Origin of the sequence: Iningainema tapete BLCC-T55 (assembly GCF_014698965.1) — a bacterium.
Taxonomy (GTDB): domain Bacteria; phylum Cyanobacteriota; class Cyanobacteriia; order Cyanobacteriales; family Nostocaceae; genus Iningainema; species Iningainema tapete.
Genome location: NZ_JACXAE010000105.1, coordinates 1 through 57671 on the forward strand (window position 1 = coordinate 1; position 57671 = coordinate 57671).

The following is a 57671-nucleotide window of genomic DNA, read 5'->3' on the forward strand; positions in this document are numbered from 1 at the left end:
TTGGTATTCTTACCGTTGGCGAGTGGAAGAGTATCATAAAATTTTGAAATCTGGTTGTCAAGTAGAGCGATACAGACCTGACTTTTCACGCTAAGTCTTAAAAAGCTTATAGGGCATAGTTTGTAGCCACAGGGCATCATATGCAGTATACTGGTGAAGGTTGGGTATTAGAGGTAACAGAAAATGTTGGACTGGTGGGAAAAGAATTTTGCTACTTGTGAGTTGGGCGATAAACGACTTAACGAGCGTGCAATGTCAATTGGCAGAGCTTTAAGTCAAGGATTTGGTAAGGCCCTGTCGGAAATCTTCAGTAGCGCAACTGTCCTGAAAAGAGCATATGAATTTTTGCCAATCCGAAAGTAGAGTTTGACAAGCTAATTGAGCCACACTGCCAAATAACAACTGAAATCGTTGCTGAGCGCGACCTGGTACTGTGTGTAGGAGACACTACTTTTCTAGATTACGGTAACATTCTAGCTAAACAAGAGGGTTATGGTCCAATTGGTAATGGTGGTAATGGTCTAATACTGCATAGCGCTTTAGCTATAGATCCGCAATTAGGTCAACCCATAGGTATGTTGTGGCAAAAACTGTGGAATCGGGAGCCGAAACCGAAGCCACCAAAAGATGAAAAACTAGAGCAAAAAAAAGAACGACTTGCTCAAGCTCGAAAAGCAGCAAGACAGCGCCCTTTTGAACAGCAAAGTTTCTTATCGTTGGGTAGAAGCAGCTACGATTGTTGAGCAGCAAGTGAGTACATCTACTCGTGTGATTCATGCTTTTGACCGGGAAGGTGATATTGCGGAAGTTTTTGATTGTGTACGTAAACTAGAGCATACAGGAGTTGTAGTACGGGCAGCCCATGACCGCAGTTTAGACTCTGATAGTGAGCGGCTATGGGCGAAACTAGAAGCGCAGCCGATCCGCTTTGAACAAATAATTGATTTACCAGAAACTGCCAAACGCAAGCAACGCCAAGCTAAATTAGTGGTGCGTTTTTGTCAAGTTAATCTTCGTACTCCCTACCGTTTTGACAACCCAGAGCCGCTCAAAGTTTATGCGGTCTATGCACTAGAAGTAAATTGTCCTGAAGGGGAAGAAGCGAAGAAGTGGATGCTATTAACTACCGGGTAGTCTCTACAAACGGGTGCAGGTGACTTGCTCAACCACTTTTTGGAATTGGGACTACCAGCAAATCTCTCCAACTTACTTGACTATTTGTTAACCCCATTTTCATTGCCGGAGTTACTTCTTTATATCTTTTTTGAAACTTATTTTTTTGTCCCGTTAGGTCAATCCGTAAACTTTGATGAAATTGTACGTAATTATAGTCAAATAAGTTAATCCAAAGTAGGCGATTTAAGTTGGCTTGCTTTTTACAGTACCCAAGAGTCTTTCTATGTAAATATGAAAATATGACGCCTAAGAGTTAGATTTAATCGCTCAATATAAGATGTATTTTGCGTACCAATAGGAAAGTCTTCTGCCACCCCCTTTACTAAAAACTTTTTCACTGTTTTAAGTTTTCTTTTGACTCTTTTTTTAACAATTTGTAAATAAACATACGGAAGCTCTCCGAACTGTTTTTCTAGAGCATTTTTATAAGCTGATAATTTATCAGTTGTTACTTTTAAAATTTGGGTGTTCTCCAATTTCATTAAAGCTTTTAGGTTCTTCAGTAATCGATTTGCTGTATGATTAGTGCGTACCCTCGTCAAAGTTTATCCAAAACTTGTTGAGAGGATCTAAAGTCACAAATACCCACATCTGTCGATTTTTATTCTTGAGATAAGACCACAATTCATCCATTTGCAAGAACTGCAACATTACCCCAACAATCAAACAAATACTTTTATGAAATCGTTGACTTTTTTCGGAAATCCCTAACAACCACTCTTCAATTGTTCGGACATCTCTTTCCAAAACATCGGCCATTTGTTCTGCTGACAATCCATAAGTACTTAACGAAAGCTGTTTGAATATATTCTTTTTCACTTCCTTGTTTTCTCCATAGGTCGGAATAAGCTGTTTGGTGAAAACCTATGCTTACCTCCATGACAATAATACATTTGTCTGCGGTCGCCTGAAACTTTCAATTTTTTAATACCATATGAGCGTAATTTTATTATCTAAAGACTGATAGCAGGGGCAATCTTTTTTTGGGCAAAATTTTGGAAAATCACTTATCAGCATTTTCACCCTCACCAGAAAAAATACTTTCCTAAGGAGATTCAAGGGGAAGTATAGCACACAAAGACCCAAACCCTCGCAGTAAACACATTTAAAGCAGTAGAGAGTGATGCTCAGTATCCCTCAAAATGCCTAAAATCATACCACCTGCACTCATTTGTAGGCACTACCAAAGTATCAGTCTTTAATCTCTTAGTCCCATGAGCTGCGGTTTCTACTTGTTGTAAAATTAATGGGGAACGAGTACGGAGTATATAACCGAGATAATCAGGTAACAAGTTATTGCTTGGAACAAGGGCTTTCATGTCCTGGTTAATTGTTACTTCGTTTTGATTAATGCCCACAGGCATTGTATGAGCTAAAATCATTCCCCTGACGACAATCAAAACTGACCCTTCAGGGATGAGTTTGACTGCAGTTTCTTGCAATGCACTATGTGATATGTGTTCTTGTGCGTCTTTGATGTACCACCGCTTCATGTCTTTAGGCGATATCCAAGGTATCAGCCCATTCCAATAGTTTTCATTACTCCTTGAAGGAGTTCCACCACCTTCGATGTGGATTTTTTTACTTGATATCAGTTGACTTATAGTTGGGGAATTTGGATATTGCTCATCAAGTTTTTCTATTACTTCACTTAGGGCTGTTCCCATTAATCGTTCTGCATCTTGACGCATTTTATTAATCAAGCCGCGAGATTCTCTAACTTCAGCTAGCAGTGCTTCTATACGCGCAACAATTCGACGTTGAATATTAATAGATAAAGTAGGTTCTTTTAAGTAAGGTATAGGTAAAAGTATTTTAGCAATTTTTTTCTTGTTTAAAGTCTTACCTTTTACACTTAAATCTACTTCCTTTGATAAAGGAACTACTTTAAGAGCGTAAAAAAGAAAATCTCTATAAAATTTTGTCTGCCAACCAATTTTTATTGGTAATGCAGCTATAGCTTCATTTGTGTAAATTTGTTTTCCGGCAATTCCTAATTTTCCAATAGTTAATTTGAAACTTATCAACACTGTTCCTGGATCAATTAACTTGACATTGGAGCTAGCAACTCCGAGGTCAGTAATTTGCTCCTTAGAACTCATTATTATTTCACCATTTAGATCGGAAATTGAAACCCAAGTATGACCAAAACCCCAGTATTTATGATTATTGCGGCTCGGCGTTCCGCCAATTACAATATCACAAATTTCCTCAAGAGGTACCCATTCCCACTGGTTTGGTAATTTCCACGGCTTTGGCTTTACTATAAAATTCAATCTAGCTTCTGCAATCATCACGCCTCCTCTTCTCCACTCACCATCTTATGAAGGCGTTCTAAAACACTCTGCAATTTGAGTTGATTTTCAATAATTCTAGCTGTCAATTCCGACGGATGAGGCAACTTTTCGCCTGACAAACGATTCGGATTTTTGGCTGACAAATCATAATCACGTTCAACCAAAGTCTCTCCACCTACAAACCAACTCGTTTGAGGAAATTCCTGTTGCGTTTTTCCCTGACGATACGCTAGCCATTGCTGCAAAACCTGTCTTGCTTCTGCAAAATGCTCATCTGCAATGGGGTTAACTTTGCTGAATTTTTTCAACTTATTTGGCAAAGGCATCTCATAATAAAGAACTTCTTTTGTAGAACTTGAACGCTCAAAAAATAACAATGCCGTTTTCACATCTGAGTAAGGCGCAAAGGCTCCAGGAGGCAAACTAACTATTAAAAATAAGTTGAAATCATTGAGCAACATTTGCTTAACAGTAGCAAAAGCCCCACTACGAAATAGTGTTCCTTCTGGCACTACCATACCACAACGCGCTCTGATTGATGGTTTTAATTTTTTAATGATATGTTCAACCGCTAACAATTCTGTAGCATTACTTTTTACCGGAAAATTCTCTTGAATTTGAGCATTTTCTTTACCTCCAAAGGGAGGATTTGTTAGCACGATATCAAAGCGCTCTGAAACATTTTTTAAATTTTCTGCCAGGGTGTTTCGCCGGCGAATATCAGGAACTCTAACCCCATGCAACACCATATTCATGATACCAAGCAGGGCGGGTAGTGCTTTTTTTTCTTGCCCCACAAAGGTGTTATCTTGAAGAATTTTGTGGTCTTTAGTTGTTTTTTCCTGCTTTTGCATCTGTAAATATGCTTCTACCAAAAACCCACAGGAGCCACAAAAAGGGTCATAAACTGTTTCTCCGATGTGGGGATCAATTACTTCAACCATGAAACGAATAATTGAACGGGGTGTATAAAATTCACCCGCCATCTTATTTTCGCTTCCCAACCGTTTTAACAAGTCCTCATATATATGGGAAACGGTGTGAATATCATCGGGATTTTTAAAGTCAATGCTATCGATAATCTCTAGTACATCTTTAAGGTTATAGGGCGAGGCGCAGAGAACGACAGTGCGATCGCTAAATATCCCTGCAATTACCTCCCGTTCCGATGAACCTTTAAGACTAGCTAAATAAGGTATTAGTTTTAAGCGCACAAACTGCATCAATCCATCGCCATCCCATTCTGGGGTAGTGCGGCGACTATTCTCCCCTACCTTGTGTCCTAACGCTTTTGACACCCATTTTGACCAGCGATACGCTTCATCAATAACTCGCTGATAACTTCGCCCTGCTAATTCAGCTTCTAACTCAAAAGTTTCTTCCTGCTCATCAAGAAATTTTAAGAACAACAACCAAGATATATGCTCGACATACTCCATTACACCGCCACAATTATCGTCGCGGCGCAATACGTCACAAGCTCGCCAGATATCGTTGGTTAATTGTTCCCGACTCACGCTATTTCCTCACGGTACAAACGTTGCTGCACCTCATTTAATGCTAGACGCAGATTATTAATACTACCAAAATGTTGGACTACTCCTGATACTTGTCCCATCTCCCGGAAGGGTGACAACCGAAAAACTTCAGGATTTACTATTTCTTGTACACCCGCCAAGCGGTACTTGTCGAGTAAGGCTACAATTACGAACCGTGCTTCTAGGGTTTGACTTTGCAAAAATTGCTGTTCGTAGTTCAAGAATGCGTCAACCCGCTCGTCTCTAGTATGAATTGGTTTACCATATGCAATATGTGCCAAAAGGTCAAATTGGTCTGCTCTTGGTTGCGCTAAAACCTCAGCTAGTACCTCAATGTGGACACTTTCTGCCTCTAACTCTTCCAGAAATGCTTGCCGCAAGGTTGAGTTTGTCCAAATTTCGTGGAGTTGTTCCGAGTTTAGCGCACTGTGCATGATTTTTCCTTTAGTATAGTCAAAGTATTGCGCTAAGGTCAATTGTTCGCCTGTAGCCTCCACAAGAAATGTTGCCTCATCAGCTATTGTTACCTCTAACCCCTGGACGCTAATTTTACCGACTGGTGCTTCTTGGGGTTTGAGTTCAATAGTAACCGTTTGGGTGGTGTCTCGTTCAGTTTCAATTGTTACTGTTCGTGGACGAAATCGCGTACCAGTTACTGACAAACGAATGTTTCCCGCCGGAAGCTGCTCAAAGCGAAAGTATCCATTGCTATCAGTGTGGATGGGGCTAATTTGTTGGTTAACACCTATGTGCGCACTTACAGCAGAGCCAACTAACAGTTCCCCTGTATTAGCATGAACTACAGTTCCTTCCAGGATACTGGTTCTTGCTCCCGTAATTTCAACCGTTGGTTCTTCAGGAGGAGAATCCCATTCATCAAAAAGCCTAGAGGCTCCCACATAATCGATAATCCGAAACCACTCCTTGCCAGTTGTAAAATCTATTCGCGAACCTCGACCAATTATTTGTTTAAAGAGAATTGGCGAGGAAATTGGCTTCATAAATACGATATTCCGACATGATGGAACATCAACACCAGTACTAAGCAACTCAGCAGTTGTAGCTACTACGGGAGTTGTGCGATCGCTGTCTTGAAACTGATCTAACCAAAAGCTGGCTTCTCCTTCTTCTGCAATTATTGGTACTGCATAATTTGAATAACCAAGACCGGAAAATTCATTTTGTAGCAAACGAGCAACCAACCTTGCATGGCTCATATCCACACAAAACACCATTGTCTTGTCCATTGCCCCAAAACGGTTAAGCAAAAGAGCCAAATGTTTTACCATTGCAGCAGTGCGATCGGGTACGGTTATTTCGCGCTCAAACTGTGCTGTTAAATAAACATCCCGCATAGGGCAAACGCATTAAAAATTCAGCCATAATGGATTGACACAAAAACATATATATGCATTATTTATTCTCTCCAGTTATTAGTGATAATTAAAAACTGTGTAACTTTTGTCAATACCTCTAAAGAATGATCTACTAATCATTCACCCAAATATTCAGTCAAGCGTCACTCAACTCAACATCCCTAAGTTTGATCATCATGATCAAAAGTTGCAAAAATCCAATTTTGTACGTCGCTTTATTGCGTGAGCGTATAATTAATTTGTTGTTAATGGTGAAAATGAGATTAATAATGCAAGGTGAGAGAAGTTTCTAGCGTACAAGAATTAACTCGCTTACTGGTAGGAAAAGATTTATTGATAAATTAGCGATGTAATCAAATATTGATAATTTGGAAAATCCAACACTATCAAATTTGAAGAATATTGAAATAATCACAAAAACAAGAGTCCGATCTGCTCAAAATTTGAGTTAATCAATGTCAACGGGAAATCAAGGATATTTAGCTGAGTAAAAAAATATTAAATCGAAAAAATTAGCTATTTGTCTAGTACCATATTACTCTCAAAACTTGATTTAACTTGATAGTTAAATCAGATTTAAACTCAATATTCATCTCCTAAAAACACTATGAAACTGAAACCTAAAATTACAATAGCTGAACATTTTAGTAGTATTAATGACCCAAGAATAGAACGCAGAAAACTACATAAATTAATTGATATAATCACAATTTCTATCTGTGCTATAATTTGTGGGGCAGAAACATGGGAAGATTTAGAATTATTTGGCTCGTCGAAGTACTCGTTTTTCCAAAAATTTTTAGAATTACCAAATGGTATTCCTTCCCATGATACGTTTGCGCGAAGCTCGCCGGGGGAAGCTTTTATCTACAGCTTGGATTATTGTTTATACATAATAAACAACAACAACTCAGAGCGGATTTTTCTGACTTGGTTGAATAGTTAAATGCAGCATTACGATAACTTCAACAACATAAACAATAAGTATGAAATAAAATTTGGTCAAATATAATCTTCAAGGAATCTCCCAGTTGTTGACAGTAGCTTTTCACCCATTTGGATGAATCGATAGTAGGAAGTTAGTTGAGTTAAGGTTAGTTTACAGTGGTCAAGTTGATTAGATATAGATAAAAATTGTGACCTGCTGACCGTACTCAATTGAGGGCTTAACAACATGAAGGTTCAAAGAGTTCGCATACCCAATACAGATCGGGTAACTTGGTTGGTAGTGGATAACAACTATTTACCAGTGCAACCAATCAGCGAATACCTACGCTATTTGGAAAATATTGAACGCGCTCCCAACACAGTTCATGCCTATGCAGGACATTTAAAGCTATATTGGGAGTTTTTAACAGATGCAAAACTTGACTGGTTGGAGGTTTCTTTAGAACACCTTGCTACTTTTATGCATTGGCTACGCTGTCCTGAACCAAAAGTTATAGCTATCCAGCAAGTTAAGGCTAAGAGAACCGAGAAAACTATTAATGCAATTTTGAGTGCAGTCTCTAGTTTCTATGAGTTTCAGTCGCGCAATGGAGTCACCACTCGTATTGATGCCTATCGTTACCAATTTCAGCCAGGGAAAAAATACAAGCCATTTCTGCATCATCTAAGTAAAGGTAAATATGTTAGAACAAGACTGCTGAAACTTAAAGAACCAAAACGATTTCCTGGGGTGATGACCCCAGAACAGATAAAGCAGTTAGTTGCAGCTTGCCAGAGGACTAGAGATAAATTTCTCATCTGTTTACTTCATGAAAGTGGTATGCGAATTGGAGAAGTTTTAGGGCTACATCATGAAGATATTCATACAAGTGGTCAAAATGAAATCTCTGTCATTTTTAGAGATGACAACACTAATGCTGCGAGAACCAAATCCAGAGAATCTCGCGTCATTCATGTTTCTAGGGAATTGATGACTCTTTACTCAGATTATTTAATTAACGAGTATCCAGAGTCGATTGATTCTAACTATGTATTTGTAAATATTTGGGAGGGTAAACTGGGAAGTCCGATGACTTACTCAACCGTAGCTAGCTTGTTTACGCGGTTAGAAAAGAAAACAGGAATTGATGCACGTCCCCATCTTTTCCGCCACACTCATGCAACCGACCTTATTCGTAATGGCTGGGACATGGCACAAGTTCAGAAACGATTAGGTCATGCCAATATTCAGACCACCATCAACACTTATACTCATCTCACTAATGAAGACCTCAAAAAAGCCTATCAGCAGTATTTAGAACAGCGTGATAAGTAAATGAAACCAACAAAAGATCGTCCATTATCAGTTCAACCAGATGAGCAGTCAGAGTTTGATAAAGACATCTGGGATGGTCGTAAATTGGGAGCAGACATCAGACCTTCCGACGGACTTACTATAAACTTTAGGACGATTTTTCCCTTATGGTTACGTCAAGCTACAAAGCAGTATATACGATATAGCTTTGCAACCCTATCCTGGGCTACCTGTAAGAAAAGGAAGGACGCTCTCAACTATTTTTCATCGTTCTTAACAGAATATCACCCAGGATGCTTAGCTTCAAATATTGAGCGTTCACTAATAATTAATTTTTTCGACTATTTAGTTACGAGAAAGTTAGCAGAGAAAACAAGATTAAACATCATTGTCGATCTAGATACTTTCTTTACACTTTGTTCTCGAAATGGTTGGGTAGATCTGGGCGATAAAGTTCTTATTTATAGAGAAGACCATCCGCATCTGAAAAAACCTTTACCTAGGTACATTCCTCAAGAAGTTCTAGAACAAATAAATCAGTATATTGAGACTTTGCCTGAATCCGTAATGCGAATGGTGCTGGTTATTCAAGAAACTGGGATGCGTATAAGTGAATTATGCCGACTAAAATTCGACTGTTTGAAGCAAGATTCGGCAGGCGACTGGTGGCTTAGTTATTACCAGTTCAAGATGAAAAAAGACCATACGATTACTATTTCTAAGGAGATAGTAGCAATTATTCAGGAGCAGCAAAACTATATCAAGAATAATTTAAATTCGAGTTTTGAATACTTGTTTTGTGGAAGAAAGCAGATGAAACATTTCATTCCACAAACTAAACCAATGAATCCAAGTGCATTTACTGATTACCTCAAACGTCTATGTAAAACGAACAATATTTGCGATGCGTCAGGAAAAGTTTGGGATCTTACATCCCACCAATTTCGCCATAGTGTAGGAACTCGGATGATTAACAATGGTGTGCCACAACATATTATTCAACGCTATTTAGGTCATGAGTCGCCCAATATGACTGCTACCTATGCTCATATCTTTGACTCAACCCTAAAAAAAGAAATTGCCAAGTATCACGGAAAAACAATCAATATTTTAGGTCAGGTTGTCTCATCTGAAAATCCAGAACTTGAAACTTCTGATTTGCAATGGTTCAAGCGTAACGTACAAGCTCAGGCTCTTCCGAATGGATCTTGCGCTCGCCCGATTATTAAAGGGCAATGTCCGCACGCCAATGCCTGTTTTACTTGTGGAGACTTTCGCACAACGCTTGAGTTCCTAGACCTCCATAAAGAACAACTGGAGCAAACCGAGAAGATGATTGAAAAGGCTAAGGCTAACAACTGGCAGCGGCAAGTTGAGATGAACGAGCAGGTCAAAATTAACCTTCAAAACATTATTTCATCTCTGGAGTCTGATCATGACAAGGACAGGTAATCCTGATGGTCTACGAAGTGCCGCAGAGCAGAAGAAAAATGACGCTTTGGAACGAACTGATAAAGCTATCTCTCAATTGGTCAAAGAGGGTAAGAAAATTAACTTTCATACTGTAGCTAAAACCGCAGGAGTATCGGTTGCTTATCTCTACAAACATGATTCAATTAAACAGCGCATTGACCAGTTGAGAAAGCAGCAGTCTCCTATCAAAGGACTGGCACAACCGAGTACTTCCGATGATTCTAAGAAAGCCATCATTACAGCTCTTAAAAAGCGGATAAGTGATCTACAAGCCGAGAACAGAGGATTGCGCGACCACCTTGAGGTAGTCCAGGGAATAGCGATGCAAGTTACAGAGTACTTTCAACAGATAGAAGCCCTCAATGTCGAGAACTCAAAGCTTAAGGAACAACTCGATGAATGTCGCCATCAATCTGAAAGTCAACTTTCTTCCATACTGTCATCCGATGCTAAAGTAACGTCTATTGGCTTGAAGAGAACTGAGCGATTAGACATCAGTGAGAAAATTAAACAGCAACTTGCCAGACTTGGAATTCCCCTCAACTCTACCCTCACCAAAACGATTCAGTCTGCATCAGTTGAAATAGTTCTTGGTGCTATAGAAGCTCTCACTGAAGCAATGGATCACGGAGATATCCAAAGACCTGGAGGCTGGCTTAACTCGGCAATAAAAGATGGTTGGATACCCAATGAAAAGCATCTTCCTCAACACAAAGCTGAGCGAGATATCTTCAAGGAATGGTTTAACTTAGCCTTTCAGCAAAAATTGGTTATGGCTAGCACAAAGGGAGATGACGGTCAGATGTATGTCTACAATCTTAATGGTGTGCCACTACCCTTTGAGCAGATGCTAGCTGAGTATCCCTTGGAGAAACTCAAGCTGTCGCTGTAGAAACCATAAACAACACTAATAATCAAACTAGACAAGCGTCACAGCCGTTGTGATGCAATTAAAAGCTTCCCCCGGCAGACTTCGCACGAGTACTCGCTCGGCTCAATCCTGAAGAATTTCAACAAAGTTTCATTAGTTGGATTCAATCTATTAGTAAGTTAACCAATCAAGAAATAGTTGCAATCGATGGAAAAACGCTCCGTGGTTCTTATGATTCGTCAGATGATAAAGCAGCTATACATATGGTGAGTCCAGTCCTGCAGGAGGGTTTCCCTCCGTAGGGAACTGGCGAACCCGAAGGGTCAGTGCATGGGCAGCAGCTAATCGTTTAGTTTTAGGACAAGTGAAAGTTGATGAGAAGTCAAATGAAATTACCGCAATTCCTAAACTATTAAAAGTCTTATGTCTTCAAGGCTGCATTGTTACTATCGATGCGATAGGATGTCAAAAAGAAATTGTCAAGCAAATTGTTGAACAAGATGGAGATTATGTTATTTCTCTGAAAAAAAATCAGAAATCTTTATATGAAAGAGTTGACGCTCTATTTAAATCAGCAATTAACAACCGTTTTGAAGGATTTGAATATACCGAGTTCCGCCAAGATGAATCGGGTCATGGTCGTCATGAAATCCGACAATGTGTGATGTTAAGTAATATTAAAGACCTGATAGATCCAGAAAATAAATGGTCAAAGCTTACAAGTGTTGTCATGATAAATTCATGGCGTACAGAAAATGGGAAAACGACGCTCTTATACTCGTTATTTTATTAGTAGTTTACCTAATAATGCGCTCACTATTAGCCAAATCAGTCCGTACACACTGGACCATAGAGAACCAATTACATTGGATTCTTGATGTTCAATTTAATGAAGATAGTTCTCGAATTAGAAAAGATAATGCTCCACAAAATTTAGCAATTATTAGACATGTTGCTCTCAATCTTTTAAATCAAGAAAAAACAGTAAAGGCTGGCGTTAAACGTAAACGATCGGGAAGCTGGCTGGGATGAAGAATATGCGCGAAAAAGTTTTGGCTGGAATATTTATATCTTAAATTTTTAGCTGAATTCATTATGAGCTAAAAATCGAGTTGACTACAAATAGTGTCAACTCTGATTAGAGATGCAAATGAATTTGCTTTTTTCTCAAGAGTGATTAATTTTTATTATTAATATTCTTTTTGAATCAACTTTTATTAATCATACGCATAATCGTTTTACTGCTTAATTGTCCCAAATAACTTATTTATTGTGTGTACATATATCCTTTTTGGTGTCAATACATATTAACAAAATTTAAATGCGTTTGCCCTAACATCCCGCAACTTTGAGTTTTCAGGCACATAAATTTCTGCACCTTTCCCTTTAGCATCTTCAATTTGCAGTCCGTTTTTATCAACGCTAGTCCTAACCTTATGTACCTTATAAGTGGCAAGGAAACCGTCTTCGATCCCTTGACCAAGACTGTAGCTGTATGCTGGCGGTTGCCAATTTCCCTTGAAAGGGTCTTCGGGATCGATAGGAATTTCAGGTTCTTCTGAGCAGAAATAAGCATATGTATCAACACTTTCACTCTGCTTAGGTGTAGCTGTCATCCCTAGATGGATTGCACTATAAAAATGTTGCAGGATTGCGTTCCACTTGCCAAAACCAGAACGGTGGCACTCGTCAATAATAATAAGTCCAAAGAAATCAGAAGGGATGCGCTTAAACAGTGGCTCACCATTATCCTCAGCATCAAGTGACTGGTAGAGAGCAAAGTACAGTTCCCGGTTAGCATTAAACTTCCCGCCACGAATTAACCCCCGTGGGTCTGACTGTCCTGTGGCAAAAGGAGTAAATGCATTGTATGCTTGATTGCACAGTGCTATGCGGTCTGTAATGAAAAGAACGGGTTTTCTCAACCAACCTGATTTTTTCAGTTTCCAAACTATCTGAAAAGCGGTAAAAGTTTTTCCTGTACCTGTCGCCATTGTTAACAAAATGCGTTTCTGAGCAGCCATCATGCGCTCAATAACACGGCGAATTGCTACTTCTTGAAAATAGTGCGGTTCCTTACCACAGATGGAACTAGGGCAAAAGGGGTGCAAAAGGGGATTAGTTTGCCCAAGCCACTTTGTTGTGTAAGAACTTCCAACTTCAGCAACACGATTACTTGTCAATTTTGCGGTTATTGGCTTACGATACTGCTCCCAGCGATACCACAAATCTTTTGGTGTGGGGAATGAAGATAGTTCACGGCTTTGATTGCAGAAAAAATCAAACTCTACAAACCCATGTCCATTGCTGGAATAAGCAAAAGGCACATCCAACATTTTGGCGTAGGATTTTGCTTGCTCTAAACCCGCATCAACTGTATGCGCCTCATCCTTTGCTTCCAAAACAGCAATCATCTGCCCCTGGTAACGCAGTAAATAATCAACACGACGAGGTTGACGACGCCGAGATTCTTCGCCTACTAAATAAATTCTGCCAGCTGTGACTGGCTGTCCTTTCACAAAGTAGTGTTCACGTTCAATTTGGCTCTCTCCCCAACCAGACATTTTGATTAGGGGATCAATGAGCTTGGCGCGTGTGTCTGCTTCATTATAAAGACTCACACTTTTTGCCTCTCTGACAAAATTACAAACACCTCTCACCCTTTGTGAGTAAATCTAGCTGATCTATTCTACTACCCCAACATTGTAGTTACCTGTTGGGGAGTCCTACTTGACTTGTGTGTAACAGACGTGTTCCGAAGACTTCGCGTGAACCTCTTCCAACAATTCTATAATTGAGCGCCGTTTAGCTTTAGGCAATTCCTGCAAAATCACAAATATATCAACGGTATCACCTATTGTCGCTTCTGGAACTTGAATTTCTACCTTATTTCCTGGTAAAACTTGGGTTGTAATATGTAAAGCTGGTTGCATAATTTAGATCCTGTGGGAAGTAAATAGCTAAACTGCGTTAATCAAGTTCAGAATCTCATCACAAGTTTCTTCTGGTGTTTTATCTAGAGTGTATACAGTGAACTTTGCCAGCATATAGTTTGAGGTGTGCCGAACAAAGTGTTCATTGATTTCCTGTATACCATCCGGCATTGACTTGTTTCGCTCACTCAGAATCCGAACTGACTCATCTAGGTTAGGTGATGGAAGCAACAGAACAACATTGGGATACAATGCCAAAGCTTGCTGAACTCGCCCGAATAAGATAGCATCTTCGTATACAGAATGACCTGCCCCAAAATCAATAACACATTGGCTATGTTCTGACAATAGCCTTTCAACAGCGTAGGCTTCAAACGGTTTCCAATAGTGTTGGAGTTCCCAAAAATCAAGAGCTTCCTTCTTAGACTTTACTAGCTCTTCGTTGTAGCCAATTTCTTTGTAATAGTCCCACCGCAAATCATCCATTGAGCATTGTGGAAGATTGAGCTTATCTGCTAATAGTTTACCAAGAGTAGATTTGCCAGCGCTAATAGGACCAATGAGAATGATATCTGATTTCATATTTTATCCTCAGAATATCAATGTACCGGGCTATTATAGTACATTTCATTCTTCCGCAATCCGCCTAGAACTGAAGTTTTGGGCTGCATAGCTCAAGTCGGTTAAAACCGAATAAGCTAATGAGTATTTAAGTTGCAGGCAGCAAAGGGCTAAAGCCCTTACTACAAAAGAGTTACCCTTGAAAAATGAACGACGATTAGCTTAAACAGTTGCTTTTTAGTCCGTTAAAACGGACTTGAGCTACTCGCGCCATGTACTCAAGTACATGGCGATCATGTGTGTATAGATTGAAATAGCCTTGGCTTTGTACAATGACTATTTAAGATGCCAAGACTTCGCTAAGGATAACAACGGGTAAATTTGGTACATTACGAAAGCCTTTGTCATTGGTAATAAACTGAGTACAGTTGCCTAACAAGGCTGTAGCCGCGTGAATCGCATCTGGTGTTTTGAGATTTGTAGTAGCCCGAAGACTTGCAGCTTGCCTAAGCACGGGTTGAGTGATATGAATTAGTTGCATTTCCTCTGACAATAGTAGTTGTTCATAATCTGTAATTAGAGAATTATTGGCATTTTTCAAGGGCAACACTAGCGCTTCCATTAATATTAGTTCACTGCTGATAATTACAATTTCACCCATTTAAAATTTCAACCATAAAGGTTCTAGTAGTGAATAATAATCTAGATTACCCTCGACAGTGTAAATTACCACTGATGTATCTATATAAATAGTGCCAGAAGAAGGAAGTATTAGCTGTCCCATGATTCCCGTTCCTCTTGCAGTTGCCTATCTATATCCTCAGCCGTTCTAAAGGTACTTCTTTTACTGCGAATTTGCTCTATTAACTCTAGGATGGAACGCTTTTTGGTTTGGGGTTTATCTGGCAAAATCACAAATATATCAACGGTATCACCAATTGCTGCTTCTGGAACTTGAATTTCTACCTTATTTCCTGGTAAAACTTGGGTTGTAATATGTAAAGCTGGTTGCATAATTTTATCCTTCGATTTTTTTGATCATATGACATCCGCACCCAAGCTACTCACCGATCCGTTTCTACAACTACCAACCGAAACTTCAGTGCAAGTTGTGTGGTTTACTGAGTTTGTGGGTTCTCAACATACAGTCACTTACGGTGAGAATCTCAACCAAACCGCTGTTGCTACCACAAGTAAACTAAGTCGTACTCGTGAGGATTACCAATCACGAGTCGGGAACCAAACCCAAAACGAGCAATATTCACAACCTGTGATGCGACATATTTGGCGACACGAGGCTTGTGTGACTGGGTTAACTCCAGGGGAGCGGGTTCCTTATCAAGTTAAGAGTGTGGGGGATGGCGGGAGTGTCAGCAGTAAAGTATTTACCCTTGCTCCTTTACCACAAGCAGGGACACCATTGAAAATTCTGCTGACTTCTGACCATCAAATTAAACCAATGGTAGCAGCAAATTTGCAAAAAGTGGTGGAAACGGTAGGGAGAGTAGATGCAGTTTGGTTTGCAGGTGATTTAGTAAATATAAGCGATCGCGCTTCAGAATGGTTTGATGATGATCGTGGTAATGCTTTCTTTCCCTGCTTACAAGGTTATGCTCACTATAAAATGGAAGGGGTAAATACCGTTTACACTGGCGGGGAAATAATTCAACACGCGCCGATGTATACTTGCATTGGTAATCATGAGGTGATGGGGCGGGTTAACCGTGGCAGTTTGAACGAGGAATTTGATAGTACGATTCCCCGTTCCGTTGCTCTTAAGTTGTATGGGGAGCAATCTCTCAAAGATAATTCCTTTAATACCGATACATATGAAGAGATTTTCACTTTACCCCAAAGCAAAGAGGGAGGAAAAACTTACTACGCAGTTAGTTTTGGTGATGTGCGGCTCGTAGTATTGTATGTAACAAATATGTGGCGCACTCCCAGGTTAGATGGATTGGCTAGAGGTAGATACCAGGAACAACAAAGTTCTCCTACTCCAGAAAACTGGGGTTATGGACAACATATATATGAGCCAATTACTAAAGGTAGCACTCAGTATAACTGGTTAGCACAAGAACTCAACAGTACTGAATTCAAACGCGCAAAGTACAAAGTAGTCATGTTGCATCATCCTCCTCATACTCTAGGTGGTAATATTGTCCCAGCTTACACAGATCCAGTACAGATAATTGAACGAGATGAAGATGGTAATATCAAAGCAGTGCGATATGAGTACCCCAAAGATGCTGATTACATCATTCGTGATCTGATACCTTTACTAGAAGCGGCGAAAGTGCAATTAGTATTTTACGGACATTCCCATCTATGGAACCGTTTTCGCAGTCAATCAGGAATGCACTTTTTGGAAACATCTAATGTTGGTAATTCTTATGGTGCGGCTTGGGATGATCACAAACGAGAAGTACCGATAGGATATAAAGAAGATTATACTGAACTAGGCGACCCTTATGGTTTAGATCCAGTTGTGCCAACAATTGCTCCACTGCTGGGAGAAAATGGTGCAATGCCATATATTGCCAGTAACGATATTACAGCTTTTAGCATTTTTGATACAGGTACAGGTGCGATCGCCAGCTATCGTTTTGATACTAACAAGCCCGCTGCGGAGGTAGTAAAGTTTGATGAATTTGAGTTGACATAGCTCTCCCCAACCCGTGGGAGTGGGATGACAGCCACGACTGACGTGGAAAATTCCATCAATCAAGCACGGGGAAGTGGGCAGCTGCTTAAGGACGCAGATTATTCAGTGCGGCGTAAGCATGTAGTCTCACCGAATCATCTTCATCTGCCAACATTTCAGTTAATGGTTCAACTGCTTGCATTTTACCTAACTGCCCTAAAGATAGAGCGATCGCACTTCTTACAGTAGCAATATTAACTGCTGGATGCCCGGTTTGCAGCATTTCCAGCAAAATTTTTGTCGCGTCATTAGTTAGTTGAGGCTGCTGTACTCTGCCGAGAACCCTGACAATTTCCTGCCATAATGTCAACGATTGCAGTTGATTCATGGCTTGTTGCAAATACTCTAAACCAGATAAAGTTTCTACCCAGGATAAAGCGCGAATAATTTCCAACTGTAGCTTTAAAGGTGTGTGAGGAGACATCAGCACCTGAAATAACGAACAAGCAGCAGCATCACAGCCCATTCTTGATAAAGCGCTCGCCGCCGCACAACAAACATCCTCGTTCAAATCATAAAGCCTGGGTTGTAGCCTAGTTACCAAATCTAATTCCGAGCATAAATCAGGGCGAAAACCTAAACCTTGCACTGCTTCCTTCCTTACCGGGGCAGCGACATCATCCAAAGCATTTAAAAGTATTGGCGGTACGCGAGTGTCATGAAAGCTACTCAGTGCTTCAATCGCTGTAGCGCGTACTGCTACTTGTGAATCTTGCACTACACTTAACAAAGGCGTAATAATTGCTTTTTCTCGAATATAGCAAAGCGATCGCACTGCCAATAACCGTGTATTTTCCTCTGTTAAAAGTTCCGTTAGCGCCGCAATAGCATCTTGTCCTATTTGCCCCAACGCTGATGCTGCCATCATCCTCAATTCTTCACGAGCATTAGTTTTGATTAATTCAACCAAAGGCGCGATGGCTTCTGAGTTTTTCAATTCTCCCAAAATTCGTGCTGCATACCAGCGCAATTCTTCCTCTGCATCTTCATCCGCCAAAATGTCAATTAGTGGGGCAATGGCAATTTTACCCAAGCGATTAAACACCTTAACAACATCCCAGCGTTGCTGAAAATCTCCTACTGCTAAAACTGCAAGTGCTAATTCCAGTAAATGTTGGCGATTTTTCTCTATCTCTGGTTGTTCTAAATCTTCTCCCAAAATCATTTGCAAATACTGACTTAACGATGACCAGTCAGCAGTATCATACGCCGTTTGCGCCTGTTCTAAAAGTTGATTGATACTCATTTTTCCTCAAAATCTCTTCTGAGACTAATAATTAAAGTTAATTAAATAGTTTAGTTTTTCTCATTAAATTTAACTTATTGCAAAAAACGCATACAATCAATGTCATTTCCGCAATAGCACAAAAAATTCGTAGCAAAATATACGTTTTTTTGGTTCATACAACATTAATTTAGATGTATCTAAATCATTACAGCAATTCACTAATAAAGCCCATCCCACCTGCAAAAAATCAAACTGCTGTCTCTTTTGAGGCAGTGTTGCAGCAAGAAAATAAAGAGAGTTATGACACAAGCAGCAACTACCACAGCCAGCTTAAACAAATTCGAGAAATTTAAGGCAGAAAAAGATGGACTCGCTGTAAAGGAGGAGATAGAAAAATTTGCCTCCTTAGGCTGGGAAGCAATGGACGAAACCGATCGCGAGCATCGACTCAAATGGGTGGGTGTGTTCTTTCGCCCAGTCACTCCCGGCAAATTTATGATGCGGATGCGGTTGCCCAACGGTATTCTCACCAGCAATCAAATGCGTGTGTTAGCTGAAGTAGTACAGCGTTACGGTGACGATGGCAACGCCGATATTACTACCAGACAGAATATCCAATTGCGGGGCATCCGAATTGAAGATTTACCAGATATCTTTAATAAATTTCACCTAGTTGGCTTGACAAGCGTGCAATCTGGAATGGATAACGTCCGTAATATTACTGGCGATCCCCTAGCTGGGTTAGATGCGGATGAGTTGTTCGACACGCGAGAGTTGGTGCAACAAATTCAAGATATGATCACCAACAAAGGGCAAGGAAACTCAGAGTTTACCAACCTACCGCGCAAATTTAACATTGCCATCACTGGCGGAAGGGATAATTCAGTTCACGCCGAAATTAACGATTTAGCTTTTGTACCAGCCTTTAAGGAAGTAGGGGAGCAGGGTTGTAGGGGAGATGGGGAGAAAATAGCACCAATTTTTGGGTTCAATATCCTCGTTGGGGGCTTTTTCTCTGCCAAACGTTGTGAAGCGGCTATTCCTCTTAATGCTTGGGTGTCGCCAGAGGATGTCGTGGCAGTCTGTCGAGCTGTTTTGGAAATTTTCCGCGATCGCGGCTTACGCGCTAATCGGCAAAAAGCCCGTTTGATGTGGCTAATTGATGAATGGGGTTTGGATAAGTTTCGTGCAGAAGTCGAAGAGCGCTTGGGTAAGTCATTATTACCTGCTGCCTCCCGTGACGAAATCGACTGGGAAAAACGCGATCATATCGGTGTATATAAACAGAAGCAACCAGGACTGAATTACGTAGGCTTGCATGTTCCTGTTGGTCGGTTGTATGCCGAAGATATGTTTGAAATTGCACGATTGGCAGAGGTTTACGGTAACGGTGAAATTCGGTTGACGGTTGAGCAAAATGTCTTGATCCCTAACATTCCCGACGCAAATATAGCAACATTTTTAACTGAACCTTTACTGAACAGGTTTAGAATTAACCCCGAACCGTTGACGCGATCGCTCGTCTCTTGTACAGGCGCACAATTTTGTAACTTTGCCCTAATAGAAACCAAAAACCGTGCCTTGGGAATAATAAAAGCATTAGAAGCAGAGTTAGAACTGACTCATCCTGTCAGAATTCACTGGACAGGATGCCCTAACTCTTGCGGACAGCCTCAAGTGGCAGAAATCGGCTTGATGGGAACCAAAGCACGCAAAAATGGCAAACCTGTGGAAGGAGTTGATATTTTCATGGGAGGCAAAGTTGGCAAAGATGCACATTTGGGAACTTGTGTTACCAAAGGTATTCCCTGTGAAGACTTGCAGCCAGTGTTGCGAGAACTGCTAATTGAACACTTTGGCGCACGTTTAAAAGCAATGGTTCATAGCTAATGATTAATGGTTGATTGTTGATTTTTGAGAGCAATTAACAATTAACCATTAACAATTAACAATTCCCCAATTTTTTACATAGGAAAGTTTAATGCTCAAAGGATTATTGTCATTTCAAGGTCGCTATCGCATCTTACATCTGACTTGGTTTGCCTTTTTTCTGACGTTTGTCTGTTGGTTTAACTTTGCTCCTTTTGCCACAACAATTGGTAAGGAGTTAAGTCTGGACGTAGCGCAAGTTAAAACTCTAGCTATCTGTAACCTTGCATTGACGATTCCAGCACGAATCATCATTGGTATGCTTCTAGATCGTTTTGGTCCTAGACGTACCTACTCAATCCTGTTGATTTTTGCTGCTGTTCCTTGTTTTGCTACAGCACTATCACAGAATTTTAGCCACCTAGTTATCAGTCGCTTGCTGATGGGAATTGTCGGATGTGGTTTCGTGATAGGTATCCGCATGGTAGCGGAATGGTTCCCGCCAAAGGATATTGGTATTGCCCAAGGTATTTATGGTGGTTGGGGTAACTTTGGTGCTTTTGGAGCAGAGTTTACCCTACCGATAATTGCGATTGCTACTAGCTTTATGGGAGGTGGACTTTCCAACTGGCGGTTGGCAATTGCTCTCACAGGTATTATTGCTGCTATCTATGGCGTAATTTATTACAACAGCGTTCAAGATACGCCTCCAGGCAAAGTCTACAAAAGACCAAAGAAAAATGGTTCCTTGGAAGTGACTAGTGTTAAAAGTTTTTGGGCGTTGACGATCTCAAATTTTGGTTTAATTTTCGCCTTGGGTTTATTAGCTTGGCGTTTGGCACAACCGAAAATTCACTTCTTTAATCAGAGCCAAATGTATCTGGCTTGGGTATTGTTAGCAGGATTGTTTGCTTACCAAACAATAAGAGCGTATGTTGTCAACAAAGAACTTTTGAGTGGTAAGAAAACTTACGCTCCATCCGAACGTTATCAATTTGGTCAAGTAGCTATACTTGAATTCACTTACGTAACTAACTTTGGCTCTGAATTAGCAGCCGTTTCCATGCTACCTGCCTTTTTTGAAAAAACCTTTGGTTTAGAGCATATGGTAGCAGCAATGATTGCTGCTACCTATCCTTTCTTGAACTTAGTTTCTCGTCCTAGTGGTGGCTTAATTTCTGATAAATTTGGCTCACGCAAGTGGACAATGACAATTATCTCCGTAGGCATTGGTGTAGGCTATTTGATGGCACATTTTATTAACAAAAACTGGCCTATTCCTATGGCGATCGCCGTCACCATGTTTGCTGCTTACTTTGCCCAAGCTGGCTGCGGTGCAACCTACGGTATTGTACCCTTAATTAAAAAGGAAGCCACTGGACAAATCGCAGGTAATGTGGGAGCTTACGGTAATTTTGGCGGCGTAGTTTACCTAACAATTCTCAGCTTAACCGACGCACCAACCCTATTTACCACTATGGGTATAGCTGCTCTAATCTGTGCCTTTATGTGTGCCTTCTTCCTCAAAGAACCCAAAGGCTCCTTTGCTGCTGCTTATGAAGGCGAATTACCAGAACCAGAAATGGTACCCCAAAAACCTCGCCTTTTAGCAGAAGAATAAGATTAAGAAAAATAATGTAGAGACGTTTCATGGAACGTCTCTACAAGCATTGATTGTACACGTTTGAATTCAGTCAATGTCTATTAATTGTATTCTTAGCGTGCTTTCTCTTCCTCTGTTTCCTCAGCGTTCTCAGCGGTTTTTTTGCCTAATTAAATAGGATTACTATACATATAAATTATATATAGCAAAAATAATAATAAAAAATCAAAAATGTATCGCATGTAACTTTTTAAATGTATTAGTTAATATGTAATAGTTAGAAATACTTGAATAAAAATTTCCTCAAGGTAAAATAAACAGATTTTAAAACAACCTTAGTAAATCCACATATAAAGTTTTTCAATGAAAATTATCAACATTTTCTTAGTGATAAGTCAGATCCCCGACTTCTTTAAGAAGTCGGGGATCTGGGAATATAGACAATCAATAAAGGTGCAACGACTATGACAGAATCGACAAAAACAGTCTGTCCTTACTGTGGTGTTGGCTGTGGATTAGAAGTTTCGCCTCCAGCACAACATGGCAAAGCTACTAATCGTGATAGTCAAGGAAATCCAATTTGGCGAGTGCGAGGCGACAAGGCACACCCATCTAGTCAGGGAATGGTTTGTGTCAAAGGTGCGACAATTACCGAGTCTTTAGACAAAAACAGACTACATTACCCAATGGTACGTGACTCTTTGAATCAAGAGTTCCGGCGCGTAAGTTGGGATGAAGCATTTGATCTCATCACCAAGCGTATTCAAACTGTGCGCTACACACAAGGACCAGAAGCTATATGCATGTATGGTTCTGGGCAGTTTCAAACCGAAGACTACTACATCGCCCAGAAACTCATGAAAGGGTGTTTGGGTAGCAATAATTTTGATGCTAATTCTCGCTTGTGCATGTCTAGTGCAGTGGCTGGGTACATTCAAAGCTTCGGTTCAGATGGTCCCCCCTGCTGCTACGATGACTTGGAGTTGACAGACTGTGCATTTTTAATTGGCACAAATACGGCTGAATGTCACCCCATCATTTTCAATCGCCTAGAAAAATACCACAAAAAGAACCGCAAAGTCAAAATGATTGTGGTCGATCCCCGTCGTACTGATACGGCGGCAGCAGCTGACTTACATTTAGCTATCCGTCCCGGTACAGATATCGACTTGTTAAACGGGATTGCTCATTTGTTGATGCGCTGGGGCTATGTTGATGTCGGATTCATTGATGAATGTACCAGCAATTTTCCCGCTTACGCTGAAGTGATTCGCCACTATCCTCCAGAAGTGGTGGCAAGGCAATGTGGAATCAGCAGAGAAGATTTGGAAACAGCAGCACGGTACTGGGGAGAATCTGGGCGGGTATTATCGATGTGGTCAATGGGTGTCAATCAGTCTTCGGAAGGTACAGCCAAGGTGAGAACTATCATCAATCTGCATCTAATGACCGGACAGATTGGCAAGCCTGGGGCTGGTCCTTTTTCTTTGACAGGTCAGCCGAATGCAATGGGGGGAAGGGAAGCAGGCGGTTTGGCGCATTTATTACCCGGTTATCGAGTGGTGAAAAATGCCCAGCACCGAGCGGAAGTAGAGGATTTTTGGGGACTTAAGCGCGGACAGATTTCCCCCCATCCAGGTCTAACTGCTTGGGAGATGATTACTGGGTTGGAAAATGGTAGGGTGGGATTACTGTGGATTGCTGCTACCAATCCCGCTGTCAGTATGCCAGATTTAGAGCGGACTAAGAAAGCTTTGTGGCGATCGCCTTTTACTATTTACCAAGACGCTTATTATCCAACAGAAACCGCAGCTTACGCTCACGTCATTCTACCAGCTGCTCAATGGAGTGAAAAAACTGGTGTCATGACAAATTCTGAGCGGATGGTCACGCTGTCTCCAGCATTCCGTCAACCCCCTAGAGAAGCAAAACCAGATTGGGAAATTTTTGCCGAAGTAGGTTGCCGATTGGGTTTTAAGCGAGAGTTTGCCTTTGCCAACTCCAAGGAAGTTTATGCGGAGTTTGTTCAACTGACTCGTAATCGTCCCTGTGACATGACTGGTATTAGTCACGAACAATTACAAGCTCAAGGTCCCATGCAATGGCCACATTCCTCCAAAAGGCTCTACACCGATTTACGCTTTCATACTCCTGATGGCAGAGCGCGATTTGCGGCATACTATTCACGAGGATTGGCAGAACCACCAGATCCTGAATATCCTTTTGTGTTAACTAATGGACGACTTTACGGACACTGGCACACCTTAACACGCACTGGTCGAATTGAAAAAACTTGCGCCTTGCATCCTGAGCCGTTTTTAGAGATTCATCCCCGTGATGCTGCTGCTTTAGGCATTAAAGATCAACAGTTGGTCGAAGTGCGATCGCGTCGTGGTAAAGCGAAGTTTCCGGCTAAAGTGACAAAGGCGATCGCACCCGGTACAGTGTTTGTCCCCATGCATTGGGGTGCGTTGTGGGCAGACAATGCCGAAGCAAACGCTCTCACTCATCCAGAATCTTGCCCCGATTCCGGACAACCCGAACTAAAAGCTTGTGCAGTGCAGTTAGTACCAATTTCTATGGAAGTTATCGTCAATAATTATCAACTTCAATCCTTGGAATGTTAAGCTGCTAGGTAGAAATATGGGAAATTGGTAATTAACGATGGGGATGTTCTTCCCATTCCCCATTGCCTATTTCACATCCCAAGGTGCATTCCAATGATAAAACTACTTAGACAAATTTTCAGAGCTACCAAGGATGATAACTTTTTGCACCACATAGAAAGCTTAGAGGTGATAGTTTCTAAGCTTCTATCTGTGGCTATGGTAGTAGTCATTTTGGTAGCAATTTTTGACTTAGGAGTGTTGCTGATTAAAGAATTGTTTACCACACCTTATGGTGAAATTAACAAAACTTTATTTAAAATATTTGGTTTGTTTTTAAATATTTTAATTGCTTTAGAAATACTAGAAAATATCACAGCTTATCTACGAAAACATGTTGTTCAAGTTGAGTTGGTTATTGTAACTTCTCTAATCGCTGTCTCTAGAAAAATTATTATTCTTGACTTAGAAAAAACCGATGGAATTGAGGTGATTGGGCTAGCAATTGCTATTTTCGCCTTATCAATAAGTTATTGGATAATTCGTCATAGTAATGCAAGACAAAATAAATAGCAGGAATACCATGACAAATTTTTTTAAATTTGAAGCAGATTTTGTTGATTCCTTACGTTGTATTCCCATGCTAGTACGCTGCAAACTAGATACTTGTGGGATTAAGTTAAAGTTATCTGATTGGAACAAGATGACACAAAAGGAGCGTGAAGCTTTAGTTGAACTGCCTTGTACAACACCAAACGAAGTTCAAGCATACCGAGATTACCTGCAAAACTTGATTTTACAACGCACTGGCACAGCTGCTACCGAATTGTCTATCGACCCTCATCCGGCATGGAAGGATACATGCACAATACCAGACAATCTTCAAGAAAAAGCAAAGGAATTTAATATTAATCTCACGTTACAAAAGTGGTCAGCATTAACAGAGTTGCAGCGTTTTGCTTTAATTAAACTGAGCCGCTCTGGACATGAAAACGAAAACTTTCCCAAGGCGATCGCGGAATTTAATTTGGTTTAAACAGACAGGAGTCAGATGAGGCGGTAGTTGATGGTAATCTAGTGACAGCGCCAGCTTGGCATGCTCATCCCCAGTGACGGGCAGAATTCCTGAAACTGCTTGGCACAAAAGTTGAGCATCCAGATATGGCTACGGTAAGATAAACGGTACTGTAGAAACGTTTCATGGGTTTCTACAGATATTGTCTCTCGTCTCCTGTCTCCCTTATCCTGTCTCCTGTTTGCCAAAACTGAAGTTATATTGTATTTAGCTGTGGCTATTGAAGCAGCAGTATGGTAAGTCAAAAATACCTATTTATATTAAATAATAGTTTACAAACACCCCGCAACTAGATGACAGGCAAGAACGCAAGACAGAAAGCATTTCTGCGGCTAGTGTCCGGTAATGGAACAGCTTTTGAATCCGAATCTCGCTATTCGCTGTTGCCAAGTAAAGAAGTAGTAATTGGACGCGATCCCGGCTGCCAAGTTGTCTTCGATGCCATGCTCTATCGAATGGTATCTCGTCGTCATGCGGTGGTTCGCCCCCTCAACAGTCCAGCAGAAGAAGAATGTAGCTGGGTAATTTGTGATTTAAATAGTGCTAATGGTACTTATTTAAATGGACAGCGTTTACAAGGTTGTCAGCAATTAATAGCAGGCGATCGCATTACTTTGGGTTACGATGGTCCAGAATTCTTATTTGAGTACGAATATGCTACTACTAAAATCCCACCAGACTTTCCTCTACAACCTGCAACTAATTACAAATCGCCGCCCATACCAGATTCTGTTAGTTTCACTCAACTTTTTCCGATTATTTCCACTGGCAAAGATTTAACTAGTAAAGCTTATCTTATCCCAGGAATTCTCACAGTAGTATTCGTAGTACTGATGTTTGCTACGGTAGGTAATCCGCAAGCAAATCAAGTTACAGTTGCTGTTTACATAGCCTTTGCCGCTTATTACTTTATTTACCAATTGTGTGGCAAGCAAAAGCCGTGGTGGGTGTTAATGGCTTCGGGATTAGCTACAGGACTAATTTTGCTTAGTCCGTTGTTAGATCTGTTTATCTTTATATTTCGTACTATCTTACCTGGTGGCTTACCGAGCGATCAACAACCTATTACCTTTACAGAATGGTTAGTGCGAATGTTTTTTGGTGCTGGCTTGATGGAAGAATTACTCAAAGCGTTACCTCTACTAGCAACCCATCTGATCGCTCGCAAATTACCATCGCCCTGGAAAGAACGCATTGGTGTTTGGGAACCCTTGGATGGTATTTTACTGGGAACTGCTTCGGCTGTAGGTTTTACCCTGTTGGAAACACTAGGTCAATATGTGCCACAAGTTACTTTAAGCGTAGGACAACAAGCAGGGGCAGAAGCAGGGCAGCTGGTGGGTTTGCAATTGTTAATTCCGCGAATCTTAGGCTCTGTGGCAGGACACATGGCTTACAGTGGGTATCTTGGGTATTTTATCGGCTTGGCAGTCCTGAAACCAAGTAGAAGTTGGCAAATTCTACTAGTAGGATATTTAACAGCATCTGGATTACACGCTTTATGGAATGCGACAGGGGCGATCAACGGTTTACTATTAGTCGTTGTTGGTGTACTATCTTATGCCTTTTTAATGGCAGCTATTCTCAAGGCACGGGCGCTCTCGCCAACGCGATCGCAAAATTTTGCTACTCGTTTTCTTGGTCCGAAGTAGGTGTGGAGAATAGGGGTGATGCTGTAAAATCATTCGCTGGAAATTTAAAGTTCTGTGCTTGTCTGATTTAATTGACTAATAGCGTAGTATGCTAATGCTACACTAACTTTTGCTTGTTCAACTTCCGACAAATTGGTCCACTCGTGATTGCCAAGTTTATTAAGCACGAGTTCAATACCATTATTTTCGCCACTCCGCATTGAGTAAGCCAAAGGACGAGCTAACACAAATAAATCGTCTGCGGCCCAATTAGGTAGTACATCTTGAACACACTCAACTATTTTGTCACCAATAGATTGCTGAGTTTGATAAATCTCCACTGCTTTTCGAGCAATTTGGTTGAGCCAGTGTGTAGGTATGAGAGTGGCAAAACTATTTTGTAAAGTTTCTTTAAGTACTACAAACGTATTATTTATTGTGTTACATTGGTCATGTGTGTGTTCAGACCACAACTCATCAAGTTTGTGCGCCATAGCTTGAGAGCGAATGTCCAATTCTTCATCAAGTACTTCTTGCAGAGCAAACTGTTGTTCAAGTTGAAGAAAATATGCTTCCGACTCTTGTGCAGCAGGATTCCAAGGGTACGAATTATCGTCAGGTTCCAGCAGTGCTGCTAAAAGTTCTAATTCTACTTGAGAAGGTAAGCGAGTATCTGAGCCGTTGAATTCCTTAACCATAGGTTGTCTCCCAATTGTTTTACTAGCGGTATTTACAGCTACATATGCAACCAGCCATTTTCCGCAAAAAGAATTTTGTTTTGCTCACAATAGCAGGTTTTTTTTGATTTTTTTACTCTAGAGAAAACCATGCTGCCTTACCTCAAGCTGAGGGATCTTCAATTTGGAATTCCCAAGGTTGACTTTTACTACTACCAAACTTTAACTGCATTCCTGAATCCAACGGTACAACCTGACGGTGGATTTGTTGCCAGATATCAGAGCGAGGGCGTAAGATCCAAGTGCCGTAAGTGGACAAATCTTGCAGATGAAACGATCGCACTTTTGTTGTCCCAGAGTTGATATTGCGACAGAGGATTTCCGCATGATGCTTAGAAACCCAAGGTTCGGAAATCACTATATCATTGTCAGTTGTGCGACCGATGCGGGTAACAGCAGGACGCAACATGCAAGTTTGACCAGAAGATGAAAGACTGCGCAAAGTTGCAGGAGGTAACTGGTTTGCCATCCCCAAAAGGGATGATTCTGGTAATTCCGTAATCCCCTCATCAAAATTCCGAATTAATTCACCATCATAATCTGGATGCAGGTAAAGAACTGGCAAAGTCCAAGCAGGTTGATTAAAACGATAAAGTGCTAGTAGTTGTTGCCTTGCTTCATAAACAGCTTCATCTATTGGTTTTCGTGCACGTAGCGCGGCGGCGAAGTATTGAATAAAGCTGTGGCTTTCGTGATCGGCGATTTCATCACGCATTGCCAAAACTGCTGGTACACCAGTACGAATCAGCACTTCTGCTAGACTGCTATGGGGAATTGCTTGGTGATTACCATCAACAGCAGGTTGCGCACCCCAACAGGAATTAAATACCGCCAATTTCACACCATTACTGCTTAAAACTTGCGCCAACTCCATGCCGTTGAGGGTTTTATCTGGTCGCACAGACAACAAACCTCCATCTACTCCTGGTAAACCATGACCTGCGTAAAAAAAGATGTTGTACGCATTGGTTTCTAGTTCAGAAATTAATTCTTGTGGGGTAGGTTGTAGAAGTGTTTTTACCATTGCCGGCGCTAAGCCAACGCTGTGGCTACTAACCATACCATGAGCCAGAGTTTTTTCAAGTATACTGGCTTCCTTCGACAACTGTAGTTGATCGAAATCTCCTAAAACTAACAAAATGTTGAGTGCTTGATCTGGTTGTAAAACTGGTAGAGGTTCAACTTCACTGCTGGTGCGACTAAACAGCATATTTTGTGACAGCGACATTGCCGATTGACCTGGTTCGCGCTGCATAATTTCCCAAGGCAGACCAATTAAATTTGGATCGCGAAGTTCCAATCTCAAGCGTAAACGAGTGTTCTGACCCATTGCAATGCCCAGACTGCGTTCGAGACAATGGAGAACTGTGTCATCAAATACCCAGTGCCACAAACTGATTCCCAATTGTTGCATCAAACGCGCACTAAAAATTACTGGTTGACTAGAGGTTTTTGAAACTAAGTCTAATAGACGTGGGTTTGTTGGTGCTGAAACACCAGGGGGAATATCTAAGCGACGACCAGCAAATATCTGCTGCCACTCATCCCACACATTTGTGAGTTCAACAGGCCATACACAGTCACGTAGAACTCGACCACTTGGATGGGGCGCATCCACCACCCAAATGGCGAAGTTGTCAGTACCTGTATTGACTAGACGGGCGATCGCCAGGTTCAAGGATGGCATGAATTCGTTAAACTTTAAGGTAAAAGCAAATATCAAATAACAATTTTAATAGGCAACTATCTCTACCCGATAAATTTTTTATCAAGTTGTTATCTGTGTTCTTTCAGTTTATTACCAATTAAGTCCGTTTTTAAATCTTGTTGGCTAGTATTTCTTGTGGGTGTTGCCTTCTGACTCTGGGTGGGAGAAGATTGTCTCGGTTGTAGAGAACATTTTTTGGCAACGTCGTCGTTAACAAAGTTGTTCAATTTTTGAAATGTGGTGAATGGAATCCTGACCTCATCCCCTACACTAAGTGAAAGATTACCTTTGGCTGCCAGTATAGTAGATTTTCCTATTGTGCAAACCCGTAGCTGAACCAAATTCTTTTGCTCTGGCGTTTGAGCTGGCTCGTTACTAAGCAGAAGCAAAACACTACCTTGAGGAACTGTTCCCTTTTTTATAGATATGGGGAGATTGGCTTTACTTAAAACTACTTCAGCCGGGGTGTCACTTTTGATCTGAAATAGTTGTGCTTGCTCTGCTGGCGGAGTATTTGTCGTAGTTACAGATGGTGATGTAGTTGTGCTCAGAACAGGATTAGTTTTGCTAAAGAGCTGCAAACGCTGACCCCACAAAAAGCCGAGTACACCACCCGCCATGACCAAAATACAAAGAATTATTAACTGTAGCGGTAATTTAGCCGAAGTAGGCTTATTAGTTGTAACTACTTGAGTTTTTTGGTATGTTCGGTGTTCTTTTGTACCTACTCCTACTAGACTAGGAGTTTTTGGTGTGGTGGGTTGAGTCCATACTGCTTTAATTGCCGATTTCGGTTCTACGTATTTAATTTGATAGTGTACTAAAGCAATAGTGACATTGTCATGTCCATTGAGGTTGTTAGCAAGTTCGACTAATTCTTTGACAACATTACTTATATTTACTTTGTCAGTTAGGATTGGTAAGATGTGCGTCTCCCAATATTGTTCTACACGGTCAAAGTCACTCAACCCATCCGAACAAAGAAGGAAAACACAGTCTTCGTCAAGAATATATCGACCTGCTGTGGGGTGTAGTGAACTGCTAGGACTCATACCCAAAGCCTGCACTAAAGAACCACTTGCCCCTTGTTGCACTGCTTCTCTGTATACAGCATAGCCTAGTCTTACTTCGCGACTGGCTACATCATCATCTAGCGTGACTTGATAACAACCTGATTTTGTAATCCAATAAGCACGACTATCACCAACGTGAGCAACATACATTTCATGGGCAATAGGTAGAGCCAAAACTACCGTTGTACCCATGCGTTGACGCCCTTGGCGATGTTCGTTGTCGTTACGTTGGCTAATTTTGTCATTAGCAACTGCTGCTGCCTGTTCTAAGTCCAATAAAACCGAGGTGGGTTCTAGATGATCGTGGGAGAGTTTTGTGAGTTGTGAAAGCTGTTGAGTTATGCTATCTATTGCTAAACTGGAGGCGACATTACCTCCTTCATGTCCGCCAATGCCGTCGCAAACTATTGCTAATGCTGATGATGATGGTGGTTTAGTAATTGAGCTGCCACTCGCTGGGTAACAAGCATCTTCGTTTCTTTGGCGACTAGGGCCTGTGTCACTTTTGGTGGCAATATGAATTGTCGTTTTCTGCTGCTGACCAACGGATGCTAGTCCTTGGTCTAAAATTGTCACTAATTGTTCCCCAGAGTCTATTTCTTTGTAAATTAGACAACGGCAAATTTCTTTGACAAAATCAGCTATGGCTGGTTTCGCTTTTGACACCAATTGCTGCCAAAATTCTCCCAATTCTGGTAATTCGGGTGAATTCTCATCGTTTCGCAATTCCAACAAGCGCACTAAAGATCCTTCTACCCTTAACAACCTGGTGTCAAGCAAGCTCGTAGCTACACCTTCGCTTTTAAGTGGTTGCCAGATGTTTGCTACTTGCCATAACCAATTGAGTTGGCGCATTGATGTAGCATCACCCCAGGCTGTGATTAAATCGCTACATAATTCCACTTGCGTGGGTACATCCGTTGCTAAGAGCGGCGGCTTTTCTAACAATAATATTTCTTGCTCAGACTGACCCTTAGATATAGGTATAACTCCATATACTTGTGGTACATGTAGACGGTAGGGAAATAGTTTAAGGTATGGTTTGATTGCCTCTAGACTATCTAATTCTGGTATGTGCGGTGCTAACCCAGGCTTGGTATCCAAAAGCACCGAGTCTTTGAGTACTAAATAGCGCTCGCCTAGTAGATCGACCTTACCCATACTTTTAGTGTCGCCCATAGCCCAAAGATATCTTTTGGGCAAAGGTGTGCGGCAGTTTTGGCAAAAGTTGTGAGTTAATGGGTTGGCCGCTTGACATTGCTCGTTGGGACACTGGAGCGTAGCCGCGTCATTTTCCATAATCTTCGCACCAATCAGCGGTTAGCATTTTCTTCAACAGTATTATGAGCGGCTCCGGTGTACCGCTCTGATTTGTTTTAATCGATAATTCCCGTGGTGGAATGATTTCAACGAGGATTTTAAACTAGGTGCTATCACTGACTAACAAGCTCCCAAAGAACTATTTCCTAAATCTACTTTAACCCCAATCTGGCTGTGTTAAAGGGTTGGTCTGTTTATTTCGTGCCATTGTTCAAAATGCACTTCACTCCTCATAGATACCTTTGACAAATTACCCCATCGGAAAGATGAGGTAATGTAAGTCTTTCTTTAGTTTATAAGTAGGAGGTTCACAAAAAACTTAAGTTAAAGCTAAAGAAAACTTAAATTAAATGTAAAGATACTTAACCAAAGTAACTAGCTTGACTAAAAAAACTTAAGTTTAGTTCGACAACCCCCACTATCAATAGAAAATCTAACACATTTAGCCGGAGACAGTGCTATGCAACAGAACAATGATCAAGATCTTCATCGCTCAGTGAATCCTGGTGATGTAATTTCAGATGAACCACAATCAGTTGAAGAAAAATCAAAACAACTAGCGGTTGATTCTCCAGACATCACAGGAGACCATATCGAAGTTCCGACATACTTTGTTGTAAATGAACCCGATGGTGAACAAAAGGCGCTTCATCACGTCAAAGACGCAGAAGAAATTTCTGATGTGATTCGACAAGCAAGAGTAGATGAAGAAGGAAATCGAATTTGGTCGTAGAAATCTCGTACAGACGTTCCGGCGGAACGTCTGTACACGTATCTGAGAGACGCGGAACGTCTGTACACGTATTTGAAAAGCTGGACTATTAGAGTATCCTTAATGATGATCGCGCTTAATGACGAAAAATTCTGTGTCTTTAATGCCAGTTAATTCGTGATCTTGTAATTAGCTTTTTTGCGTAAAAGGTATTGGGGATTGGGAAGAGTAGTACCCAGTCCCCAGTACCTAGTAAGAAACTTTACTCTGGGACGGCGACTTGGGGAAGCCCCATACTGTAGTTAATGGCACGACCAGAGAAGTTGTAACTAATTTCGCCGAGTTGCAAAAGACTTCGTAAGTAGTGTTCTAAGTCCGAGCCAATCCGGCGGAGGTTGTAGTCTGTTAAGTCTTGCCCACTAGATGCTTCGACAAGTTCATCAAACTTACGATAAATTTTTTGTAACGCATCTTCATTCCAAGTGAACTCATTATCCGGGTCAACATCCAAGGTGAGAACCTGATTATGAGGAACTAATTCGCCATCCCGGTCAATTTCAGCGGCAAAAATTCTAATGTGCCGGGTTGTGGACTTGAGCAACATTGGGTTGTCCATGAGCTTGGTGTATTGTGGGTTAGTTCTATGTTAAACCGGATGTGCGGGAAGGAATCATACCTGTTTGACGGGCGTAGGCAAAAATGCCGCCTGCGTCGATTACTGGTTTGACCTCTCCTAAAGATTTAAGATTATATGTCTTGTCGAGTGTATGGTTAATTAATTGATTGTTGTCAAAATCAATCGAAACCTCTTGCCCTGTTTTAAATACGGTGCATAACCGTTCTACTGATTCCCAAGGATAAAGTTCTCCCGTTGCAGCACAATTGCGGAAAAAGATGCGGGCATAGGACTGGGCAATTACTGCTTTAACGCCACTAGCCCCCAATGCAATTGGTGCATGTTCTCGTGAGGAACCGCAACCGAAATTTTCTCCAGCCACAATAATTGAGTAAGCTGTTTTTATCTCTCCAGGAACTATAAACTTGCCATAGCGGTCTGGTAAACCAGCCAATGCAAAACTACCAAGCTTTTCATATTCATCAAGCTTGGAAGGAACTAAGGTGAGATACTCAGCGGGAATAATTTGATCGGTGTCTATATTATCATCTAAAACAAAAATTGCACCTTTAATTATTTTCTTCATCAATGTCTCCTGTGATTTCTCATCATAAATAGTACATCAAGTAATCTTACGTAATTGTGGCACAACAATGTCTGGCTTTACTCTGTTCCAATAAATTCAGAGTTTTTACTTACGTATTACCACTAATTTTCAAGTAAAAACTCTCACTTTTATTGACTTCAATAAAAAGTTGATGTAAAAACCTTTAAAAAGCTCCAACAAGTTCTTACAGAAACTTTATTGTAGGTCAACTTAAAAAATGAATAATAGTTATGGCTTAGTTCATCTGAAGCTAGGGAAAAATATGAGAACCTAGATTTCAGCAGAGTTGATTCACAAGCGTCAAACACTATAGGAGAGAAAAATGGAAGACAAACCCAGTAAATGAGTAAAGATTGTTAATTGAAATACTTTGGATTTCAACTCAATATAAAGAATTTTGGCTTGAAATATAGCACCTCACATAAGTTACCACTCTCTTACAGGAACCATAAAAGCTATGAACTCCAAAGCTTTACCACGTCAAGTCAGCAACACAGATGTAAGTGTTTATGAATGCGAAATACATCTCAAGTTCCGGTTGATCGAGGAAAAGAGTATACTAGGCAACGACAAAGATCAATTGTTGCAGATACTACTAGATGCCTTAACTGAAGGATCTGACGATTTTCTAGAAACCTTACACACTCTTGTCAAGGCACATGAAGTTTCTGAGTTTAAAGCATCACCACAAATGCGGCGTCAGCTAATGCGCTTACGCAATTCTGCTGACACTTGCCCATAGTTAAACTTGTAATCTAAGTAATGACAAAATTTTGCTCGGGCAAAAAATTAATTTTTATTAAATTTGCCCGGTGTGTAATGGTGAAAAAATTAGTTGGTATCTTTATGATCCTATGGATTAAAGAACATACTCTGAAGTTTTCTTAAGTAGAGGAGCGCATCTAAAGTAGCCCTCACCCTTAACTCTACGGAAATGCTTGGGTGCCTACTAAAATAATACAGTCTTAAATTGCTTCCCTTTGGAAGTACAGTATATAAAGATGTATTCTGCCAGGGAAATTGCTCTAACCGAGCGCTCTATCAACTTAAAATTGCCCCCCTACAGAAGGGGGACAAGAGTATATACCAACAAATTTCCTATTCCGGTTCCCTATTCAACTCGGTATTTATTTGGCAAGACCATGTTCCAAAGCAAAACGAACTAACTCAGTACGGCTATTGGTACCGGTCTTGCTAAACAACCGACTAACATATTTTTCTACGTTGCGAACACTAGTTTCCAATCGCCGCGCTATTTCTTTATTCATCAATCCTTCGGCAACCAGGTTTAACACACTTTGTTCTCGGGGAGTAAGATCGATGGTAAAAGGTGCTGGAGTTTGAGCGATCGCATTCCTTTGTGTTAACAAAGCTTTAATTTGCGAAATCTGGTTAGCTAATTCAGCAATATCAGGTGCTTCACCATCTTCAGTTGTAACTACAGTTTTACTGACTCTACGAGCCAGCAAGTTTTCGACTATTGCGACTAACTCATCTGGATCAAAAGGTTTGGGCAAATAAGCATCAACACCAGCATGATAACCTTGAATGCGATCGCCAGTCATGCCTTTAGCGGTTAAAAATACCACTGGTAGAGATTGGAAACGTGGATCTTCTCGCAGTTGCTTGAGAAACTGATAGCCATCCACCTGAGGCATCATAATATCTGAAATCACCAAATCCGGTGTGTTCTGCTGCATCAATTCCCAGCCCTGACGGGCGTTACTGGCAACTTGAACGTTAAAACCGCTCTCTTGCAAATAGTCTTTTACAGCTTCGCGTAATCCCGGTTCATCATCTACCAGTAACACTTGTGCCGACATCTAAAATTTCCTCTGTTTTACTTTTTTCCAATTTAGCGAAATTTAACTACAATTAACCACTATATATAGAAGTAGAAAATTTCAACCGCACATATACGCAAATCAACGCAGATAATCAGTAGAGACTTTCCGCCGGAACGTCTCTACCAAAATCCACGCATTCCTACAGCCACTCGATTTTTTTGGCTAACTCCGGTAACTTGGCTTCCCTTTGCCCAGCCGCACGCGCTCTAGCTGTGAACAAACCAATGGGAGTATTAAGTAAATCTACCATACTAGCTTTACCCGCTAAAACCTTGACGCTAACATCAGGTAGTTCCTTCAACAACCAACGTCCCAAACGATAGCCACATTCACGACTAGTTATATCCCGCATCAACTCTACACCGTGCAGTTCATGTAGATAGCGATTTGAACGTCCATATCGCCGCCATTGACTTTCTAATTCCTTGATTGTAGAGCGGTGGCGATGCTGTACTAAAGCACTAGGAACAAATTCCAAACGCCCAATGTTTTCTTTGAGAATGCGCCAACAGATATCAGCATCACCACCTGTAGTGAGATGGGGACGGAATAAACCTGCTCTGACTAAAGCTTCTCGTCGAATTGCCAAGTTAGCTGTTTGTCCGTATGGGCAAAACTTATGAGCTAGGGTGTGTTTTTGCGACAGTGTTTCTTGACGCTCTGCGTGTTCTTCTAGCAAACTTTTTCCTGGTAGTGCCGCAATTTCACCAGCTACAATTGCCACATCGGTATTGACAAATGGAAAAATTAATGCTTCTAACCATCCTGGTTGTGGACGACAATCAGCATCGGTAAAGGCAATAATTTCACCCCTTGCTGCTTTGATACCTTTATTTCGAGCTGCATAGGAGCTTTGAATTTGATTTTCGCTCAAGGGGCGAATTGTAATGGGGCTATTTTCGGCAGATGTTTTCAGTAAGCTGAGAGTGCGATCGCTACTATTGTTGTCTACCAGCAAATACTCCACCAGTTGTGTTGGGTAAGTTTGAGCTTGTAGACAACTAATTAACTCTGATATCTCCGGCTCACCATTATAAATAGGTATAACCACTGAAACTTTTGGTAGGAAAGTGTTATCAGTGGTTGTAACTGATGCGTGATTCATAAATTTTCGACAGTTAACAGTTAACGGTTAACAGTTAACTGTTAACCATATTCCCTAGTATGCCCAAGCTAAAATTTTAAATCAGTTGAGCGAACGCTCATGGGTTCTAAAGAAGGTTGATTGCGCCTGGGTTGGGCAAAGTTATTACTAGACAGAATTGACAATGCACGCGCATACTGAGGGTCATTCTGAGTTGCCAACAAATTGGGGTTAGAAGCCAACTGACGCTCTTGTGCCTCTGTCAATTTTATGTTAATATCTGGTGTTACTCCCTTATGGTTAATATCAGTACCTTTAGGAGTGTAATAGTGGGCAATAGTAATTGCTACACCAGAACCATCGGGTAGTTCATGAACTGACTGTACTAAAGCTTTGCCAAAAGTTTGATCACCAACAACCACTGCCCTTTGATTATCCTTAAGTGCGCCTGCCAGAATTTCACTAGCACTTGCCGAGTTATTATCCACTAGCACCGCTAAGGGACGATTTGTCAAAGCAGTGTGATTGGCTTTACTTTCTTGACTTCCTCCCACACGATCTACTGTACGAACGATCGCACCATGATCTAGCCACATCTGAGCAATTTCAATACTTGATTGTAACAAACCGCCTGGATTGCCGCGCAAATCTAAGACAAAAGTATCAGCTTTTTGCGTATTCAAATCGCCAATCGCTCGACGCATTTGATCAGCAGAATGGGCGCTAAATTCGCGTAAACGGATATAGCCAACACGCTGAGAACCTTCTTGTTTCAAACTGTAACGCACTGCTGGTACTTCAATATTAGCGCGTTGTAGCTTGAGGTCTATAGGGTTTTGTCCAGAGCGCCCCATCCTCAATGTCAAAACTGTACCTGCCTTGCCGCGAATCAGCTTAGAAGCATCATCCACTTTCATAAGTTTCGTGGGTTTGCCATCAATTGCCAAAATCTGATCCCCTGCCTTAATTCCCGCTTTGAGTGCTGGCGAATTTTCGATAGCTTCTGTAACGGTTAGTAGCTGAGTTTTTTCATTTAGTTCCATCCTAATACCAATTCCCGTCACCTCCCCAGAAGTTTGGCCCCTTAAGGCTTCATACTGTCTGGGATCCATAAATCGAGTGTAAGGATCACCTAATTTTTTTAAAGCTTCACGAATAGCTACGTAGGCTTGTTCGCGATTTGTATATTCTTGTCCCAACAAGGTTTGCCTAGTTGCTATCCAATCTTGCTGGTTAAATGAGGAATCTACATATTCACGATTCACTAGTTGCCAAACTTGGTCAATAATCGCTTTTGGGCTATCTTGCAGGGCAGCACGCACAGAGCGACACCAAACTGGACCAAAGACTGATAATGTAGCAGTGGTGGCGATCGCTCCACCTAACAAAGCTACTTGCAACGGCGAGTGACGTTTCGCAGATCGGTTCATGTATATTAGCTGGAATAATTGTGTTGTTGACAGTTTAGAAATCAGGACTTTTTAGACTGCATCAGTCTTTATACTTAGCTATATTTTCTTCATCACATACCCTTTAGTATTCTTTAAAGAAATATTGCGCCTAGACACCAGCTTTCTTAAGTTAGCCACCAACTTCTGTCAGCTAGAGCGCGACTATGTGACACTTTCACCAGTGTCATCTTAGCAACCTACTTGACTTTTTTTCCAGTTGGTTGGTATACCCCACTCTTTGTTTATGGTTATGAGACGTAACGTTACAGACAACCGAATTAATGCGCCTGCAAGGCTACGAAGACTAGTTTTTGGTATATGCCTCATACTTGGCAGTTGGCTAATTGTTAACACTATAACTATTCTGAGTGCCTCTTGGGGTTCGGTAGATGCTTTCTTTGTGCTTGGTGGAAGCATTCAGCGAGAAATTCATGTCGCACGGTTGGCAAAACAATATCCACAAATCCCAATATTAATTTCTCATGGTTCTCCAGACCCTTGTATTTTGCTCATTTTTCAAAGGCAAGCTGCCCAGATCCAGAAAGTTTGGTTAGAAAATTGTGCTGATTCTACCTTTGATAATTTATACTACGGTATTCCTATTCTACGTAGTTGGAAAGCACATAAAGTGAAGCTGATTACTTCCCCTACACACTTACCAAGAGCCAAATGGTTAGCACAAATTCTTTTAGGTGTCAATGGAATGTGGGTAGAAGTAGAAATTGTTCAAGAACAAGGTATTCCAGGAAATCGTGAATCTTGGGTAAAAACCGGACTGGATGTGACACGCAGTTTGTTATGGGCACCAATAAGTCTGTTTATCCAACCACAATGTTCACTCACAAGACTAGCAGATGTAAATTTAGCTGCTTGGCAACGTCGCGGTTTTAAATGCGAACGCCAAGGAAATATAGCAAAATAAAGAAATGGATAGATTTAACTTGACTTTATTTAGGCGGTTTTGGGCGCTCGCCAAACCCTACTGGTTTGGGACGGAAAAATGGTCATCGCGTGGTCTGCTGCTACTGATAGTATTGCTGTTACTGGCATACACAGGTCTTGCTGTTGTCCTTAACGGACAGCAGGGTGCTTTAATTTCGGCGCTTTCAGCTAAAGATCGACCAAGATTTACACAAACTATACAGATTTTCATCGGTGTGTTAGTTCTTTACGCACCACTTTTAGCTACCTATAATTATTTGCAAGACAGATTAGGTCTAGTGTGGCGGCGATCGCTTACAAATAGTTTTCTGGATAAATACTTCAATAATCGAGCCTTCTATAACCTCAATTCTCACGGTGAAATTGACAACCCCGATCAACGAATTGCCGAAGATGTCAAAAGTTTCACTCTAGATTCTCTCAAATTTTTACTCATCTTTGTCGGAGCTATTCTTAAAGTAATTGCTTTTAGTGGGGTGCTGTGGGGAATATCTAAATCTCTAGTTATTTTCCTCGTTATTTATGCCTTAGTTGGGACAATTGTGACAACCGGAATTTTTGGTAGACCTCTGGTAAAACTCAATTTTGAGCAGCTGAAAAAAGAAGCTAATTTTCGCTTTGGCTTAGTTCGCATTCGTGAAAATTCTGAATCAATTGCTTTTTACCGAGGGGAACAGCAGGAGTCAAACCAGCTAAAAAATAGATTCATGGAGGCATTTGATAATTATAAGCAACTGATATTTTGGGAGCTTAATCTCAATGTTTTAACCAATTTTTATGAATTTATTCCTTTCATTATTCCAGCGCTTGTTGTTGCTCATAGTGTGTTTGCGGGAGAACTTGAAGTAGGAAAAATTACCGAAGCTCAAGGGGCATTTGTGCGGGTATTTTTCTCGTTAAATGTGATTGTAGCTCGCTTACAATCTTTGGCAACTTTTGGAGCAGGAATTGATCGTCTCTACAGCTTTATCGATTATCTAGAACAGCCCACTGCTCAATTAGCTCAGCAAAAAGATGAGACTCCCACTATTAACTTAGTAGAGGATTCTCGTTTAGCTATTGAAAACCTGACTTTACAAACACCGAATTATCAAAGAACTTTGATTAAAGATTTATCGGTGGAGTTATCATTAGGTCAAGGATTGTTAATTACAGGACCAAGTGGCTGTGGAAAGAGTTCCTTGTTGCGGGCGATCGCCGGATTATGGAACTCAGGTACAGGTGTAATTGTACGACCCAAAATAGAGCAAATGCTGTTTTTACCGCAACGTCCTTATATGATTATCGGCACATTGCGCGAACAGTTACTTTATCCTCATACTGATGTTGAAATTGGTGAAGAGGCACTTAAACAAGTACTGCAACAAGTGAACTTAAAAGACTTGGATCAACGATTTGGTGGTTTTGATGTGGAACAAGACTGGGCATCAGTTTTGTCTCTCGGAGAACAACAGCGCGTTACCTTTGCCCGGATATTGCTCAATAAACCGGACTATGCAATTTTGGACGAAGCGACGAGTGCTTTGGATATGAAAAACGAGGAGGGTTTATATCAGCATTTGCAAGCAATAGGAACAACTTTTATCAGTGTTGGTCATCGTCCCATTTTAGCAAAATACCACCAATTAGTATTGGAGTTATCAGAAGATCAAAACTGGCACATTAAGCAACCAGAAGTTCTGACGCAATCCGCCTAGAACTTCAGTTCTAGGCTTATAGCCCAAGTCGGTTTTAACCGACTAAATTGTTGCTTTTTAGTCCGTTTTAACGGACTTGAGCTAATCGCGCCATGTACTTGAGTACATGACGTGCGTGTATAGAATGAAATAGCCCAGCTAAATCTCCAACGGCTTTTGGAGATATAATTACTTGGTAGTCCATGCTTCGATCATTTGCTCAACCGCTTCGATTGAAACTCCTTTGCCCTGATCAATTTCATCCAAACCCTCTTTGATGGCGGCAAAAAACTCAATTTCAATGGACAATTTCGCTGAGTGATACGTTTGGTGGTAGGAGCTTCACAAGCTCAATGACTGCTTCTTTATCACTCATAGCAATTCGTGTATTTTATTCAGTAGATAAACATATATTAGTTTATCTTAAAGCGACAAGCCTCGCTATGAAGCACTGTTATATTCAATCATATGACTATTAACTAATAGCAGTTTGATGAGCTAGAGCCTCAATTGTCGAAAGTGGAACAGAGGCAAAATATTCTCGCTGAAATTGTTCTTCGCGTACAGCAGCTAAAAATTGTCCAATTGCTGCTTCTGCAAGAGTTGACTCAATTGTTGAATCCTGAGAAAATATCATAGATCTGTCTTGCCGTTTAATCGTAAAACCCATAAACTTCAAAGCTTTAAAACCTAAATGTAAAGTTTGATCGCCTATACAAAGTTTCTCTAAAAGTTGAACGCGGGTAACAGGTTGATTTGTCCGACTGAGATACTTAGCTAATCCTACCAGGGTAAGCCAAATTTGCTCTGGTGGAGAGTGTTCTGGTTTAGACCATGCTATTGCTAAAGGTTGTCGATTGTAAAGCGATCGCCTAATCCAAGCACGTAAGCCTTCCCAACTAGTTGGACAATCTTTAAGCAAGAGCGCTGAGTCTAAAGAGTGTTCAGGTTGGCGATTGCGCCAATCTTGTATTAGCTGTAGAGAAGTTACGTGTAACGTCTCTACCGAATTGACACAAGGACGCACTGCTACTAATCTAATTTCGTAGCGTTTTTTGAAAGTGTTATAGTCCAGTTCAGCAATACAATCACATCTTGAAGGTGGTAACTCATCCTTATAATGTCCCCACCACACACCAGGAAAAGAACTTTTACTAGAATCGTCTTTAATCTCAAAGTCGGTTTTGATGTATTGTACTTTTTTCCCCTGTGAATCTTGTTGATTGCGATGCCAAGCATTTTCAAACCAGCAGTTTTTAATCAACAGTTTAGGTACAGGATTACCCATACCACAAGGTTCTAGCAGTTTCAGTTCTAAAAATAACTCTTTACCCAAGTCTGCTACTGTTACCGCCAAGTCTGCTTGTACTGTTGGTGTCAAGGTTGCACCACTCAACCGCCGCAACTGCTGATTAATCGCCTCTGTAAATAATGGAATATTTTCCACTGGTAGACTCAACCCTGCGGCAAACGGATGTCCCCCAAACCGATGTAACAAATGTGCTTGGTCTTTTACTAGTTGATATAAATCTACTGAGTTAATAGATCGAGCAGAACCCCTAGCAAGATGCTCTTCCACTCCCTCTGTACTCAAAAGAATCGTTGGGCGTCCTGTATCGTGTGCTACCTGTCCTGCCACTAACCCTAAAACGCCAACAGCCCATTGAGGATCTTCTAGTACAATGACACTGGTGGTTGATAAATCTAATTGAGTGAGTTTCTGAGCTACTTGTTGAGCGACATCTTTTTGTAAAGACTTGCGACGGGTGTTTGCTAGTTCTGTGACTTCTGCTAGTTGATTGACACGCTCTTTGTCGCGACTTGTGAGTAACTCCACACAGAAAGTTGCATCACCTTGTATTCTACTGACAGCATTAATTCGTGGACCAAGACCGAAGGAAATATCTGTGGGGCGATCGCCACTTTTCTGGCATAATTCTAACAACCTTCCTACCCCAGGACGTCGCCGTGCAGCTGGTGGTTGTTGAAAATCTTCTTGCAATCGTTGAATTCCCAATTGCGCTAGATAGCGACAATCTCCACTTAACTGCACTAAATCAGCAATTAATCCTACCGCCACTAAATCCAATAAATCTTCTAACGGTTGTTGCGCGATATTTGGTAAGCTTTGATAAACAGCTTCGACCAACAAGTATGCCACCGCCACCCCAGAAAGATTAAACAGTGAATGCGTACTCGGCAAATAACGAGGATTAATAATTGCTGTAACAGGTGGACGTTCTATCGGTAGCGTGTGGTGGTCTGTAACTATAATATTTATACCTAGCTCTTTAGCATAAGTAATTTCCTGGATATTAGTACTGCCAGTGTCGCAAGTGACAATCAACTTAATATCTTGTTTTACTAAATGATCAATTCCTTTGCAATTGAGTCCGTGAGATTCTGTAAAGCGATTGGGAATGTAGTAAATTAACTGAGTGTTTTGAGTAAAAAACTGTCCCAACCCATCCCATAGCACAGCAGTAGAGGTGATACCATCAGCGTCAAAGTCTCCCCAGATAGCAATTTTTTCCCCAACATCCCTTGCTAGTTTCAAACGTTCCACCGCCAGATGCATTTCTTGCCCAAACTCAAACGGACTCGCAGCTTGATAAGATTGAGTATTGACAAAAGCATCTAATTGTGATGAATCTCTTATTCCCCTTTGCCATAATAACTGTGCTGCGAAATATCCACGCTTATCAGGCGTATATTTTTTCACAGCTTGTATGAATGACTCGGTTGGTTGTTCAGTTGATGCAAGAATCCACTGTTGTTCTGACATATTACACCTTTCCTCGTTCCCAGTCTCCGACTGGGAGCGAGAGTAACGTTAATATTTAAACGGGTGTTTGCTCTTCAGTAGTGTTATCACTTACTAAGGAGTTAAGAGCGATTTCACGAGCAATTCCTTCAGTCTTACGTGTATTGCGTATGGCAGGACGAGTACGCTTGTAACCTGCTCTTTCCGCTTTTTGGTGTTCGTAGGCGATTATTCTACCATAGTGTTCATGCTTACTTAAATTCATGGATAAGAAAATGTGTTGGCGGACATTGCCAAAACCTTTACGTGTAAAAAATTTAACTGCTGGAGTATTGGTAGGATCTGTGTCTACCAACATGAACCTCGCCCCATCTTCAATCATGCGGGCGACGACTTTATCAACCAGTTTGTCTGCTACTCCCCGACGCTGAAAATTAGGACTAACTCCTAACCACAGAATATAACCATAAGTCCAAGATGCTTTGGTAATGATTGTTCCTAAAATGAATCCTGCTACTTGCCCGTCTATTTCGGCAACCATACAGTATTCTGGATCTGTGTTGTAAAGTCCGATTACCTCCCACTCATCCCAAGTACGGTATAAATAAGGATACAAATCGCTGGTAAATAGTTCTTCCCCCAAGTGGTAAACTGGGGCGATGTCGTCTATTCCTAATTCGCGGACATAAACCGCATCATTTTCATCAAAGTGCATAAAATAATTGAGAAATGATCTGTAGAGACTTCCCGGTGGGGCGTCTCTACTCTCATAAGGATACTTCTTGAATACTAGCGAGATTTAGTAAGGTAGTGTTCACTACAGAGGAAGAATTGCTTGCAGACATCTGGGAAGAAGAGGAATCAGTACGCTCACACCGCGTTGTAAACTGACAACCTTCGCAAGCTTTGCTACCTTCTGGTACTTGTGGAAACTGCTCTCCACTTTGATAAGCTTCCAGCCACTTGGTTAACTTAGTTAATAGTTGATTAAGCTTCTTTGCAGTTTGCTCGTGTTGTGCGGTATTGTAAATAAACTTAATACTTTGCGGTTTGCCTTCAGATTGAACAAACCAGTAAGTCATAGAAATATGTTCTGGTAAGTACTCGCTAGTTTCAGCCATGACGTAAAGATAAAGACGAGTTTGCCAGTTTTTTTCTAAAAAGCGTTTATTTGGCGGTTTGCGATAAGTTTTCCAGTCGAGAATTTGTGCTTGCTGGTTATCTGCAATCAATAAATCATAAACAACTGTGAGTAAATAGTTTTGAACTTGTAGCGTACGTAAGTGTTCGCTTTCGCGGAAATGACTCTTGAGAGTAGGAGTTAAAATTTCTGGTGCAGCATCAGCGAAAGCAGTCATCCAGCTTTGCAGTTGGGCATCTGCTTGGAGCAAACTCTCAATTGGCAAACCCATTTCTCGTTGCTGCATCAGCAAGTGAAAGCGACTTCCTAAAGTTTGCCTTTCCTCGTTTTCTGATGACGAGGGAGAATGAAGTTGTTCTAAGTAGGTGTGTTGGAATTGGCGGGGACAACGTTCGAGTAAGTTCAGTTGTCCTTGCGAGAGTCGCATTAGTTGAGTTGGAGTTGACAGCATTATACTAGATTAGCAAGGATTTTGAGGGAGCGATCGCGCGAGGCTCAGCCCTAGTAAATAGTTTAAAGTTAGGTTCTCAATGCAGTAATTGGTGTAACTCCCCAAGACTCTAAAACTTCACGTTGTAAATCTTGAGCAGAAAGGTTTTTATAGTCCCGCAATGCTCCCGCCCATTTTAACTGTAAAGGTTTAGTTGAGGCACGGTGTTTATGAAGCAAAAACTCCGCAAATTCTCCAACTTGCTGCTGTAAATCAAGTGGCAGATCTTTCCAAACTTCTTGTATGGGTTTAATACTTGTCATATACTAAACGTATGATTATTTCTCTAATTAGAAAATTTTAAAAATCACGGTTTCTGTAGAGACGCGCTCATTTGAGCCAGCGATGCAGGAGGGTTTCCCGACAGAGGCGACTGGCGTCGCGTCTCTACCATTCTTATTAATTCCGTGATTCCAGATATTTGAGAATTCTCTGATTTTCAAGAGTTAGCTCTCTAATATCAGCAGTGTTATCATCTATTCGTCTTTGAACATCAACCATCTGTCGCTGCATATTAGCTACGTTTCTTTGCATTTCATCAAGTCTAGGTAAAATGCTACTAGCTTGATATGTTAATGCTTGAATAGATATAGCATTAGATTCAATTAGTTTTTCAAGGCGGTCTGAATCACTCATCTTTATTACTAAAAAGTATATAATTTTTGCTACTATTTAATATTATATATGAGCGTTGTTAAAAGTAATGATCACCCAGTACCCATTTACAGAATCTTTGCTGAAGGTGGATTGAACGCGATCGCTCAACTAAGAAATAACATCAGTAAACTTACGAATGGCAATGAAAAAGTTAGAACAGTATCGTATGACTCATCACCTGATAGTTGATCAAAATGAACAATCTGCAATTGCGCAATAATGTTTTAGCCGCTTTCGGTGCTAGCGACTCTGAAATGATAGAATTGCTTGCCTATAACCAAAATGTATTTGAATTATCTCAATGCCAAATTCCGCAAATCCCTCCCGAACCCGAAGCTCATGTCGCTGCTTGGGAAGAATATGAACAAGTTGCACAGACGGTAGGAGCTTATACTGTCCTGAAACAGCGTTTAGTGCAGTTTCAGTTTCCCATACTTGCTGGTATCAGTGAAACAGAGGAATATCGCGCTGCTACTCGCTCTGGCACACCTGCCAATGGTATGGCACGCGCCACAGGGCTAATTTTGAGTGAACCGGAAAAACTACAAATTCAGTTACATCAAACTCTTGCTGGTGCTATTCCGGTAATCAAAGCAGGCAACCGCTGTGATTTTGTCACTTTAGTACAAGCACTGACTCAACGCAATGAACCATCACCAGTTCCTGATTCAATGGGAGCATGTATCGTTAGTGGCTATAACAATTGGGATCGTGTCAACCAGTATCGACAGGAGTGGGAAGCAAGGGAAACAGGAGTTGACTGGGCGAGTGAATTTAAACGCTTGATTCCGCGTAAAGAATTGTATCAAGATCGGTTTATTATTCTTAGCTCTGGTCCCTATAGTAATGTAGCAGCAAGTGAACTGGAATTGACTGAGTCACAATGGCGGCAACTTTCAACACAAATTAGGCTAGAACATGAATGTACGCATTACTTTACGCGCCGCTTTCTGGGCGTAATGCGTAATAATTTGATTGATGAATTAATAGCTGACTACAGAGGTATAGTAGCTGCTTTGGGGTACTACAGAGCAGACTGGTTTTTACATTTTATCGGTTTAGAGTCTACCATCTATCGCGAGGGCGGCAGGTTACAAAATTATCGGGGCGAACCACCTCTATCTGACGGTGCGTTTAAGATTCTCCAAGCACTAGTCAAGAGCGCAGCAGAAAATCTTGAGTGTTTCGATCAACAATTTATTGGGCAGCACAGAAACTTAGCTGAGCAAGTTTCAATACTGATGGCTTTGACAACGCTAACACTTGAGGAATTAGCTTGTGAATCAGGCAAGTCAATACTGGAGGCAGCCTACCGTCATCAACACCAACTGCACGCTGATCAAAGTTAACGGCAACCAGACTTTAAAGATTTAAACTACTTCAAACTTCACTTTGTTATATAAATCCTGTAACGAAATCTCAAAAGGAACTGAAGTTAGGGTAATTGCCTGGTCTTCCTCATCATACTCATATAGTGACCATTGCTTCTTACCTTTTTTAGAATACTGCTCGACACGAATTCTAGTTTGGTCGATGAGTAAATATTCTTGAAAAGTGTCAATTGTTCGGTAAGCTTCAAATTTGTCTTCTCGATCATATCCTTGAGTAGATTTCGACAAAACTTCTACAATTACTTGAGGATTTACTATTATATCTGTACGATTATTGAGATATTCTGCTTCACCAGCTACAACCATCACATCTGGATAGGTGTAGATGCGCTTTTTAGGCATCCACAGGCGAACATCCGTCATGAAAACTTCATAATCTTGCTGTCTAAAGGTAGAGTTTAGTCCAGTACTTAGATTAAGTGCTATTTTATTATGATTTGTTGTACCACCTGCCATAGGAATGATTTGCCCGTCGATGTATTCACTTTTGTAGTCAGCAGTTTCCTCTAGTTCTAGGTATTCCTCTGGGGTGTAGTATCGCTGTTGTGTTGTTACCATTGTTTTTTTAAGAAATAGTTAATAATTATCTTTTTCTGACTCTAGATCCCCGACTTCTTAAAGAAGTCGGGGATCTAATTTACTCATCTGATAAAATTGTACTACTTCCATAATCTTCTACCTTCTTTCCCATTCAATCTTTCATGAGTATCTTGCAACAAAGCTGGAATCTCCAACTTTTCTGGACATCTGGGAAGGCAATCGCCGCATACTGTACAGCGGTTAGCTTTCATTCCTGGAAACCAGTGACCGGCGTTTTCAAACATTCGGTAGCGATATTGACCAAAGTCTGTCATGTCATATGCTACTGCTAAATTCCGTAGCCGCAGCACTTCAGGAATGTTAATGTTTTCTGGGCAGGGTAAACAAGCGTAACACTGGCTGCATTTGTCTGTAGCCAGTACAGATGCTTGGTGATTTTCTAAACGTTGTAAGACAGTAATTTCACCTTGAGTAAGTTCTCCGTCGCAGTCAGCCACTTGCTTGTATTGTGCTAATTCTTCTGGCGAAGCTGGTCCCACACTTAGGGTTGTGATTCGGGTGTCGCTTAGTAAAAATCGATAGTTTAATTCTAAAGGAGAATACGGTTGACATAAGTCGATTAGCTGCTGTGGAGGTGTGTAGAGGCGTCCGCCTTTGTCGGCTGGTGAAATGATAAAAACACCCATGTCTTTTTCTGCTGCCAGCTGCACCGCTGCTGCATGGCGTTGGAAAAAATAGTAATAATGCAGATTGACAAATTCAAATAAACCTGTATTAATCGCCGCTAAAATTACTTCTAGTGAACCGTGGGTGGAAAAACCAACGTGTCGTATCCGTCCATCAGCAACAGCTTCTGCCACTGCTTGCCAACAGCCGCCTTTGGTTTGTACCCGTTCTAAATGTTCAAGGGTGTTTAAGCCATGAATACCTAAGCAATCTAGGTAATCCAGCTTTAATCGGGTCAATGATTCGTCAATGCACCGACGCATTGTGTCAGCATCATTCTGGGGAGGGATTTTTGTGGTAATGTGCAGCAGGGAACGCGGTATGGGTAATCCAGTGGCGATCGCACAGCCAAGATACTCCTCACTTGAGCCATAACCAGAAGCCGTTTCTATGTGATTAATCCCCAGCGCTATGGCTGTTTGAATTGTCAAACAAGCATTCTCAACGCTAGCCAAGTAGCGCATCGTCCCCAAGGAAAACACCGACAAATGTAAATTCGTTTTCCCAAAGCGTCGGTACTGCATCATCAATCCAGTGAGTGAATTTTGAGTAAAGGAGTCAGGAGTCAGGAGCCAGCGCCGTAGGCAGGTTTCCCGACTTGTTCGCGCCGCGTCTTTGCTACTGAGAGGCGAATGGCGTTCACCGAGTCAGGAGAAACTCAATTAATCGCCTCTGTACAGGATTCTTTCCGATTGTCGGTGATCGCTGAATTCTTTAATTCATCACTCATAATTCATAACTCATAACTTTTCTAAGAGGTTTCGCTATTGCCAAAGCGCTTAATTAAATCTTCTGGGCGTAAATTCGAGAGAAATTCCCGGAAGGCTTGCTGATCTGCTTCATCCGCATCGCGATCAACTGGGATAGAAGCATCGGCAATTACTTCTTCCATTACCCAAATCGGCGTGTTGGTGCGCAAAGCAATCGCGATCGCATCGCTTGGGCGGGCATCAATTTCTTTTTTAACTTCGCCTTGTTGAAGTATCAAAGCGGCATAAAATGTGTCTTTTTGTAGCGAATGAATAATCACCCGCTCTAGAGTCATATTCCATGTTTCGAGAATATTCACAACTAGGTCATGTGTCAACGGTCTGGGCGGCTTTTGATTCTCCAGCGCTCCCATAATTGCCCTTGCTTGTTCTTGACCAATATAAATGGGCAATGCACGGCGGTCTGAAGCATCTTTTAAAAGTACAATTGGACTACGGGTTATGGCATCTAATGCTATGCCAGCGACTTTCATTTCAATCATTGGCTAAGCCTCTACAATCCTTTGAGAGCGAGTAGGAGTATGTAACGAATCGTACACTTGACTTTGACAGGTTAGGAAAAGGTTAAACATAAGTTTTGATTCTATCTAATTGCTTCTATTAAACTCCCAAATGAATGTGAAAACCACAGTAACTCTAACTGGTCTATTTCAAAAATAATCTACTTTTTCAAGTATGCCTTGTGGTAGAAGTAATTTTGTTGAATTTTTTTTAGGATTTTTGTCAGAAATTATACTTAAATTATAAACAATTTGGTGATAATTACTAGTTAATTTTCATTGAAATTAGGCAATAAATAGAAATAGTTAGGTGAAAAAGTCGTGTTTACAGGATTAATTCAAGCATTAGGAACAATTAGACCTCTAGGAGAAAATTATTGGCAAATTACGTGCATCAGCAAGTCATCTAGTATAATTATGCAAGACATTTCTATTGGGGACAGTGTTGCCGTAGATGGCATCTGTCTGACGGTAGAATCTGTTTTAAAAGATGGATTCATTGCCACTGCTTCACCTGAAACCTTACAACGGACAACTTTGGGAGTTGAGCAGACAGGACAAAAATATGTTAACTTAGAAGCCTCGCTGCGTGTGGGTAGCAAAGTGGGAGGACACTTTGTTATGGGACATGTGGACGGTGTTGGTCGAATCAATCAGGTAGAGCAAACGTCAACTTCATGGGAAATGTCGTTTACAGCACCATTCGCGATCGCTCGCTACATTGTCCCCAAAGGTAGCATAGCTGTAAATGGCATCAGCCTCACAGTAGCCGAATATCAGCCAGAAACAATGCAATTCAAAGTAGCAGTAATTCCCCTCACCTATGCCGAAACAAATCTGAGCTATTTAAATCCAGGCGATTGGGTGAATTTAGAAGGCGATATTCTCGGCAAGTACGTAGAAAAACTCCTTTACTCACAGCAAAGCGATCTAATTGCACCAGTAGATACAATAACACCCGCCTTCTTAACCGAAAACGGGTATTTGTAACGAACACAGAGAAACTCGGTTTCTTAAAGAAACAGGGTTTCTCATGGCTAATGGCTAGATGTTCAACAATTAGCTATTATCCACCTCTCAAAATTTAGCTACCAGGTTGGGGGGTGGTTTGGGCAGTTTGCAAAGTTTGAACTAACTGGCTTAGAGCCGATTCTAGTTGAATTCCCGGATCAATCGCCACCCAACCTTCAGGTGTAAGAGTTCGTACCTCAAAATGGAGGTGAGGTCCAGTAGAACTACCCGTATTACCAACTCGCCCAATTACAGTTCCTTGTTCTACCCATTGCCCTGGTTGAACAAAAATCTCTGACATATGCCCATAGAGAGTTTGTTGAGCGCTAGTATGGTTAAGTACAACGGTTAAACCGTAGCCACCTACATTATCAGCAATCTCTACTTGCCCAGAGTAAGCAGCTAAAATGGGAGTCCCTATTGCCGCACCAATATCTGTACCAGAGTGGAAACTGCGATCACCTGTAATCGGATGATTCCGCCAACCAAACAAAGAAGTAATCGGTGAAGGTACAGTTAGGGGGTAAACCAATCCGCCTGTACCACTATAAGCGTACCTACCATTCCATGTAACTTGTGGCAAAGTTGATGCTAGAGGAATGTTATAAGCTACTGTACCAGGACGGGGCGCACTGTTGTCCGCTGTCATTGGTTCTGGCAAATCTCCTCCAGATGGGGCGATTGGATGTGAACTAACTGTGGTCGTTGGGCTAAAATTGTTGGGGATAAATCTGTTAGGACGGAATGCACTTTTCGGTTCCCCATTATTTGCAATCCGATTTTGACGACGCACGTAAGTATTTGTTTCTGGAGTTTGAGCAACTACTTGACGACGGGGACGCACGTAAGTGTTTATTTCGCTTTCCTCCGCTACTTGACGACGGGGACGCACGTAAGTATTTGTTTCTGGAGTTTGAGCAACTACTTGACGACGGGGACGCACGTAAGTGTTTGTTTCTTTCTCGTCGTTGTTTACCTGTGGACGAACATCAGTGTTGTCACCACTACTAACAATACGGCGTGTGGGAGAAACATTTGTTAGTTGAGCATTTTGACTTCTTCTGAGCCAACTAGGTACTTGCTTTGGAGTTTGTTCGTTGTCAGAATTAGTTTGAGTTTGATTTCGCGCAGAAACCAGAGGTGTTTTGGCGCAAAGACGACTTGATATACCAGGTCCAATCAAAGCTCGACAACCAGTAGAGCGTTCTGTGACTACAATAGAATTGGGTGCTTCGTACTTTTGAGTAGAAGCAGTGTTGTAATCTGTGGGGTCAATGTAGGCGTTGTTGTAATCTTTTGGTTTTCTTGTGGATGCACGAACACTGTTAGATGATTGTGAGGAATTCTGATTGTCTTCTCTAACGTTTGTTCGTTGCTGCGAAAACTCTGGCTGCGGTTTTTCTTCTCTTGCAATTACCTGATTACGCTCCCGATCTGCTAATCTGGCTCTTAACCTTCTTACTCGTGTTTCGGTCAAAGAGACTTCTATTTTACGTCTTGACCATCTGGGTACTACAGCAGTTTGAGATTCTTCATTTTTAGGTTGGGAAGGTTTAACTTGCTCTTGAGTAACGCTCAAGTCTACTCTGCGCAGTCTTTGTCTTAGTTTAGCTCGGCGTCGAGAATATTCATCTGATGAGTCAGTGTTATTGGCTTCACTAGTGTCTTTTTGTACATTGTTGACGACAGCAGGAGCGGAATTTTCCACTGTGGGAACTATGTTGTCTACTGCTGATTCAGTTTGGGCAAACACTATACCGCTACTTAACAGACTAAAGCTGCTCAGCCAACAAAGACTTTGTGCTGGTAGCGATCGCTGCCATAAGTTAGCTCTGCTATTCTGGGCTTTATCGCGTTGCTTCATGAGTTTTCTGGTGTTGTGTGTAGTTGTGATTTATGGGGGGTTCGATAGCCCAAACTGATTGTACCGGGCTGTAAGTAAATTTCTGGTGTAATTACTGATTTAATTTCCGATGTTGTCCTAACACGAAGTTCACCCTTTGAAGTTACACCTACAACAGTACCCGTAAAATCACTACCGTATACTATATCACCCATATTAGTGAGTAAATTAAGGTAGCGAGAAATTAATATATTCGCACCTTCTTGGCACAGACATTGTATACCGGATTCTATTCCTAGTAAAACTTGAGCAGCTAGCATCGACAAATCAGAAATTGGTTTTGAATGCTGTTGTTGTAAAGATTGTAAATTGATTCCGGTTTCTGGGACTGAGTTTGCCCAGTTAATGCCCACACCAATTACTGCCTTTGTAATGATTCCGCTAGTAACTTTGGTTTCCGTCAAAATACCGCCTAACTTACGATGCTCTAAAACTAGGTCATTAGGCCATTTAATCCCCACAGGAATACCACAGTTTTGTAGTTGCTCGGCAATTCCCCAAGCACTACCCAAAGTCAACTGGTAGCTATTGATAGCTTCTAACTCAGGTGCAACTGCCACCGAAAGATATAATCCTCCTGGGCTGGAAATCCATTGCCGTCCCCATTGCCCACGCCCTGCTGTTTGTTGCTGAGCAATTACTACACATCCTGGTTTTGCCCCAGTGTTTAGTAAGTCCCAGAGAATTTGGTTGGTTGAAGTGACTGTTTTATGCAGATGTAGCTGAAATTGTAAATAAGTATTATTACGTTGTAATGCTGTTTCTAGTTTTTGTTGATTCAATTCCACAGTAGTTGTACCAAATAAACCTTGTTTGGGTTAGGATTAATTGGCTGCAATTTATTTTGTTTCTAGGTTTGGTTGACGATGCACACTTGGCACTGGCAAACTTGGGAAGAACTTCCCTACCTCACTTGTAGTCTACTGGAACCTTGGAATCACGGCTTTTTTACCCAGCAGTTTTGGCCTCGTTATCCGGTGGAATTAACTTGCGTGCTGGAACCAGAGGCTTCAGTTTATCGCTTAAAACAGGTACATGGCAATGCTGTCCTCACGGCAAAGGAAATTACTTTGAAGTTAACAGAAGGTGGGGACGACGTGGAAGGAGATGGCGATTCTACCCTGGTACTGGGTGATGGATTAATTAGCGATGGGGCAAAGCAAGCAGTATGGGTAGCTGCTGCTGATTGTACACCTGTGCTGATTGCTGATGTCAAAACGGGTCAAGTGGGGGCAGTTCATGCCGGTTGGCGTGGTACTTCTCTCAAAATTGTGCCGCAAGCGATCGCCAAAATGCAAAAGCTTGGTAGCAAACTTGAAGATTTACTTATTGCGATGGGACCTGCGATTGCAGGAGAAGTTTATCAAGTCTCAGAGCAGGTAGCAGCGGAAGTAGGCAGCACTATTGTACCATATAATTACGATGAAAAAGTCATGGTGGAGTCAATGCTTGCTCTACCCAATTCCCCTGTACTAGAAGATCCGAATTCAGGAAGAGTAAGGTTGGATGTACGGCGGGTAAATGCTTTGCAGATGGAAAAGTTGGGTATTAGCGGAGAACAGATAGCGATCGCTCCTTACTGTACTTACCAAACTCCAGAGTATTTCTTTTCTTACCGTCGGGAGAAACAAAAGAAGGTACAATGGTCGGGAATTGTGAGTAGATAAAAAATGTCGCTAATTGCTGATTGTTGATTGTTAATTGTTGATTGCTAATGGCTAATTGTTCATTACTATTAACCATTAACCATTAACCATTCGCTACTAGCAGTTATAACCAGTCACCAATTTCCTTTGCCAACCATTCAATTTCTGCATCAGATAATTGATCGGAATTCTTAAGACGATATATTGGTGTATCATCATGATCTAAAAACAAAAGCAGAAACAAAAAGTTTGCTGGATTATTCGTGTAATTTAACTTGACAAGTTGTATATTAGATATTTTTTCCCTTGAGATGGGAGAATAATTACGCCATTTTAATCCTAGTAAATCATGTTCTTCTACAAGGTTTTGTGAGTTAATCCTTAAACGAGTTCTTTTGAAAAGCGCCCGGAGAAGAATCACAATCATAAAAGTTATTGCCGGCACTTGTAAGAAAAGAAATGTCGCAAAACTAGGTGAATGATCTCGAAATAAAAAAAACGGTAAACCAAGAGCAATAGGTGTAGCAAAGGAAATCAACATGAGATGAACAATTCCAAGTCCATGAGGCGGAAAAATAATTTCCAAACTCTCAAACGTTTTTGATAAGCGAATTTTACTACCTGGTGGTTGCCTTAACTGTTGTTTTGATATTGACGTTTCCTTTTTTCTCTGCCGAGGGTTGTCTAAAACTTCTATTGCTTGTTGTGCGGATACAAATCGCTGATCTAAACTTGGCTCAGTCATCCACTCTAACCAATCAGCAAATTCTGCACTAATATTGGCTATGGTACGAAATTGAAGGCGTAAATCTTGCTGTGGTAGTTCGGTAGGATGTAATCCTGTAACCAGATAAATCAAAGTTGCACCTAAACTATAAAGATCGGAAGCCTGAGTAACTCTTCCACCAAATTGTTCTGGGGGCATATACCCATAAGTACCGACTACAGTAATTGTCCCGCCTTCATGGGCAGCTAAGGTTTGTACCGAACCAAAATCTACCAGGTATACTTGACCTACACTATTACCAGAGCGATTGGTAAGCAGGATATTACTGGGTTTAATGTCACGATGAATTACAGGTGGTTGCTGGGTGTGGAGATAGGTGAGAATTGTCAGGAGAGATTTAGCTAACTCTTTTACCTCTGCTTCACTAAAAGTCCTTCCTGCTTGTAAGTGTTCCTCTAAAGATTTTGCCGCAACGTAACTTTGCACCAACCCAAAGCCTTTGTCTTGGGCGGTGTCTATGTCAAAATAGTCTAGATAGCTTGGGATGGCGGGATGATTGAGGGCTTTTAAAGTCTCTGCTTCTCTTTGAAATAGTTTTAAGTCTTGCCAGTTGAAGTCTTGTCCTAAATACAGCAGTTTCACTACTACCTGCTGTGAAGTCTGCAAATCTAAGGCTAGTAGAGTTCGTCTTCCAGTTTGTCTTCCTAGTTGTTGTTGGATTTGATAACGTTTATTTAATATTTCGTTAATCATTGTTTTGACTCCTGGTTGTTGGAGAGACGCCCCACCGGGGCGTCTCTACGAATCCTTTGTCTTCTTTCATACCACTTAGCAATAGATTTGCTCGCTTCACCCATACTTAGCCCAGTGATGATTGAGGGTGCTATTACCCAGAATAGATTCGTGACAATTACATTGTCAGAGCTATAGTAGTAGAAAGATTTGAAGTACATTAAAGCAACTGCTGTGCCAAGTATGGTGCTTATGGTACTTACTGTACGTCGGTGCAAATTTGCATTTTTTAAAGGATAAAAGAATAACCTGGTAATAATCCCGACTAAAAATCCGTTGGCAAACGCTAATGGTATGCCAATCAAAGCACCAACATATGCTCCTAACATTGTTCCATATGCTGGAGCTATGATAGTACTATATAGAGCAGCACATGTTGACACTACTATGCCGCCAATTATGGTGCTCCGCCAAATTGCTTCCCAGAATAACACTAGGGTGTTCACAGTTTTCAGCGAACTAACTCCAGGTACTGTGAATCTATGCCCTTCATTCAAAGCTTCTAATGCTGCTTGTGCGCATGTCAATCGTCGCTCTAAACTAGGTTCAGTTAACCATTGCAACCAATCGACAAATTCTGGACTCAGGTTAGCGGCTTCTTCAAATGCTATCCGCATATCTTTATTGGGTAAATCGGCTGGATGGGTAGCCGTCGTCAAGGCGATTAGTGTGGCTCCGAGACTGTAAAGATCGGAAGCAGCTGTCGCATAGCCGCCAAATTGCTCTGGAGGCATGTATCCGTAAGTACCTACAACTGTGACTGTTTTGCCTGCCTTACTTGCTAGGGTTTGGACGGAACCAAAATCTACTAGGTAAATTTTACCCACGCTATTACCAGAACGATCTGCCAAAATTATATTGCTGGGTTTAATGTCGCGGTGAATGACTGGTGGTTGTCGCCCATGCAGGTAAGACAGTATTTCTAGCAGCGATCGCGCAATTTGTTTGACTTCTGTTTCTGTGAATCCCCTCTGCATTTCTTCTTCCAGCGATTTGCCTGCAACATAGCTTTGAACTAGGGCATAACCTTTGCTACTTTCTAACTCAAAGTAATCTATGTAACGAGGAATGGCAGGATGCTCCAGTGCTTTGAGGGTTTCTGCTTCTCTTTCAAATAGCTTTAAGTCTTCCCAAGCAAAATCACTGCTGAAGGTGAGTAGCTTGATGATGACTAATTGCTGAGTTTCTAAGTCACGCGCTAGCAGAGTACGTCTTCCTGCTTTCTTGCCCAATTGTTGCTGGATTTCATAGCGTTGTTGAAGAATTTTGGAATCATCACTGGTGTTACCAGCCATGCACCTACTCCTTACTGTAGCCAATATCTCTGGTTATAGTCCAGTTTTTTATAGACTACAAAGGGGCGATCGCTTTTTCCGTATTTTTTCAGTATTAGTTATGACATCGAAGAGTGCCACCACAAAAACTTGACATCTCATAGTCGTTATGAGTACTATTAAAAAGTAAGTCGTAGTCGTTATGAGTACAAGTTACGGCGACAATCTGTGAGTAATAGAGAGAAAGCACTATGGATTTATCAAACTCCAACACCGCAAAAAACCTGGCTGACGCCTTTGCAGGGGAAGCAATGGCGAATCGTAAGTATTTGTTTTTTGCAGAGGTGACTCGTCAGTTGGGTATGACTGAATTATCTAAACTT

General features: G+C 41.2%; 53 protein-coding genes and 3 pseudogenes (1 of these 56 running past the window's edge). 24 read left to right on the forward strand and 32 right to left on the reverse strand.

What is annotated here, in order from left to right; all coding sequences use genetic code 11:
* The first annotated feature begins 183 nt into the window (after positions 1 to 183).
* A complete protein-coding gene (locus tag ICL16_RS34735; RefSeq protein ID WP_190836138.1) occupies positions 184 to 363 on the forward strand; it encodes an IS4/Tn5 family transposase DNA-binding protein in 180 nt (59 codons plus the stop codon).
* 294 nt (positions 364 to 657) lie between these two features.
* Positions 658 to 1134, forward strand: coding sequence for a hypothetical protein (locus ICL16_RS48045; protein ID WP_190836139.1), 477 nt, complete (start codon positions 658 to 660; stop codon positions 1132 to 1134).
* A gap of 263 nt (positions 1135 to 1397) precedes the next feature.
* On the opposite strand, the gene ICL16_RS45055 is transcribed toward ICL16_RS48045, so the two are convergent.
* The 5 genes from ICL16_RS45055 to ICL16_RS34760 all read right to left on the reverse strand — a co-directional run bounded on the left by ICL16_RS45055 (position 1398) and on the right by ICL16_RS34760 (position 6366).
* Entirely contained in the window at positions 1398 to 1658 is a 261-nt protein-coding gene (locus tag ICL16_RS45055) for a hypothetical protein (RefSeq protein ID WP_202895878.1), read from the reverse strand.
* Positions 1659 to 1698: 40 nt separating this feature from the next.
* Complete coding sequence (locus ICL16_RS45060; protein WP_202895879.1) at positions 1699 to 1995, reverse strand: hypothetical protein; 297 nt, start codon at positions 1993 to 1995, stop codon at positions 1699 to 1701.
* Positions 1996 to 2303: 308 nt separating this feature from the next.
* The gene (locus ICL16_RS34750; protein ID WP_190836140.1) at positions 2304 to 3470 is read right to left on the reverse strand and encodes a restriction endonuclease subunit S; all 1167 of its coding nucleotides are present in this window, start codon (positions 3468 to 3470) and stop codon (positions 2304 to 2306) included.
* A complete protein-coding gene (locus ICL16_RS34755; protein WP_190836141.1) occupies positions 3470 to 4990 on the reverse strand; it encodes an N-6 DNA methylase in 1521 nt (506 codons plus the stop codon). The genes ICL16_RS34750 and ICL16_RS34755 overlap by 1 nt, the downstream gene beginning before the upstream one ends.
* A complete protein-coding gene (locus ICL16_RS34760) occupies positions 4987 to 6366 on the reverse strand; it encodes a type I restriction-modification enzyme R subunit C-terminal domain-containing protein (RefSeq protein WP_190836142.1) in 1380 nt (459 codons plus the stop codon). Before ICL16_RS34760 ends, ICL16_RS34755 begins: the two co-directional genes overlap by 4 nt.
* A 628-nt stretch (positions 6367 to 6994) precedes the next feature.
* On the opposite strand from ICL16_RS34760, the pseudogene ICL16_RS34765 reads away from it, so the two are divergent.
* From ICL16_RS34765 to ICL16_RS46350, 5 genes and pseudogenes are all read left to right on the forward strand, one after another.
* Positions 6995 to 7231 (forward strand): annotated as a pseudogene (locus ICL16_RS34765) (transposase family protein); the annotation flags it as partial.
* Between the two features lie 330 nt (positions 7232 to 7561).
* Positions 7562 to 8650: a tyrosine-type recombinase/integrase gene (locus ICL16_RS34770; RefSeq protein WP_190836143.1), complete on the forward strand. Its 1089-nt coding sequence runs from the start codon at positions 7562 to 7564 to the stop codon at positions 8648 to 8650.
* The gene (locus tag ICL16_RS34775; RefSeq protein WP_190836144.1) at positions 8651 to 10081 is read left to right on the forward strand and encodes a tyrosine-type recombinase/integrase; all 1431 of its coding nucleotides are present in this window, start codon (positions 8651 to 8653) and stop codon (positions 10079 to 10081) included.
* Positions 10065 to 10994 carry a DUF6262 family protein gene (locus ICL16_RS34780; RefSeq protein WP_190836145.1) on the forward strand — a complete coding sequence of 310 codons (930 nt, stop codon included), beginning with the start codon at positions 10065 to 10067 and terminating at the stop codon, positions 10992 to 10994. Before ICL16_RS34775 ends, ICL16_RS34780 begins: the two co-directional genes overlap by 17 nt.
* 80 nt (positions 10995 to 11074) lie before the next feature.
* Positions 11075 to 12057: pseudogene (locus tag ICL16_RS46350) on the forward strand (ISAs1 family transposase); the annotation flags it as partial.
* Positions 12058 to 12280: 223 nt separating this feature from the next.
* On the opposite strand, the gene ICL16_RS46355 reads toward ICL16_RS46350, so the two are convergent.
* From ICL16_RS46355 to ICL16_RS34815, 6 genes are all read right to left on the reverse strand, one after another.
* Positions 12281 to 13594: a DEAD/DEAH box helicase family protein gene (locus ICL16_RS46355; RefSeq protein WP_190836147.1), complete on the reverse strand. Its 1314-nt coding sequence runs from the start codon at positions 13592 to 13594 to the stop codon at positions 12281 to 12283.
* A gap of 105 nt (positions 13595 to 13699) precedes the next feature.
* Positions 13700 to 13906 carry a hypothetical protein gene (locus ICL16_RS34800; RefSeq protein WP_190836148.1) on the reverse strand — a complete coding sequence of 69 codons (207 nt, stop codon included), beginning with the start codon at positions 13904 to 13906 and terminating at the stop codon, positions 13700 to 13702.
* A 27-nt stretch (positions 13907 to 13933) separates the two neighbouring features.
* A complete protein-coding gene (locus ICL16_RS34805) occupies positions 13934 to 14488 on the reverse strand; it encodes a shikimate kinase (protein WP_190836149.1) in 555 nt (184 codons plus the stop codon).
* Positions 14489 to 14807: 319 nt separating this feature from the next.
* Complete coding sequence (locus ICL16_RS34810) at positions 14808 to 15128, reverse strand: type II toxin-antitoxin system VapC family toxin (protein ID WP_238361093.1); 321 nt, start codon at positions 15126 to 15128, stop codon at positions 14808 to 14810.
* Positions 15129 to 15251, reverse strand: a complete 123-nt coding sequence (locus tag ICL16_RS47020) for a hypothetical protein (RefSeq protein WP_273039898.1) — start codon at positions 15249 to 15251, stop codon at positions 15129 to 15131.
* Positions 15239 to 15481, reverse strand: a complete 243-nt coding sequence (locus ICL16_RS34815; RefSeq protein WP_190836150.1) for a hypothetical protein — start codon at positions 15479 to 15481, stop codon at positions 15239 to 15241. Before ICL16_RS34815 ends, ICL16_RS47020 begins: the two co-directional genes overlap by 13 nt.
* Before the next feature lie 28 nt (positions 15482 to 15509).
* On the opposite strand from ICL16_RS34815, the gene ICL16_RS34820 reads away from it, so the two are divergent.
* Positions 15510 to 17132, forward strand: a complete 1623-nt coding sequence (locus ICL16_RS34820; RefSeq protein WP_190836151.1) for a purple acid phosphatase family protein — start codon at positions 15510 to 15512, stop codon at positions 17130 to 17132.
* 85 nt (positions 17133 to 17217) lie between these two features.
* On the opposite strand, the gene ICL16_RS34825 is transcribed toward ICL16_RS34820, so the two are convergent.
* Positions 17218 to 18417 (reverse strand): HEAT repeat domain-containing protein, encoded by a 1200-nt coding sequence (locus ICL16_RS34825; protein ID WP_190836152.1) that lies wholly within the window; start codon positions 18415 to 18417, stop codon positions 17218 to 17220.
* Between the two features lie 282 nt (positions 18418 to 18699).
* Here ICL16_RS34825 and ICL16_RS34830 point away from each other — a divergent pair, with 282 nt between their 5' ends.
* From ICL16_RS34830 to ICL16_RS34855, 7 genes and pseudogenes are all read left to right on the forward strand, one after another.
* Positions 18700 to 20289 carry a ferredoxin--nitrite reductase gene (locus tag ICL16_RS34830; protein ID WP_190836153.1) on the forward strand — a complete coding sequence of 530 codons (1590 nt, stop codon included), beginning with the start codon at positions 18700 to 18702 and terminating at the stop codon, positions 20287 to 20289.
* 91 nt (positions 20290 to 20380) lie between these two features.
* Positions 20381 to 21889: a NarK family nitrate/nitrite MFS transporter gene (locus ICL16_RS34835; protein WP_190836154.1), complete on the forward strand. Its 1509-nt coding sequence runs from the start codon at positions 20381 to 20383 to the stop codon at positions 21887 to 21889.
* A gap of 446 nt (positions 21890 to 22335) precedes the next feature.
* Positions 22336 to 24498 (forward strand): molybdopterin oxidoreductase family protein, encoded by a 2163-nt coding sequence (locus ICL16_RS34840; protein WP_190836155.1) that lies wholly within the window; start codon positions 22336 to 22338, stop codon positions 24496 to 24498.
* A 93-nt stretch (positions 24499 to 24591) separates the two neighbouring features.
* On the forward strand, positions 24592 to 25050 hold the full coding sequence (locus ICL16_RS34845; protein WP_190836156.1) for a phosphate-starvation-inducible PsiE family protein: 459 nt from the start codon (positions 24592 to 24594) through the stop codon (positions 25048 to 25050).
* Positions 25051 to 25060: 10 nt separating this feature from the next.
* On the forward strand, positions 25061 to 25513 hold the full coding sequence (locus tag ICL16_RS34850; RefSeq protein ID WP_190836157.1) for a nitrate reductase associated protein: 453 nt from the start codon (positions 25061 to 25063) through the stop codon (positions 25511 to 25513).
* Positions 25514 to 25524: 11 nt separating this feature from the next.
* A pseudogene (locus ICL16_RS46360) lies at positions 25525 to 25656 on the forward strand (protease); the annotation flags it as partial.
* Positions 25657 to 25845: 189 nt separating this feature from the next.
* Complete coding sequence (locus ICL16_RS34855) at positions 25846 to 27204, forward strand: PrsW family glutamic-type intramembrane protease (protein WP_190836158.1); 1359 nt, start codon at positions 25846 to 25848, stop codon at positions 27202 to 27204.
* A 44-nt stretch (positions 27205 to 27248) separates the two neighbouring features.
* On the opposite strand, the gene ICL16_RS34860 is transcribed toward ICL16_RS34855, so the two are convergent.
* From ICL16_RS34860 to ICL16_RS34870, 3 genes are all read right to left on the reverse strand, one after another.
* The gene (locus ICL16_RS34860; RefSeq protein WP_190836159.1) at positions 27249 to 27881 is read right to left on the reverse strand and encodes a hypothetical protein; all 633 of its coding nucleotides are present in this window, start codon (positions 27879 to 27881) and stop codon (positions 27249 to 27251) included.
* Between the two features lie 142 nt (positions 27882 to 28023).
* Positions 28024 to 29607, reverse strand: coding sequence for a CHAT domain-containing protein (locus ICL16_RS34865; RefSeq protein ID WP_190836160.1), 1584 nt, complete (start codon positions 29605 to 29607; stop codon positions 28024 to 28026).
* A gap of 89 nt (positions 29608 to 29696) precedes the next feature.
* A complete protein-coding gene (locus ICL16_RS34870; RefSeq protein ID WP_190836161.1) occupies positions 29697 to 32000 on the reverse strand; it encodes a protein phosphatase 2C domain-containing protein in 2304 nt (767 codons plus the stop codon).
* A gap of 481 nt (positions 32001 to 32481) precedes the next feature.
* On the opposite strand from ICL16_RS34870, the gene ICL16_RS34875 reads away from it, so the two are divergent.
* Positions 32482 to 32754 carry a hypothetical protein gene (locus ICL16_RS34875; protein WP_190836162.1) on the forward strand — a complete coding sequence of 91 codons (273 nt, stop codon included), beginning with the start codon at positions 32482 to 32484 and terminating at the stop codon, positions 32752 to 32754.
* A 241-nt stretch (positions 32755 to 32995) separates the two neighbouring features.
* Here the strand turns inward: ICL16_RS34875 and ndhM are convergent, their stop codons facing one another.
* Together ndhM and ICL16_RS34885 are read right to left on the reverse strand one after the other, a co-directional pair.
* On the reverse strand, positions 32996 to 33349 hold the full coding sequence (gene ndhM, locus ICL16_RS34880) for an NAD(P)H-quinone oxidoreductase subunit M (protein ID WP_190836163.1): 354 nt from the start codon (positions 33347 to 33349) through the stop codon (positions 32996 to 32998).
* Positions 33350 to 33374: 25 nt separating this feature from the next.
* The gene (locus tag ICL16_RS34885) at positions 33375 to 33935 is read right to left on the reverse strand and encodes a LeuD/DmdB family oxidoreductase small subunit (protein ID WP_190836164.1); all 561 of its coding nucleotides are present in this window, start codon (positions 33933 to 33935) and stop codon (positions 33375 to 33377) included.
* A 478-nt stretch (positions 33936 to 34413) separates the two neighbouring features.
* On the opposite strand from ICL16_RS34885, the gene ICL16_RS34890 reads away from it, so the two are divergent.
* Positions 34414 to 34698, forward strand: a complete 285-nt coding sequence (locus tag ICL16_RS34890) for an Npun_R1517 family heterocyst differentiation transcriptional regulator (RefSeq protein WP_190836165.1) — start codon at positions 34414 to 34416, stop codon at positions 34696 to 34698.
* Positions 34699 to 35083: 385 nt separating this feature from the next.
* On the opposite strand, the gene ICL16_RS34895 is transcribed toward ICL16_RS34890, so the two are convergent.
* The 3 genes from ICL16_RS34895 to ctpB all read right to left on the reverse strand — a co-directional run bounded on the left by ICL16_RS34895 (position 35084) and on the right by ctpB (position 38317).
* Positions 35084 to 35779 carry a response regulator transcription factor gene (locus tag ICL16_RS34895; protein WP_190836166.1) on the reverse strand — a complete coding sequence of 232 codons (696 nt, stop codon included), beginning with the start codon at positions 35777 to 35779 and terminating at the stop codon, positions 35084 to 35086.
* Positions 35780 to 35942: 163 nt separating this feature from the next.
* Complete coding sequence (locus ICL16_RS34900) at positions 35943 to 36908, reverse strand: glycosyltransferase family 2 protein (RefSeq protein WP_190836167.1); 966 nt, start codon at positions 36906 to 36908, stop codon at positions 35943 to 35945.
* A gap of 68 nt (positions 36909 to 36976) precedes the next feature.
* Entirely contained in the window at positions 36977 to 38317 is a 1341-nt protein-coding gene (gene ctpB, locus ICL16_RS34905) for a carboxyl-terminal processing protease CtpB (protein ID WP_190836168.1), read from the reverse strand.
* A 271-nt stretch (positions 38318 to 38588) separates the two neighbouring features.
* On the opposite strand from ctpB, the gene ICL16_RS34910 reads away from it, so the two are divergent.
* Both ICL16_RS34910 and ICL16_RS34915 read left to right on the forward strand, forming a co-directional pair.
* A complete protein-coding gene (locus tag ICL16_RS34910; RefSeq protein WP_190836169.1) occupies positions 38589 to 39260 on the forward strand; it encodes a YdcF family protein in 672 nt (223 codons plus the stop codon).
* A gap of 4 nt (positions 39261 to 39264) precedes the next feature.
* A complete protein-coding gene (locus ICL16_RS34915; RefSeq protein WP_190836170.1) occupies positions 39265 to 40977 on the forward strand; it encodes an ABC transporter ATP-binding protein/permease in 1713 nt (570 codons plus the stop codon).
* A gap of 454 nt (positions 40978 to 41431) precedes the next feature.
* On the opposite strand, the gene recJ is transcribed toward ICL16_RS34915, so the two are convergent.
* The 5 genes from recJ to ICL16_RS34945 all read right to left on the reverse strand — a co-directional run bounded on the left by recJ (position 41432) and on the right by ICL16_RS34945 (position 45987).
* Positions 41432 to 43741, reverse strand: coding sequence for a single-stranded-DNA-specific exonuclease RecJ (recJ, locus tag ICL16_RS34925; protein WP_190836171.1), 2310 nt, complete (start codon positions 43739 to 43741; stop codon positions 41432 to 41434).
* Positions 43742 to 43796: 55 nt separating this feature from the next.
* On the reverse strand, positions 43797 to 44435 hold the full coding sequence (locus ICL16_RS34930; RefSeq protein WP_190836172.1) for a GNAT family N-acetyltransferase: 639 nt from the start codon (positions 44433 to 44435) through the stop codon (positions 43797 to 43799).
* Between the two features lie 52 nt (positions 44436 to 44487).
* The gene (locus ICL16_RS34935) at positions 44488 to 45312 is read right to left on the reverse strand and encodes a PD-(D/E)XK nuclease family protein (protein WP_190836173.1); all 825 of its coding nucleotides are present in this window, start codon (positions 45310 to 45312) and stop codon (positions 44488 to 44490) included.
* A gap of 68 nt (positions 45313 to 45380) precedes the next feature.
* The gene (locus ICL16_RS34940; protein WP_190836174.1) at positions 45381 to 45614 is read right to left on the reverse strand and encodes a DUF2281 domain-containing protein; all 234 of its coding nucleotides are present in this window, start codon (positions 45612 to 45614) and stop codon (positions 45381 to 45383) included.
* 136 nt (positions 45615 to 45750) lie between these two features.
* On the reverse strand, positions 45751 to 45987 hold the full coding sequence (locus tag ICL16_RS34945) for a hypothetical protein (protein ID WP_190836175.1): 237 nt from the start codon (positions 45985 to 45987) through the stop codon (positions 45751 to 45753).
* A 48-nt stretch (positions 45988 to 46035) separates the two neighbouring features.
* Here ICL16_RS34945 and ICL16_RS34950 point away from each other — a divergent pair, with 48 nt between their 5' ends.
* Entirely contained in the window at positions 46036 to 46197 is a 162-nt protein-coding gene (locus ICL16_RS34950; RefSeq protein WP_190836176.1) for a hypothetical protein, read from the forward strand.
* A gap of 5 nt (positions 46198 to 46202) precedes the next feature.
* Positions 46203 to 47357, forward strand: coding sequence for a DUF7005 family protein (locus ICL16_RS34955; RefSeq protein ID WP_190836177.1), 1155 nt, complete (start codon positions 46203 to 46205; stop codon positions 47355 to 47357).
* A 21-nt stretch (positions 47358 to 47378) separates the two neighbouring features.
* Here ICL16_RS34955 and ICL16_RS34960 read toward each other — a convergent pair whose 3' ends face one another.
* The 3 genes from ICL16_RS34960 to ICL16_RS34970 all read right to left on the reverse strand — a co-directional run bounded on the left by ICL16_RS34960 (position 47379) and on the right by ICL16_RS34970 (position 49917).
* Positions 47379 to 47957 (reverse strand): Uma2 family endonuclease, encoded by a 579-nt coding sequence (locus ICL16_RS34960; RefSeq protein ID WP_190836178.1) that lies wholly within the window; start codon positions 47955 to 47957, stop codon positions 47379 to 47381.
* Between the two features lie 101 nt (positions 47958 to 48058).
* Complete coding sequence (locus ICL16_RS34965) at positions 48059 to 49189, reverse strand: aldo/keto reductase (protein ID WP_190836199.1); 1131 nt, start codon at positions 49187 to 49189, stop codon at positions 48059 to 48061.
* 227 nt (positions 49190 to 49416) lie between these two features.
* Positions 49417 to 49917 (reverse strand): bifunctional nuclease family protein, encoded by a 501-nt coding sequence (locus ICL16_RS34970; RefSeq protein ID WP_190836179.1) that lies wholly within the window; start codon positions 49915 to 49917, stop codon positions 49417 to 49419.
* 339 nt (positions 49918 to 50256) lie between these two features.
* Between ICL16_RS34970 and ICL16_RS34975 the strand changes: the two genes are divergently transcribed.
* Positions 50257 to 50925 carry a riboflavin synthase gene (locus ICL16_RS34975; protein ID WP_190836180.1) on the forward strand — a complete coding sequence of 223 codons (669 nt, stop codon included), beginning with the start codon at positions 50257 to 50259 and terminating at the stop codon, positions 50923 to 50925.
* A gap of 94 nt (positions 50926 to 51019) precedes the next feature.
* Here the strand turns inward: ICL16_RS34975 and ICL16_RS34980 are convergent, their stop codons facing one another.
* Positions 51020 to 52810, reverse strand: coding sequence for a M23 family metallopeptidase (locus ICL16_RS34980; RefSeq protein WP_190836181.1), 1791 nt, complete (start codon positions 52808 to 52810; stop codon positions 51020 to 51022).
* Entirely contained in the window at positions 52807 to 53637 is an 831-nt protein-coding gene (locus ICL16_RS34985) for a biotin--[acetyl-CoA-carboxylase] ligase (RefSeq protein ID WP_190836182.1), read from the reverse strand. Before ICL16_RS34985 ends, ICL16_RS34980 begins: the two co-directional genes overlap by 4 nt.
* A gap of 78 nt (positions 53638 to 53715) precedes the next feature.
* Between ICL16_RS34985 and pgeF the strand changes: the two genes are divergently transcribed.
* Positions 53716 to 54516, forward strand: coding sequence for a peptidoglycan editing factor PgeF (gene pgeF, locus ICL16_RS34990; protein ID WP_190836183.1), 801 nt, complete (start codon positions 53716 to 53718; stop codon positions 54514 to 54516).
* A gap of 103 nt (positions 54517 to 54619) precedes the next feature.
* On the opposite strand, the gene ICL16_RS34995 is transcribed toward pgeF, so the two are convergent.
* Together ICL16_RS34995 and ICL16_RS35000 are read right to left on the reverse strand one after the other, a co-directional pair.
* Entirely contained in the window at positions 54620 to 55975 is a 1356-nt protein-coding gene (locus ICL16_RS34995) for a serine/threonine protein kinase (RefSeq protein WP_190836184.1), read from the reverse strand.
* Positions 55972 to 57309 carry a serine/threonine protein kinase gene (locus ICL16_RS35000; RefSeq protein WP_190836185.1) on the reverse strand — a complete coding sequence of 446 codons (1338 nt, stop codon included), beginning with the start codon at positions 57307 to 57309 and terminating at the stop codon, positions 55972 to 55974. The genes ICL16_RS34995 and ICL16_RS35000 overlap by 4 nt, the downstream gene beginning before the upstream one ends.
* 230 nt (positions 57310 to 57539) lie before the next feature.
* On the opposite strand from ICL16_RS35000, the gene ICL16_RS35005 reads away from it, so the two are divergent.
* A protein-coding gene (locus ICL16_RS35005; RefSeq protein WP_190836186.1) for a rubrerythrin family protein crosses the window boundary here: on the forward strand, positions 57540 to 57671 show its start. The gene runs 582 nt beyond the window's last position; only the first 132 of its 714 coding nucleotides appear in the window; it begins with the start codon at positions 57540 to 57542; its stop codon lies off the right edge, out of view.

Coding starts and splice junctions, on each gene's coding strand:
- ICL16_RS34980 (WP_190836181.1), bottom strand. CDS start 52,810: ATGAAGCAACGCGATAAAGCCCAGAATAGCAGAGCTAACTTATGGCAG.
- ICL16_RS34870 (WP_190836161.1), bottom strand. CDS start 32,000: ATGGAAAATGACGCGGCTACGCTCCAGTGTCCCAACGAGCAATGTCAA.
- ICL16_RS34820 (WP_190836151.1), top strand. CDS start 15,510: ATGACATCCGCACCCAAGCTACTCACCGATCCGTTTCTACAACTACCA.
- ICL16_RS34760 (WP_190836142.1), bottom strand. CDS start 6,366: ATGCGGGATGTTTATTTAACAGCACAGTTTGAGCGCGAAATAACCGTA.
- ICL16_RS34835 (WP_190836154.1), top strand. CDS start 20,381: ATGCTCAAAGGATTATTGTCATTTCAAGGTCGCTATCGCATCTTACAT.
- ICL16_RS34910 (WP_190836169.1), top strand. CDS start 38,589: ATGAGACGTAACGTTACAGACAACCGAATTAATGCGCCTGCAAGGCTA.
- ICL16_RS34840 (WP_190836155.1), top strand. CDS start 22,336: ATGACAGAATCGACAAAAACAGTCTGTCCTTACTGTGGTGTTGGCTGT.
- ICL16_RS34955 (WP_190836177.1), top strand. CDS start 46,203: ATGAACAATCTGCAATTGCGCAATAATGTTTTAGCCGCTTTCGGTGCT.
- ICL16_RS47020 (WP_273039898.1), bottom strand. CDS start 15,251: ATGGGACAGCTAATACTTCCTTCTTCTGGCACTATTTATATAGATACA.
- ICL16_RS34855 (WP_190836158.1), top strand. CDS start 25,846: ATGACAGGCAAGAACGCAAGACAGAAAGCATTTCTGCGGCTAGTGTCC.
- ICL16_RS34965 (WP_190836199.1), bottom strand. CDS start 49,189: ATGCAGTACCGACGCTTTGGGAAAACGAATTTACATTTGTCGGTGTTT.
- ICL16_RS34830 (WP_190836153.1), top strand. CDS start 18,700: ATGACACAAGCAGCAACTACCACAGCCAGCTTAAACAAATTCGAGAAA.
- ICL16_RS34805 (WP_190836149.1), bottom strand. CDS start 14,488: ATGAAATCAGATATCATTCTCATTGGTCCTATTAGCGCTGGCAAATCT.
- ICL16_RS34885 (WP_190836164.1), bottom strand. CDS start 33,935: ATGAAGAAAATAATTAAAGGTGCAATTTTTGTTTTAGATGATAATATA.
- ICL16_RS34825 (WP_190836152.1), bottom strand. CDS start 18,417: ATGAGTATCAATCAACTTTTAGAACAGGCGCAAACGGCGTATGATACT.
- ICL16_RS34895 (WP_190836166.1), bottom strand. CDS start 35,779: ATGTCGGCACAAGTGTTACTGGTAGATGATGAACCGGGATTACGCGAA.
- ICL16_RS34865 (WP_190836160.1), bottom strand. CDS start 29,607: ATGCCATCCTTGAACCTGGCGATCGCCCGTCTAGTCAATACAGGTACT.
- ICL16_RS34815 (WP_190836150.1), bottom strand. CDS start 15,481: ATGCAACCAGCTTTACATATTACAACCCAAGTTTTACCAGGAAATAAG.
- ICL16_RS45055 (WP_202895878.1), bottom strand. CDS start 1,658: ATGAAATTGGAGAACACCCAAATTTTAAAAGTAACAACTGATAAATTA.
- ICL16_RS34850 (WP_190836157.1), top strand. CDS start 25,061: ATGACAAATTTTTTTAAATTTGAAGCAGATTTTGTTGATTCCTTACGT.
- ICL16_RS34770 (WP_190836143.1), top strand. CDS start 7,562: ATGAAGGTTCAAAGAGTTCGCATACCCAATACAGATCGGGTAACTTGG.
- ICL16_RS34845 (WP_190836156.1), top strand. CDS start 24,592: ATGATAAAACTACTTAGACAAATTTTCAGAGCTACCAAGGATGATAAC.
- ICL16_RS34995 (WP_190836184.1), bottom strand. CDS start 55,975: ATGATTAACGAAATATTAAATAAACGTTATCAAATCCAACAACAACTA.
- ICL16_RS34945 (WP_190836175.1), bottom strand. CDS start 45,987: ATGAGTGATTCAGACCGCCTTGAAAAACTAATTGAATCTAATGCTATA.
- ICL16_RS34970 (WP_190836179.1), bottom strand. CDS start 49,917: ATGATTGAAATGAAAGTCGCTGGCATAGCATTAGATGCCATAACCCGT.
- ctpB (WP_190836168.1), bottom strand. CDS start 38,317: ATGAACCGATCTGCGAAACGTCACTCGCCGTTGCAAGTAGCTTTGTTA.
- recJ (WP_190836171.1), bottom strand. CDS start 43,741: ATGTCAGAACAACAGTGGATTCTTGCATCAACTGAACAACCAACCGAG.
- ICL16_RS34775 (WP_190836144.1), top strand. CDS start 8,651: ATGAAACCAACAAAAGATCGTCCATTATCAGTTCAACCAGATGAGCAG.
- ICL16_RS34750 (WP_190836140.1), bottom strand. CDS start 3,470: ATGATTGCAGAAGCTAGATTGAATTTTATAGTAAAGCCAAAGCCGTGG.
- ICL16_RS35000 (WP_190836185.1), bottom strand. CDS start 57,309: ATGGCTGGTAACACCAGTGATGATTCCAAAATTCTTCAACAACGCTAT.
- ICL16_RS34960 (WP_190836178.1), bottom strand. CDS start 47,957: ATGGTAACAACACAACAGCGATACTACACCCCAGAGGAATACCTAGAA.
- ICL16_RS34935 (WP_190836173.1), bottom strand. CDS start 45,312: ATGCTGTCAACTCCAACTCAACTAATGCGACTCTCGCAAGGACAACTG.
- ICL16_RS34860 (WP_190836159.1), bottom strand. CDS start 27,881: ATGGTTAAGGAATTCAACGGCTCAGATACTCGCTTACCTTCTCAAGTA.
- ICL16_RS34875 (WP_190836162.1), top strand. CDS start 32,482: ATGCAACAGAACAATGATCAAGATCTTCATCGCTCAGTGAATCCTGGT.
- pgeF (WP_190836183.1), top strand. CDS start 53,716: ATGCACACTTGGCACTGGCAAACTTGGGAAGAACTTCCCTACCTCACT.
- ICL16_RS34735 (WP_190836138.1), top strand. CDS start 184: ATGTTGGACTGGTGGGAAAAGAATTTTGCTACTTGTGAGTTGGGCGAT.
- ICL16_RS34810 (WP_238361093.1), bottom strand. CDS start 15,128: ATGGGTGAAATTGTAATTATCAGCAGTGAACTAATATTAATGGAAGCG.
- ICL16_RS34915 (WP_190836170.1), top strand. CDS start 39,265: ATGGATAGATTTAACTTGACTTTATTTAGGCGGTTTTGGGCGCTCGCC.
- ICL16_RS34950 (WP_190836176.1), top strand. CDS start 46,036: ATGAGCGTTGTTAAAAGTAATGATCACCCAGTACCCATTTACAGAATC.
- ndhM (WP_190836163.1), bottom strand. CDS start 33,349: ATGGACAACCCAATGTTGCTCAAGTCCACAACCCGGCACATTAGAATT.
- ICL16_RS34900 (WP_190836167.1), bottom strand. CDS start 36,908: ATGAATCACGCATCAGTTACAACCACTGATAACACTTTCCTACCAAAA.
- ICL16_RS34800 (WP_190836148.1), bottom strand. CDS start 13,906: ATGCAACCAGCTTTACATATTACAACCCAAGTTTTACCAGGAAATAAG.
- ICL16_RS34890 (WP_190836165.1), top strand. CDS start 34,414: ATGAACTCCAAAGCTTTACCACGTCAAGTCAGCAACACAGATGTAAGT.
- ICL16_RS34930 (WP_190836172.1), bottom strand. CDS start 44,435: ATGCACTTTGATGAAAATGATGCGGTTTATGTCCGCGAATTAGGAATA.
- ICL16_RS34780 (WP_190836145.1), top strand. CDS start 10,065: ATGACAAGGACAGGTAATCCTGATGGTCTACGAAGTGCCGCAGAGCAG.
- ICL16_RS34940 (WP_190836174.1), bottom strand. CDS start 45,614: ATGACAAGTATTAAACCCATACAAGAAGTTTGGAAAGATCTGCCACTT.